Here is a 57,671-nt window from a genome sequence, read left to right as displayed (position 1 = left end):
GGGCGAGCAGGTCCTCAGACCTCGATGTCATCGATCTGCTCGGTGTCGGGCAGGTCGTCGAAGATCGCCGGCGGCTGCCGCCAGGGCTCGTGCGTGCCCGCCTCGGCCTCCCGGATCGCGGCGAAGACGCGCTCGGGGGTGCACGGGATGTCGATGTGGCGCACGCCCAGGTGGGCGACGGCGTCGATGACCGCGTTCTGCACGGCCGGGGTCGAGCCGACCGTCGCGGCCTCCCCGATCCCCTTGGCGCCCAACGGGTTCCGGTCCGTGGGTGTCACGGTGGAGTGGGTCTCCAGATTGACCGTGTCGGCCGTGCTCGGCAGCGTGTAGTCGGCGAAGGTCCCCGTCACCGGGTTGCCCCACTCGTCGTAGCGGAACTCCTCCCACAGCGCCTGGCTGATCCCCTGCACCGCGCCGCCCTGCTGCTGGCCACGGACCAGGAGCGGGTTGATCACGGTCCCGCAGTCGTCGACCGCGACGTGCCGCAGCAGCCGGACCGCGCCGGTCTCCACGTCGACCTCCACGATGGAGGCGTGGGTGCCGAACGGGAAGGTCGAGCCGTCCTGCTTGAAGTCGTGGTCGACCGCCAGCTCGTCCCCGTCCTCCTTGGCCCGGGCCACGACCTCCTCCCAGCCGATGTCGGTCCCGGGCACGCCGGCGACCGCGAAGCGCCCGTCCTCGAGCACCACGTCCTGGGCGGCCACCTCGAGCAGCTCGGCCGCGACCCGCGTGGCCCGCTCCCGCAGCTCGACCGCGGCACCCCGGACGGCCGAGCCGCCCAGCTGGAGCGAGCGTGCGCCGCCGGTGCCCCCGCCGGAGCGCACCACGTCGGTGTCGGACTGGACATAGCTGATGCGGTCCATCGGCATCCCGAGCTCGTCGGCGACGATCATCGAGAAGGACGTGGCGTGCCCCTGCCCGTGCGCCGACGTGCCGGCCATCACGGTCAGCGTCCCGTCGTCGCCGACCCGGATGCCGGCATACTCCTTGCCCCCGAAGCCGGTGATCTCCACATAGCTGGCGATCCCCAGACCCAGCTGCCAGGGCTCCCCCGCCTCCCGGCGACGCGCCTGCTCGGTCCGCACCTCCTCCGCGCCGACCGCCTCCAGCGCGGCCTCCAGCGCCTTGGCGTAGTCGCCGGTGTCGTAGACCGCGTTGCCGAACTTGGCCTCGTGCGGGAAGTCCTCGGGCGCCAGGAAGTTGCGACGCCGGAACTCCTCCGGCGGGAGCCCCACCTCGCGCGCGGCGTGGTCGACGATCCGCTCGATCATCGCGGCCGCCTCGGGGCGGCCGGCCCCCCGGAAGGCGCCGGTCGGGGCGGTGTTGGTCGTCACCGCGAGCGCGTCATACCGGAGGCGGGGTATGCGGTAGCTCCCCTCGCTCATCGTGCGCGTCGATCCTGTGGCGAAGGATCCTCCCCACCCGGCGTGCGCGCCGCAGTCGCCGACGACGCGGGCGCGCATGCCGGTGATGCGGGCGGAGTCGTCGAGGCCGAGCTCGACGTACTGCACCTGCCCGCGGCTGCTCATCGACAGCATCGACTCGCTGCGGGTCTCGGTCCAGCGCACGGGGCGACCGAGGCGCCGGGCCGCCTGGATGACCGAGGCGTGCTCGGGGATGACGCCGCCCTTGCCGCCGAAGGCTCCGCCGACGTGCGGCGCGACGACGCGGACCGCGTCCTTGGGCAGCCCGAGCCACTTGCTGATCAGCGACCGCGAGATGTGGGGGTGCTGGGTGCCCATCCAGGTGTCCAGCCCGGTCACCTCTGCCTGGCCCGAGAGCCGGGGCCGGACCAGGATCGCGTGGCCCTCGATCGGGCTGGAGGCCAGGCGGTTGTTCTCCATCCGCAGGCGCACCACCCGCGCGGCGTCCTCCAGCACGTCGTCCTCGTCGTCGCGGACGGCCAGGATGACGTTCGAGCCCCAGTCGGGCAGCTGCAGGGGCGCATCCTCCGCGAGCGCCTCCTCCATGTCGACGACGGCCGGCAGCTCCTCGTAGTCGACTTCGACCAGCTCTGCGGCGTCCACGGCCTGGGCGCGGGTCCGGGCCACGACGAGGGCGACCGGGTCCCCGACGTAGCGCACCCGGTCCACGGCCAGCGCGCTGCGCCCGAGGGAGTCGTCGAGCTGGCTGAACTGCGGGACCGGCTCCTTCCCCAGGTCCTGTCCGGTCAGCACGGCCACGACGCCGGGCGCCTCGAGCGCCGCCGTGGTCTCGACGCCGGTGAGCTCGGCGTGGGCGAGGTGGCTGCGCACGAAGACCGCGTGCAGCACCTCGGGGTCGTCGATGTCGATGTTGTCGACGAAGCGGCCGCGTCCCACCAGCAGGTCGGGATCCTCGACCCGGCGGACCTCGGTGCCGAGAATCGAACCGCCGCGGGACTGACCAGGGTGTGTTGCCGTCATCCCTCCATCCTGCCGTCAACGGTCACCTTCCCGCCGGGTGAGGAGGGTCGGGCGACACAATGTGCCCATGAGCCCCGCCGCCCGTGCCCTGGATCTCGTCGACATCGACTCCGTCCTCACCGACGAGGAGAAGGCGGTGCGCGCCAGCGTCCGCCAGCTCTGCGAGGAGGCGGTGCTGCCGCACGTCGCGGACTGGTACGAGGCAGGTGAGCTCCCCGGCGCCCGTGACCTGGCCCGCCGGTTCGGCGAGCTGGGGCTGCTCGGGATGCACCTGGAGGGCTACGGGTGCGCGGGGACGTCGGCCGTGGAGTATGGGCTGGCCTGCCTGGAGCTGGAGGCCGCCGACTCGGGCGTGCGTTCGCTGGTCTCGGTGCAGGGCTCGCTGGCGATGTTCGCCATCTGGCGCTTCGGCAGCGAGGAGCAGAAGCAGGAGTGGCTCCCCCGCATGGCGGCCGGCGAGGCCATCGGCTGCTTCGGCCTGACCGAGCCCGACCACGGCTCCGACCCGGCCTCGATGCGCACCCGCGCCCGGCGCGACGGCGACGACTGGGTCCTGGACGGCACCAAGATGTGGATCACCAACGGCTCGATCGCCGACGTCGCCGTCGTGTGGGCCCAGGCCGACGATGAGGAGAAGGGCACCACCGTCCGCGGCTTCGTCGTCCCGACCGACACCCCCGGCTTCTCCGCGCCCGAGATCACCCACAAGATGTCGCTGCGCGCCTCGATCACCAGCGAGCTCGTCCTGGAGGGCGTGCGCCTGCCCGCCGACGCCGTGCTGCCGGAGGTCAAAGGCCTCAAGGGTCCGCTGTCCTGCCTGTCGGAGGCGCGCTACGGGATCATCTGGGGATCGATGGGCGCGGCCCGCTCGGCCTTCCAGACCGCGGTGGACTACTCCCGCAGCCGCGAGCAGTTCGGCCGGCCGATCGGCGGCTTCCAGCTCACCCAGCACAAGCTCGCCCAGATGCACCAGGAGCTCACCAACGGCACCCTCCTGGCCCTCCACCTCGGTCGCCTGAAGGACACCAAGGGCCTGCGTCCGGAGCAGGTCAGCGTCGGCAAGCTCAACAACGTCTCCAAGGCCATCGCGATCTGCCGCACCGCCCGCACCATCCTGGGCGCCAACGGCATCTCGGCCGAGTATCCCGTCATGCGGCACGCCAACAACCTCGAGTCGGTGCTGACCTACGAGGGGACCGAGGAGATGCACACCCTCGTCATCGGCCAGGCGCTCACCGGCCAGGCCGCCTACCGCTGACCGAGCTCGCGGCGCAGGAAGAGGCGAGAGACCGCATACCCGAGCCAGAAGAGCGCGAAGGTGGCGGCCATCGACGCCGCCAGGTAGACCGGCCCCGGCAGGCCCGGCAGCAGAGGCTTCTCCCGCTGGTAGAAGTAGTTGCCGCCGGTGAGTCGGTTGGCCACGACCGCGACGACGACGTAGAGCAGGAACCAGCCCAGCGCCTGCCACAGCGCGCGACGGGTGGGGCGCCAGTCGGTGGTGACCCAGGCGAAGACCGGCATCAGCAGCGTCACGGCATGGTTGATGAAGAAGGACCAGCCCAGGATGTTGTTCACCGGCTGGATGTTCTGCGGGTAGGAGAAGCTCGCCCAGGCCCACAGCCCGAAGTAGAACAGGACGTCCATCACCCGTCGGCTGCCGGTGGCCAGGTAGACCAGCGCCAGCAGCGCCGAGACGCGTGAGATGTGCAGCGGCATCGACTCGGCCCAGTCCCAGCCGGTCAGCGCGTAGAAGCCGTAGAGCGTGCACTGCTGGACGACGACCACGCCCAGGACCACCCGCCTCACCAGGCTCGCGTGCTCCCGGACCCATCTGCGTCCGACGATCAGGGCCACCGCCAGCACCAGCAGCCCGGCGACGTAGGTCAGGTGGTCGGGTCCGCCGACGGCGATCCACTCCGGGTGGGGGTCGAGGAAGGTGTCCACAGGAGGCGAGGGTATGGGGTGCACGCCCACCGCGGTGCCCGACGCCCCGGGCACGGGCAGGTCATGCGCGGGGATCAGACGACGATGACCCGCTGACCCATGCCGAGCATCCCCTGGTCCCAGAACATGTCCATGGCCGCGGTCGAGATGCGGGCGCAGCCGTGGGAGGCCGGGTAGGGCGGGATCGAGCCGGAGCCGTGGATGGCGTAGTTGCCGTCGTAGAACATCGGCCGGTAGAGGTCGCCGAGCTCACCGGTGCGCCAGCCGGAGCCGTCCATGTACCAGACCGCGAAGTCGCCGGTCGGGGTGTGGGCGACGTAGTTGTTCCCCTGGAAGGTGTAGGGCTCACCGTTGCCCGTGGAGGTGTTGAGCACCATGGAGGTCGCACCGCCGCGGACGACGAGGAGCAGCTGGCTGCCGAGGTGGACCTCCATGTGGTCGCCGCCGGCGACGGGGGCGGGGCGGTGCCCGGTCTGCAGGGCTGCCCGGGTCGCCGGCCCTGCGACGCCGTCGCGGGCCAGTCCGTTGGCCTTCTGCACGGCGAAGACGGCCTGCTGGGTCAGATGGCCGAAGCCGCCGTCAGGGCTGCCGCACCAGTAGCCGTTGCGGCCCAGCTCCTCCTGGAGGGCGTAGACCTCGTCACCGGAGTCGCCGCGCTGCCACCAGTCCTTGGGCGGCTCGGGCTCGACCGGCTCCGGCTCGGCCGGCGGCGTCGGCTGGACCGGCGGCGCGGCCTGCGGCGGGGCGGCGGCGAACCGCTCGCCCGAGTCCTGCAGTCCCCCGACCGCGGCTCCCATGACCAGCCCGAGCCCGCCACGGAGCATGGTGCGCCGAGGCAGCACGACGTCGCGCACGATCTCCGGCACGACGTGCAACGGTTGCAGTCTCACCCTTCACAGCCCCTTCACCCTGCGTGGCCCCCGCTGCTGCCGAGGCGCTGGTCTGACCGACGAAGAGAATCGGTCCGAACACCTAGTAGACGCAGCCGGTCCCCACCGACGTTGCACGGGACACGCTACCGTTGCCGATTCGTGATCTAAACCCCACCCGTCACATCAGTCACATCGTCGGTCACCCGCGGGGGCCGCCCTGGGTGACGAGCACGGCGATCATCACCCGGTTGGTCACGCCGAGCTTGTCCTGGATCATGGCCAGCTGTGCCTTGACCGTGCTGGCACTGACGTAGAGCTGGTCGGCGATCTCGCTGTTGGACAGGCCCTGGGCGACGCGGTCGGCCACCTCCCGCTCGCGCGGCGTGAGCCTGGCGAGCACGCGGCGCGCGTCGCGGGCCGGGCCGGTGCCCTCCTGGCGCCACTGGGCCATGAACTGACGGGCGGTGCGCTTGGACACGGCCCCCTCCCCCGCCGCGACCGCCCTGACGTGGCCGACGAGGTCCTCGGGTGACTCCGTCTTGAGCAGGAAACCGTTGGCCCCGGCCTCGGCCGCCCGGAAGGGCTCGTCGTCGGAGTCGAAGGTGGTCAGCACGATCACCTCGGGCGGCGACGGCAGGGCCCGCACCCTGGCCGTGGCGGTGATGCCGTCCATCCGCGGCATCCGCACGTCCATCAGCACCACGTCGGGGTGGTGCCGCTGGACGGCACCGACCGCCTCGTCGCCGTCGTGCACGGCCGCCACGACCTCGATCCGTCCGCCGCTGCCCCGACCCAGGATCATCCGCAGACCGGAGCAGACCATCGGGTCGTCGTCCACGAGCAGGACCCGGACCGGCCGGGCCGCCATGTCGTCCGTCGTCTCGTCCGCCACTCCCGGTCCGTCCATCTCAGGCATCCTGGGTCACCGACCACGGCAGCAGGACTCGGACCGAGAAGCGTCCATCCTCACGCGGCACCTCCATCGTGCCGCCCAGGATCTCGACGCGCTCGGCGATGCCGTTGAGCCCCGAGCCGGAGGGGTTGATGGCGTGCCCACGCGGGACCGGGTTGGACGCCTCGATCGCCACACCCGTGGCCGGACCGCCGCTCACGCGGAGCTTCACCAGCTGCTCGGGAGCGTGCTTGCGGGCGTTGGTGAGCAGCTCCTGGACGATCCGGTAGACCGAGTGCGACAGCACCGGGTCGGCCTCCTCCGCCTGCTGCAGGAAGACGGTCGAGGCGACGGGGCCGCCCGACTCAGCCATGTCGTCGATCACCTTGGCCAGGTCGGCCAGGGACATGGAGGCAGGGGCGAGCGCGCCGGCGTCCTGGGCCGCGGAGGCCGGCTCGCGCAGCACCGCGATGAGCGAGCGCAGGTCGTCCATCGCGCGCTGCGCGTTCTCCCGGACGTAGCGCGCGCTCTCGGCGAGCTCCGGGTCCTGGCTGGCGGCGACCTCGAGGCCACCAGCGTGGAGCGTGAGCAGGGACAGCCGGTGGCCGATCACGTCGTGCACCTCCCGGGCGATGAGGTCACGCTCGGCCTGGCGGGACAGCTGGGCGGACATCTCACCGGCCGCCGCCCTCTGCACGGTGGCCTCGGCCTGGGTGTCCTGCAGCTCGGCGCGGGCCCGCCGGTAGAAGCCGATGGCGATCGGCGCCACGGCCAGCACCACGAACGCGATGGACACGGTCATCAGGTCAAGGTCGACACGCTCGGTCGGCGGGGTCTCCGGCGGGCTCAGGACCAGCCGCAGGAGCGAGGTCTCGGTGGTCCGCCCGCCGAGCAGGTCGCGCAAGAACCAGATGACCAGCCCGAGGACGTAGAGGAAGCTCAACGCCTCGGCCTCGTCCCGCTTGTGGCTGCGGATGGCCTGCGGCAGCACCCAGGCCATCACGACACCGACCGGGAAGAGGATCTGCAGGAAACCCAGCCCCCAGGCCGTGTTGTTGAGGTCGCGGCGGCGCAGCAGGAGCAGCAGCGGGCACAGCAGGGCGACCAGGACCGAGACCACGAGGTAGGCGTCCGCCAGCCAGCCGCCGACGCCGCCCCAGCCCCGTGCCTCGTCGCGGGCCATCGCCGCCCCCACCGCGGACACCGAGGTGATGAAGACCACTGACATCAGCAGCACCGTCCGCAGCCAGTAGCCCACCCCGCTGCCCACCCGGCGCGGGGTCTCACGCCGCGCCGTCGGAGGCGGTGGCTGGAGGACCGGACCCGTGGGTCCGGTCACAGGACCGGGGCTGCTCGACATGATCCTCACGCTAGTCCGCGGCACCGACAGACCCATCGGCCGACCGGCCAGCCCGGCGGGCTGATCCGTGGCCGATCGGCCAGCGCGGCGTGCCCGGTCGGGCGATGCCGGCGACCCCCTCCTGGCGGTGGACTCGGGTCATCCGATCCCTCGAGCACACAAGGAGGCTCAGATGAGCACCTACGACCAGACCCCCACCCCGCAGCCAGCCGCGCCGCCGCCCCCTGCGCCGGCGAAGAAGAGCTGGTTCCGCCGGCACAAGATCCTCACCGGGATCCTGGGCCTCTTCCTCGTCCTCGTCCTCGCCAACATGTTCGGCGACGACACCCAGGACACCGCCCCCGCCGCGGCGGACAAGACTTCGTCGGAGACCGCACACGCCTCCGACGGGGAAGGCGCGGGCCCGTCGGCCAGCTCGCAGGGATCGACGGCCGACGGGTCCGCAGCCGATGACGAGGCCTCCGCGAAGGCCGACCAGGAGGCCGCGGACAAGGCAGCGGCCGAGAAGGAGGCCGCCGAGAAGGAAGCCGCGGAGAAGGAAGCCGCGGAGAAGAAGGCCGCCGAAGAGGCGGCGGCCGCACCCACGATCGGCGACACCGTCACCATCGGCGACTTCGAGGTCACCGTCAGCGGCATCGAGGACGGCTTCGACTACGTCGGCCCGGCCGACTGGGGCGAGGCCGCCCAGGGCCAGTTCGTCAAGATCCTGCTCACGGTGAAGAACAACGGGACGAGCGCGGAGTACTTCCTGGACAGCGAGCAGAAGCTCATCGACGAGCAGGACCGGGAGCACTCGACCTCGAGCGCGGCCTACCTGCTGGACGAGGAGAACCTGTGGCTGACCGAGATCAACCCGGGCAACACCGCGACGGGCGCGCTGCTCTACGACATCCCCACCGACGCCACGCCGGTGCGGATCCACCTGAGCAGCGGCTGGTTCGGCGACACCGCCGAGGTCTCCCTCGAGCAGTGATCCCTTCCCCGGTCAGGGGATCAGCAGCAGCTTCCCGGTGGTCACGCCGCTCTCCAGGTCCTCGTGGGCCTGGCGGGCGGCGGCCAGCGGGTAGCGGCCCCCGATCTGCAGCTTCAGCGACCCGTCGGCGACCGCCTCGAGGACCTCGCCGGAGCGCCACAGCAGCTCCTCCCGCTCGACGCCGTAGTGGGCCAGGGTCGGGCGGGTCAGGAAGAGCGAGCCCTTGCTCAGCACCATCGGGTCCACCGGCGGGACCGCGCCGCTGGCGGCACCGAAGAGCACCATCATCCCGCGGGGGCGCAGGACCGACAGGAGCGCGTCGAAGGTGTCCTTGCCGACGCCGTCGTAGACCACGTCCACGCCCGCGTCACCGGCCAGCCGGCGCACCTCCCCGGCGAGGTCGACCTCGCGGTAGAGCACGACCTCGTCGGCGCCGGCGTCCTTGGCCAGCTGCACCTTCTCCTCGCGGCCGACGGTCCCGATGACGCGCACGCCCTTGGCCGACAGCATCTGGCACAGCAGCAGGCCCACGCCGCCGGAGGCCGCGGTGACGACCGCGGTCTGCCCCTCCTTGGCCTCGAAGGTCGAGTTGACCAGGTAGTGCGCGGTCATCCCCTGCAGCATCGCCGCGGCCGCCTGCTCCAGGTCCATCCCCTCGGGCACGGGCACGAGGCGAGCAGCCGGGACCAGGACCTGTTCCGCATACCCGGTCTGAGCGACCATCGCCCAGGCGACGGCGTCACCGACCTCGACCCCCTCCACACCCTCGCCGAGCGCCGCCACGGTGCCGGCGCCCTCGTTGCCGCCGACGAAGGGCAGCTCCAGCGGGTAGCGACCCTCACGCTGGTAGACGTCGATGAAGTTGATCCCGCCGGCCACCAGGGTGACCAGGACCTCGCCCGGACCAGGCGTCGGAGCCTCCCGCTCGACGAGGGTCAGGGCCTCCGGCCCACCGGGCTGCTCCACGATCACTGCGCGCATGGCTCGAGCGTAGTTCACCCACCGTCGGCCTGAGAGGGACCTGCCCGTCCGCGTAGCCTGGGGCGCGTGGACAACGACAGCACCAGCACGCGGATCGCCGTCCTGATCGACTGCGACAACGTCTCGCCCAAGCACGCGGCGGCGGTCCTGGAGGAGCTGGCGACCTACGGCACCCCCACGGTCAAACGGGCCTACGGCGACTGGACGACGACCAACCTGACGGGCTGGAAGGCCGAGCTGCACCGCCACGCGATCCAGCCGGTCCAGCAGTTCGCCTACACCGTCGGCAAGAACTCCAGCGACTCCGCGCTGATCATCGACGCGATGGACCTGCTCTGGCAGGGCAACGTGGAGGCCTTCGCGCTGGTGTCCTCCGACTCCGACTTCACCCGGCTGGCCACGCGTCTGCGCGAGTCCGGCAAGCGCGTCTACGGTATGGGGCAGCGCAAGACTCCCGAGTCGTTGCGTCGTGCGGTCGACCAGTTCATCTTCCTCGAACTGCTCCAGGAGCAGGACCGCGAGGAGCAGGTCGAGGTCGCCCGGACCGCGCCGCAGGGGGCGGACGCGCAGCCGGAGGCGGGGGCCGCGACGCGGATCAACCTGCAGAGCGCGCTGACCAAGGCGATCAACGCGACCTCCGGCGACGACGGGTGGAGCGGCCTGGGCCCCGTCGGGCAGCACCTGTCGAGGGCGCACGCCGACTTCGACCCGCGCGACTTCGGCCACCAGAAGCTGAGCACCCTCGTGGACGAGCAGCCCTACCTGGAGACGCGGGCCGACGGCAGCCGACTGCAGGTGCGGCTCAAGCAGCGGCGCGGGGGTCGCTCCCGCGGCTGACCCGGCTCACCGGCCGTTACCGCCTATCACACCGATCGTTACCACACCGTGACCGCCACCTGTGGGCATCCTGAGGGTGGTGGTGGTGTGATGGGAGGTGATGTCTGGTCGGATCAAGGTGCCGGCCGGCGCACGATAGGAAAGAGAGGCGCACCGATGCGCAACACCACCTCCCGTGGATGGAAGCTGGCCGCGACGGCCAGCATCGCAGCCATCTCCCTGGCGGCCTGTGGCAATGGTGGCGGCGACGGCGACGGAGCCGGCGGCACCGCCGACGGCGGCGGCGACGTCGACTGCTCGGCCTACGAGCAGTACGGCGACCTCGAGGGCAAGTCCATCTCGGTCTACACCTCGATCATCTCCCCCGAGGACCAGCCGCACATCGACGCCTTCAAGCCGTTCGAGGAGTGCACCGGCGCCACCGTGGAGTATGAAGGCTCCCGCGAGTTCGAGGCCCAGCTCCTGGTCCGCCTCGAGTCCGGCAACGCCCCCGACATGGCCTACGTGCCCCAGCCCGGTCTGATCCAGCGCATCGCCGCCGACTTCCCGGACAAGATCTTCGAGGTCGGCGAGGCCGCGAGCAAGAACATCGACGAGTACTACAACGAGGCCTGGCGCGGCTACGGCACCGCCGAGGACAAGCTCTACGGCGCCCCGCTGGGCGCCAACGCCAAGTCCTTCGTCTGGTACTCCCCCAGCGCCTTCGCGGACGCCGGCTACGAGATCCCGACCACCTGGGACGAGCTCATCGCCCTGACCGACCAGATGGTCGCCGACAACCCCGACGTCAAGCCGTGGTGCGCGGGCATCGAGTCCGGTGGCGCCACCGGTTGGCCGGCCACCGACTGGATCGAGGACGTCATGCTCCGCACGGCTGGCCCCGAGGCCTACGACCAGTGGGTCACCGGTGACCTCAAGTTCAACGACCCCAAGGTCGTCGAGGCGATCGACACCGCCGGTGAGATCCTGCGCAACGAGAAGTACGTCAACGGTGGCCTTGGTGATGTCAAGTCCATCGCGACCGTGCCCTTCGGCGACGCGGGCCTGCCGATCCTGGACGGCGCCTGCTTCCTGCACCGCCAGGCCTCCTTCTACCAGGCCAACTGGCCTGAGGGCACCAAGGTGGCCGAGGACGGCGACGTCTTCGCCTTCTACCTGCCCGGCATGAACGCCGACGACAAGCCGGTCCTGGGTGGTGGCGAGTTCAGCATCGTCCTGGCCGACCGCCCCGAGGTCCACGCCCTGCAGGCCTACCTGACCAGCCCCGAGTGGAGCAACGAGAAGGCCAAGGTCACCAACGCCGGCTGGGTCTCGGCCAACTCCGAGCTCGACCCGGCCAACCTGAAGTCCCCGATCGACCAGCTCGCCTACGAGCTGCTCACCGCCGAGGACACCGTCTTCCGCTTCGACGGCTCCGACCTCATGCCCGCCGCCGTCGGCGCCGGGACCTTCTGGACGGAGATGACCGCCTGGATCGCCGAGGGCAAGGACAGCAAGGCCGTGGCCGACGCCATCGCCAACTCCTGGCCGGCCAACTGATCCCAGTCCCAGGCTGATGCCGTGATGCCGTGACGGGTGGGAGGGTGCGCCCTCCCACCCGTCACGCGCACACCGGCACCGTCGCCGTCACCGGAAGCGAGATCTCATGGACTACCTCCTCGGGGCCGACACCTCGACGCAGAAGCTCGTGGTCATGGTCGTGGCCATCCTGCTCTTCGTCGGGGTCATGGCCCTCGTGCTGTTCCTGTCCGAGCTGCCCAAGATGCCCCGCTGGGCCACCGTCGTGGTCTTCCTCGGGCCGGCGCTGCTCCTCCTGGCCTTCGGCCTGGTCTATCCGGCCATCAACACGATCATCAGCTCGTTCAAGTCCTCCAACCTGCAGGAATGGGTCGGGTTCGCCAACTACTCGGCGGTCTTCACCAATCCGACCCTGCAGAGGGTGCTGCTGAACACGCTGCTGTGGGTGGCGCTGGTCCCGACCATCTCGACCGCGCTCGGGCTCATCTACGCCGTGCTGGTCGACCGGACCCGCTTCGAGAAGCTGGCCAAGACGCTGATCTTCCTGCCGATGGCGATCTCCATGGTCGGCGCCGGCATCATCTGGAAGTTCGTCTACGACTACAAGCCGACCTCCCGCCCGCAGACCGGTCTGGCCAACCAGCTCCTGGTCTGGCTCGGCTTCGACAGCCAGCAGTTCCTGCTGACCTGGCCCTGGAACACCCTCTTCCTGATCGCGGTCATGGTCTGGATCCAGACCGGCTTCGCGATGACGGTGCTCTCGGCGGCCATCAAGGCCATCCCGGACGACATCATCGAGGCCGCCAAGCTCGACGGCGCCAGCAACATGCGGATGTTCCGCTCGGTGACGGTTCCCTCGATCCGTCCGGCCCTGGTCGTGGTCCTCACCACGATCGCCATGTCCACGCTGAAGGTCTTCGACATCGTCTACGCGATGACCGGTGGCAACTTCGGCACCTCGATCGTGGCCAACGAGTTCTACGTCCAGACCTTCCGGACCGCCCAGCGTGGCATCGGCGCGACCCTGGCCGTGCTGCTGTTCATCATGGTGATCCCGCTCGTGGTCTACAACGTCCGACAGATGCGACTCTCGGAGGAGCAGCGATGACCAGCAACGCACCGTCCTTCCCCGTCAAGGACAACGACGGCGACGGCGTCTCCGAGGACCTCGCCCCACGCGCGGCGGAGCCGGAGAAGAAGTCCGGCGGCCCCCGCAAGCTGACCAAGGCCGAGCAGCGGGCCGTGGACGCCAAGAACAGGCTGTCCTCGCCCTGGGCCTCGGCCCTGGCCATCATCCTGGCGGTCCTGTGGACCGTGCCGACCCTGGGGCTGTTCGTCACGTCCTGGCGTCCCGCCGGGGAGATCCGCACCAACGGCTGGTGGAACTTCTTCGCCGACCCGCAGGTGACGACCGACAACTACAACGAGGTCTTCACCGGCGGCAGCACCAACTTCGCCTCGGCGTTCATCAACACCGTCGTCATCACCCTGCCGGCCGTGATCATCCCGATCACCCTGGCGCTGCTGGCGGCCTACGCCTTCGCGTGGATGGACTTCCCCGGCAAGAACTGGCTGTTCGTGGCCGTCTTCGCCCTGCAGATCGTCCCCATCCAGGTCACCCTGGTGCCCCTGCTGACGCAGTACAACAACTGGGGCATCGTCGGCTCGTTCTGGCCGGTGTGGTTGTCGCACACGATCTTCGCCCTCCCCCTGGCGATCTTCCTGCTGCACAACTTCATGATGGACATCCCGCGCACCCTCATCGAGGCCGCGCGGGTGGACGGCGCCGGGCACGTGAAGATCTTCTTCCAGGTGCTCCTGCCCCTGCTGGTCCCGGCGATCGCCGCCTTCGGCATCTTCCAGTTCCTCTGGGTCTGGAACGACCTGCTCGTGGGTCTGGTCTTCGGCTCCAGCAAGGACATCTCGCCGCTGACGGTCCGCCTGGCCGACCTCACCGGCACGCGAGGCACCGCCTGGCACCTGCTGTCCTCCGGCGCCTTCGTGGCGATGGTCGTCCCCGTGACGGTCTTCCTGCTGCTGCAGCGCTACTTCGTCCGTGGCCTGCTGGCCGGTGGCGTCAAGGGCTGACCCCCTGGTTGGACGAAGGGGCCCGGTCGATCCGACCGGGCCCCTTCCTCATGCCTCCCCGCCGCCAGGAATCTCCCCGGTCCGGCACAGCTGGGCCCACCAGCGCGCCGAGTCCTTGGGCGTGCGCACCTGCGTCTCGTAGTCCACGTGCACGATCCCGAAGCGCTTGTCGTAGCCGAACGCCCACTCGAAGTTGTCCAGCAGCGACCACACGAGAAAGCCACGCAGGTCCACGCCCCGCGCCACCGCCTCCGCGGCCGCGCCCACGTGCGCGCGCAGGTAGTCGATCCGCTCCGGGTCGTGGACCTGGCCGTCCGGCCCGACCTCGTCCGCGCACGCCATCCCGTTCTCGGTGACGACCAGATTCATCCCCCGCGGCCCGGTGTAGTCGCGGTGCAGCCGCACGAGCAGGTCACCGAACGCGTCCGGCGTCACCTCCCACCCCATGTCGCTGACCGGCAGCCCCCGCCGCACCACGCGCACGTGCTCGGACCCCACGTGCGGGCTCGGCGCGTCGAAAGCCCGGCTCTGCGCGGCGGCCACCGCGGCACCCAGCGGGTCACCGGCGGTCACGGCCTCGGAGGTGTAGTAGTTGACCCCCAGCACGTCGATCGGCGTCGAGATGATCTCCAGGTCGCCGTCGTGGACCAGGTCGGCCGGCCACAGCCCCTCCAGGTCCGCGCGCACGTCCGCCGGGTAGGCACCACGCGTCAACGGCTCGACGAAGAACCTGTTCGCCATCCCGTCGACCCGCCGCGCGGCCTCCTTGTCCGCGGCACGCCCCTCGTCCACCGGCACCGCCGGGGTGAAGTTGAGGGTGATCCCCAGCTCCAGCTCGGGATCGCGGGCGCGCAGCTCGCGGACCGCCAGCCCGTGCCCCAGCAGCAGGTGGTGCGCGGCGCGCAGCGCCGCGACCGGCTCGGTGCGCCCGGGCGCGTGCACGCCTGCCGCATACCCGAGAAAGGCCGAGACCCACGGCTCGTTCATCGTCGTCCAGTGCTGGACGCGGTCACCCAGGACGTCGTGCACCGCCATCGCATACTCGGCGAAGCGGTATGCGGTCTCTCGTCTCGGCCAGCCACCCTCCTCCTCGAGGGCCTGGGGAAGGTCCCAGTGGTAGAGCGTGAGCCAGGGGGTGATCCCGGCCGCGAGCAGCTCGTCCACCAGGCGGGAGTAGAAGTCCAGACCGGCCGGGTTCGGGGTGCGCCCATCCGGGCAGACCCGCGCCCAGGACGTGGAGAAGCGGTAGGTGCCGACGTTCAGCTCCCGCATCAGCGCGACGTCCTCGCGGTAGCGGTGGTAGTGGTCGCAGGCCACGCTGCCGTCGTCACCGTTGCGGACCGCCCCGAGGCGACGGGCGAAGGTGTCCCAGATGGAGTCGAGGCGACCGTCCTCGGTCGACGCACCCTCGATCTGGAAGGCGGCGGTGGCCGCGCCCCAGCGGAAGCCGTCGGGGAAGCTGGGGCCCACGGGCTGGCTGCTGCTGTCCATGGTCTAAGCGTATGCGCTGGTAGAATGGGTGTCAGCCGCCCGCACCGTCTCGCCTCGGGCGGCTGATCCTTGACAAGGTCGCGCCGCCCGATCGGGGCCTGCGCGCCGGGTGGGACACCATCGATCTCGTCCCCGAAGGACTTCGTGAACTCCTCTGCTTTCGGCACGCTCGGCGTGCCCGCCATCCTGACCGCCGCCCTCGCCGAGCGCGGCATCACCGACCCCACGCCGATCCAGGCCGCGACCCTGCCCGACAGCCTGGCGGGCCGCGACGTCCTGGGCCGTGGCCGCACGGGGTCGGGCAAGACCTACGCCTTCCTCCTGCCGCTGGTGACCCGGCTCATGCAGCAGCCCTCGACCCGCCGCGGTCGCGCCCCCCGTGGTCTGATCCTGGCCCCGACCCGCGAGCTGGCCAGCCAGATCGCCGAGTCGCTCCAGCCGCTGGCCAAGGCCGCGGGCCTGTCCTCGGTTACCATCTTCGGCGGCGTCGGACAGAACCCGCAGGTCAAGGCCCTGCAGACCGGCGTCGACATCGTCATCGCATGCCCGGGTCGCCTGGAGGACCTCATCGGCCAGGGCCACGCCGACCTGTCCTCGATCCAGATCAGCATCCTGGACGAGGCCGACCACATGGCCGACCTCGGGTTCCTGCCCGGCGTCAAGCGCATCCTCGACAAGACCCCTCGCGGCGGGCAGCGGATGCTCTTCTCCGCCACGCTCGACGCGGGTGTGGACGTCATCGCCAAGCGCTACCTGGACAAGCCGGTCACCCACCACGCCGACTCCGCCCAGTCACCCGTCGCCACGATGAGCCACCACGTGCTGCACATCGACGCCGCCGACCGGCTGGGGGTCCTCACCGACCTGGGCTCGGCCCCCGGGCGCGTGGTGATGTTCACCCGGACCAAGTACGGCGCGAAGAAGCTGGCCCGCCAGCTCAACGGCGCGGGCGTGCCCGCGGTCGACCTGCACGGCAACCTGTCCCAGAACGCCCGAGTGCGCAACCTCGACGCCTTCCACTCCGGAGCGGCCAGCACGCTGGTCGCCACGGACATCGCGGCCCGCGGGATCCACGTGGACGACGTGGCCCTGGTGGTGCACGCCGACCCGCCCGTGGAGCACAAGGCCTATCTGCACCGCTCGGGCCGCACCGCCCGCGCCGGCAACGAGGGCACCGTGGTGACGCTCATGACCGACGACCAGGTCCGCGACGTCCGCTCGCTGACCCGCGCCGCCGGCATCAAGCCGACCACGACCCGCGCCGGCGTCGACCACCCGATCCTGCAGGAGCTCGCCCCCGGTGAGCGCACCCTGGTGCCCGGCGGCATCGTCGTCGAGACGCCCGAAGGCCGATCCTCCGGCGGCGGTCGTGGCCAGGGCGGTCGTGGCCAGGGCGGGGGCCGCCAGGGTGGCGGTCGTGGCCAGGGCGCGGGCCGTCAGGGTGGCGGCCGTCGTCAGGGCAGCGGCAACGCGGGCGGCGACGGCCGCACCGGCGGAGCCCGCAACGGTGGTGGCCGCGCCAACGGTGGCCGCGCCAACGGCGGGCGCAACGGTGGCGGCAGCCGCGGCGGTGGCCAGAGCACCGGCGGAGGTCAGCGCGGCCGCGGAGCTCGTCAGGGCGGGGGCAGCCAGCGCGGCGGCGGCCGTCAGGGCGGCAGCTCGAGCGGCTCCATCGCCGCCTTCTCCAGCTCCTCCCGCGTCGGCCGCCGCTGACCCGGGTCGCGGCCGCCGCTGAGCCGGCCGCGAGACCAGCGACCCCGGGCCGCCGGTCAGCTCACCCGTCGAAGAGTGCGCGGATGTCCTTGGCCGTGATGGCCCCGGACCGGAACGCTCCGGAGTCCACGACGGTGTCGAAGAGGTGCCGCTTGTGCTCCTGGAGCGCCACGACCTTCTCCTCGACCGTCCCGGTGGACACCAGTCGGTAGACGTTGACGGGCTTGGTCTGCCCGATCCGGTGGGTGCGGTCCACCGCCTGCGCCTCGGCGGCAGGGTTCCACCACGGGTCGAGGACGAAGACGTAGTCGGCCTCGGTCAGGGTCAGCCCGAAGCCACCGGCCTTGAGGCTGATGAGGAAGGCCGGTGCCCCGCCCTCCTTGAACTCGGCGATGCGCGCCGCCCGGTCACGGGTCCGGCCGTCGAGGTAGACGTGCTCGATGCCGGCGGTGCCCAGGGCCTCGCGCACCTTGCCCAGGAAGCCGGTGAAGCTGGAGAAGACCAGCGCCCGGTGCCCCTCGGCCACGATCTCGGAGAGGTGCTGGACCAGCGTGGTGATCTTGGCCGAGGTGGCCAGGCCGGCGTGCTGATCATCGACCAGTGAGGGATCGAGGGCCAGCTGCCGCAGGGTGGTCAGCGCCCGGAAGATGGCCATCCGGTTCTTGTCCAGGTCCTGCAGCAGGCCCAGCACCCGCTGCCGCTCCCGCTGCAGGTGCTGGTCGTAGACCCGCTGGTGGGCGGGGTGCAGCGCCACCTGGAGCACCTGCTCGGTCTTCTCGGGCAGGTCCTGGGCGACCTCACCCTTGGTCCGGCGCATCATGAACGGCCGGATCCGGCGGCGCATGCGCGCCAGCGAGAGCTCGTCGCCCGCCTCGATCGGCTTGCGGTAGCGGTCGGTGAACAGCTCCGGGTGGGGAAACAGGCCGGGCGCCGCCAGCGAGGTCATCGACCACAGGTCCATCAGGGTGTTCTCCAGCGGCGTGCCGGTGATGGCGAAGGTCCGCCGCACGCCCAGCCTCCGGACGGCCTGGTAGGTCACCGACCGATGGTTCTTGACGAACTGCGCCTCGTCGAGCACCACCGCCGACCACGGCAGGTCGGCATAGGCCTCGTCCTCGAGCCGCAGCAGCGTGTAGGAGGTGATCACCACGTCGGCCGCCCCGATCGCGGTGGACAGGTCCACACCCCGTCGCCGACGCGTGCCAGAGATGGTCGTCACGCCCAGCTCCGGGGTGAACCGTGCCGCCTCCGCGGCCCAGGTGCCGACCACGCTGGTCGGCGCCACGACCAGCACCGGCCCGTCGCCCAGCTCCCCACGCTGCTCGGCCCGGGCGATCATCGCCAGCACCTCGAGCGTCTTGCCCAGCCCCATGTCGTCGGCCAGGATCCCGCCCAGCCCCGCGTCCCACAGCGTCGACAGCCAGCGATAACCGTCCTGCTGATAAGGACGCAGCTCGGCCCGCAGCGCCGCCGGCTGCATGATCGTGCCCCGGTCGGAGTCGCCGAGGGCGAGCAGCGCCTCGACCGACTCGGCCCAGGCACCGCTCTGCGCGTCCACGACCCCGAGGTCGAGCAGCTCCTGGAACAGGCCGGCCTGGTAGCGGCTGAGCCGCACCTCCCCCGGCACGGAGGGGCGGTCGTCCAGCTCCCGGGCCTCCTCGATGAGGCGGCGCAGCGCGTGCAGCTCGGGCTGGTCGAGGCTGAACCACGTCCCTGACTCCAGCAGCAGCACGGGGTCGTTGCGGACCAGCGCGGCGAAGAGCAGCTCGAAAGGCACCTCCTGACCGGCCACGGTCACCGTGACGTGCAGGTCGAACCAGTCCTGGGCCTCCCCGGCGACGGTCTCGAGGTGGACGACGGGCGCCTCGCCAGCCTCGGCGTAGTCTGGCAGCTCACCCTCGATGCGCACCTCGACGTCCTCGCGGGCCTGCAGGACCGGCACCACCTCTGCGGCGAAGACCGCGCTCGGGTGACCGGCCAGCGTGATCGTCGCCCGCGGACGCGGCGTCCGGCCCGCCCCGGAGGTGTCTCGACTCCCGTCCCACCCGGGCGGGTGCTCGATCAGCGACGGCATCCGCTGCAGGTCGGCGACCACCGACGCGAACAGCTCGGCCACGGCGGGATCGTCCTGACGCCCCGCCACCTCGTGGCCGCCGAGCGGCAGCAGCACCACCGACGGCCGGGCCACCTCCCCGCCCCCGGCGCCCTCCCCACCATCGGCCTCCGCCGCTCCACCACCCAGCCCCGGCACCGCGAAGGACAGCGACCAGGACAGGTCCAGGACGTGGCCCTCCTGGGGCAGGATCTCCAGCACCAGACCCGGCCTGCTCTGCCGAGCCTCGGGCACGCTCCCGTCCAGGGAGCTGAGCCGCACCTGGCTGGCGATGAGCGGGTAGAAGACCGCCAGGAAGCGGCCCACGTCCTCCGGCGGCACGGCCAGCGGGAGGTCGCGCTGCAGCAGCGGCAGCGCCGCCTCGGCCGGGGCCTCCGCCAGCGGCCACAGGGTGAGCACCTCGTCGTCGTCGACGTGGGCCACGCCGTGCCCCGGTCGACCGATGACGAACCTGCTCCCGGGCCTCGCCGGCCCCTCGGCCTCGGCCACGAAGGGGCGCAGCGTCAACCCACCGGCGTCGTCCCGGGTGACGTCGACCGCCAGCGACGCCTCGCCCTCGCCCAGCTGGACCGCGGAGGCACCCCGGCCGGGCACGAGCTCCACCCCGACCGCCACGCAGGCCCGCAGCAGCGGCCACGCCAGCCGCCCCAGGTCGCCGAGGCTGACCTCCTCGGAGGAGTACTGGTAGTAGGAGGTGGCGCCCTTGGCCACGGTATGGAGCTGGGTGACGGCCTCGCGGTGCGCCGGCAGCACCTCCGGCGAGGCCCACTGGCTGCCCAGGTCCCGCCAGGTCGCCCCCGTCTTGATCCACCGACCGGCCCGCCCCGCCCTCAGCGGCCGCACCATGATCCGGGTGCTCTCCGCGCCGGAGAAATAGCTGTGGTCCACCGAGAGCTGGAGCGCCAGGGCCGTGCTGCCCGCCGTGGCCCGGTCCGGACGCGGCCGCGCCTCCGCCGCACCGAGCAGGGGCTGCAGGGCCACCTCCCAGCCCGCGGTCTGCTCCACCTCCTCCGGGGCCAGCCGCCGCTGCGTCTCCAGCAGCACCGCGACCGTGTGCTTGCAGTCCACGCCCACCGGGCAGCTGCACTGCCCCTGCCACAGACCGCCCTCGTCCCCGAGCCGACGCACGATCGTCTGGTAGAGCCGCCCCGAGCCCAGGACCGTGGAGAGGAGCATCGCGCCGCCGGGTGCGGCGACCAGCGTCCGCACCCTGCCCTGGCCGACGTAGCCCTCGGCCCGCAGCACGGTCACCAGACCGACCGCCTCGACCAGCATCTCGCGCGAGACCTGGCGCACCCAGGCGGCGGAAGAGAGGTCCTTGGCGGTCACGGTAGCCAACCTAGTTCCCACCGCCGACACACCCCCGACACTGTCCACAGGCACGCTCTGCGGCACCCCGCCAGCCCCGTCAGCCACCCCGGTTTGGCATGCTTGAGGGATTCGGGTGCGACGGCAGGGGCCGGCGAGACACCGCATACCGAGCATCCCGGGGAGGACCGAAGACCGTGGCGACCATGACGACGCAGGGCCGCACACCGGTGCTGCGTCGCTGGTGGCCGGTGCTGCTCGGTCTCGTGCTGCTCCTCGCCCTCGCCGCCTGGGGTCAGCGCCACCTGCCTGGCTTCGGCGCCCCGATCCCCTGCGAGCTCTCGCCCAGGGAGTGCCAGGAGCGCGCCGAGGAGCAGGTGCACCTCGCCCGCACCACCGTGCGCCTGCTGGCCGGTCTGTCGCTGGCCACGATCCTGGCCGTCCCCCTCGTCGCCCTGCGCCCGCCCCACGAGATCAGGGCCGGCGGCAGCGCGGTCTCCCCGCACGCACTCGTCGCCGGACTGGCACCCGCACTGGTCTACGCCGCAGCGCTCCCCCTGGTGCTCTTCGTCGGTTTTCTCACCCCCGCCTGGATGTACGTCGGCGCCACCGCCGCGGTGATCGCCGCCATCGTGCTGACCGCTGCGGTCCACCGCCACCGCGCCCCGCACTGGGGTCCGCGCCTCTCGCTCCTGCTCGCCTGGGCGGCGACGCTGCCGGGGGTGCTGACGGTCTGGCTGACCTTCCTGCTCCGCCCCGACGGTATGTGGCCCCTCGCCGTCGCGCTCGCGCTCCTCCTGGTCTCGGGGCCGCTCCTCGTCGTCCTCGTGCGTCGCCGCACCGGCTAGGGCAGGCGGCCGCTCAGCCGCTCCACCCCGCGCAGCAGCGCCGAGTGGTCCAGGTCCTGGTCCCCCGCCGCCATCGCTGCGGCCATCAGCTCGCCCAGCAGCGCCCCCACCGGGCTCGCCACCCCCGCGGCGCGGCTCGCCTCCAGATAGGCCCCAAGGTCCTTGTGGTGCAACGCCATCCGCGCCCCGGGCACGAACTCCCGGTCCCGCATCAGGTCCCGCTTCTGCTCCAGCACCGCCGATCCCGCCAGGCCCCCGCCCAGCACGTCCAGCGCCGGGTCCAGCTCCACGCCGTACGCCTCGAGGAAGACCACCGCCTCGGCGAGCACCTGCAGGTGCGCGGCCACCACCAGCTGGTTGGCGGCCTTGACGGTCTGGCCGGCACCCGAGGGGCCGACGTGCACGATCGTGCGCCCGACGGCCTCCAGCACGGGGCGGGCCCGCTCGAAGGCCTCGTCGTCACCGCCGGCCATCACCGAGAGGGTCCCGGCGACCGCTCCGGCCTCGCCGCCGGAGACCGGGGCGTCGAGGAGCCGCATACCCCGCTCCTCCGCAGCCTGCGCCAGCTCCCGGGCGACGGTCGGACGGATCGAGGAGAAGTCGACCACCACCGTCCCCGGCGCGGCCGACGCCAGCACGCCGTCCTCCCCCAGCAGCACGCTCTCCACGTCGGCGCTCCCCGGCACCATGACGCACACGACCTCGGCTCCCTCGACCGCTTCGCGGATGCTCCGGTATGCGGTTCCTCCGGCGGCCTCCAGCGCCTCACCCTTGGCGGGGCTCCGGTTGAAGCCGCGCACGTCGAAGCCCGCACGCACCAGGTTGTCGGCCATCGGACCACCCATGACGCCCAGCCCGATGAAGGCCACGGTGCGCACGGTCCCGTGACCGTCCGCGGCGGGAGGCGACGGTTCGGGGGCAGGAGATCCGGTGGTCATCCCGCGATGGTACTCACGACCACCCTGTGCCACGCTGACCTCATGACCAGCAGGATCCTCGTGCTCAACGGCCCCAACCTCAACCTTCTCGGCACCCGCGAGCCGGAGATCTACGGCACCGCCACGCTGGCCGACGTGGAGTCCTTGTGCGCCGAGCGGGCCGCGACCCACGACCTGCTGGTGACCTGCCAGCAGTCCAACCACGAGGGCGGGCTGGTGGACGCGCTGCACGAGGCGGCGGACGCCGGGGACGTGGTGGGCTGCGTGCTCAACGCGGGGGCCTACACGCACACCTCGGTCGCGCTGCTCGACGCGATCAAGGCGACGGGCCTGCCCACGGTCGAGGTGCACATCTCCAACCCGCACGCGCGCGAGGCCTTCCGTCACCACTCCTACCTGTCCCCCGTCGCGCTGGCGGTGATCGCCGGGGCCGGGATCGCCGGTTACGGCTTCGCCGTCGACGTCCTGGCCCAGCACCTGAGCTCGACGGAGCCGCAACCGAGCCGCTGACCCCGGGGGCGCCCGCAGCACGCGAGCCGCCGACCCTCCGTCCGGGCAGCCTGGATAGGTTGGGTCCATGAGCTCCGCACGTGACCTGGCCCTGGACCGCATGCGTGAGGCAGGGGTCCCCCAGCCGGCGGTGGACACCTTCGCCCGCCACTACGACAAGCTCGCCGCCGGGGAGACCGGCCTGATCCGGGAGGCCGACGTCGAGCCGGCGCTCCCCGAGGTCGACCTGGCCGACCTCGACCTCGACCCCGACGGCGAGGAGGCACGGGCCGCCCTGGACGCCACCGTCGTCATCACCCTCAACGGCGGTCTGGGCACCTCGATGGGCCTGGCCGGGCCCAAGTCGCTGCTCCCCGTCCGCGACGACCTGACCTTCCTGGACATCACCGTGCGGCAGGTGCTGGCGCTGCGCCGCCGCTACGGGATCCGCCTGCCGCTGCTGCTGATGGACAGCTTCTCCACCCAGGACCAGACCCTGGAGCTCCTCGCCCGCTATCCCGAGCTGCCCGTCGACGGCCTGCCGCTGGACTTCCTGCAGAGCCAGGAGCCCAAGCTGAGCGAGGACGACCTGACGCCGGTGACCTGGGAGGCCGACCCCGGCCTGGAGTGGTGCCCGCCCGGCCACGGCGACCTCTACCCCTCGCTGCTGGCCAGCGGCCTGCTCGACCAGCTGCTGGAGCAGGGCTACCGCTATGCCTTCGTCTCCAACGTCGACAACCTGGGCGCGGTGGCCGACGGGCGTCTGGCGGCCTGGTTCGCCGGCTCCGGCGCGGGCTACGCCGCCGAGGTGTGCTCCCGGACCGAGATGGACCTCAAGGGCGGGCACCTCGTGCGTCGGTCGGCCGACGGGCGGCTGGTCCTGCGCGACTCGGCCCAGACCGCGCCGGAGGAGATGAGCCACTTCACCGACGCCGAGCGCCATCCCTACTTCCACACCAACAACCTGTGGTTCGACCTGGCCCGCCTGCGGGCGATGCTGGACGAGACCGGCGGCGTCCTGGACCTCCCGCTGATCCGCAACGCCAAGACGGTGGACCCCAAGGACAAGACCTCCACCCCGGTGATCCAGATCGAGACGGCCATGGGCGGTGCGGTCGAGCTGTTCGACGACGCGGTCTCGATCGCCGTCACCCGCGAGCGCTTCGTCCCGGTCAAGACCACCAACGAGCTGCTCCTGCTCCGCTCGGACGTCTACGAGGTGGACGCCGAGGACAGCTACCGGTTGACCAAGGTCGTCGACCCCGCCCCGGTGATCAGCCTGGACAAGCAGCACTACGGACTGATCGGCGAGCTGGACCGGCGTTTCCCGCACGGCGCCCCCTCCCTGCGCCGCGCCCGGCGCCTCACCGTCGAGGGCGACTGGACCTTCGGCGCCGACGTCAACGTCGTCGGCGACGTGCGCCTCCCCGACGAGGGCGCCCCCCGCACCATCGAGGACGGCACCACCCTTTCCGGCTGAGGCTGGCCCACCCCCTCCATCCCACCTCAGTAGGTCGTCAGCCCCCTGGCCCGGAACTGCCCGCGCACCCGCTCCAGCGTCTCCACCGACGGCGGCGGGGTGTCCGCCAGCCGGTAGTCCAGCCCCAGCGCCGCCCACTTGTCGCGGCCCATCTGGTGGAAGGGCAGCACCTCGACGCGGCTCACATTGGGCAGCCCAGCCGCGATCTCCGCGACCGCCTCGACGTTCTCGACGGCGTCGGTCAGGCCAGGCACGCACACGAAGCGCAACCACACCTCCGTCCCGCGGTCGGCCAGCCGCCGGGCGAAGCGCAGCGTCGGCTCCAGCTCTCGGCCGGTCGTGCGGCGATAGGTCTCCGGCAGCCCGGACTTCAGGTCCAGCAGCACCAGGTCGATGTCCTGCAGCATCTCCTCGGAGACGTTCGCACCCAGGAAGCCGGAGGTGTCGACCGCCGTGTGCACGCCCATCTCCGTGGCCTCGCGCAGCAGCCGCCCCACGAACGCCGGCTGCATCAGCGGCTCGCCCCCGGAGACGGTCAGTCCGCCCCGGGTCGCCCGGAAGATGCCGCGATAGCGCCGCAGCCGCGCCACCAGGTCGGAGAGGAGCACCGGCTCGCCCTTGGCCGCATACATCGTGTCGGGGTTGTGGCAGTAGAGGCAGCGCAGCGGGCACCCCGAGACGAAGACGGTCAGCCGCGTGCCGGGGCCATCGACCCCGGTGACCAGCTCCCAGGAGTGCACCGACCCCAGCTCGCCGGCGCGGACGGCCTCGAGGTGCTCGTGGTGGCTCATCTCGCCCGCGGACGCGATGCCTGCGGTGCCCCGCCCCGCCGGACGCAGGCGAGGCACCTCGAGCTCGATCGGCGCGGGGCGATACTCCCCGGTGACGCCGTCGGCCAGGCTCAGCGCCTGGCCGACGGCCCCACCCTCAGGCAGAGTGATGGAAGGTCCTGGCGAGGACGTCCTGCTGCTGCTCGCGCGTCAGCTTGACGAAGTTCACCGCATAGCCCGACACGCGCACGGTCAGGTTGGGGTAGTTGTCCGGGTTGGCCATCGCGTCCTCGAGGGTCTCCTTGGACAGGACGTTGATGTTGGCGTGGAACAGGCCCGGTCGGGTGCCGCGCTCCTCACGCGCGGAGGCCATGTCGGCGACGCGCTCGGCGTAGGTCTTGGTGCTCATCTGGTGCTCCTTGGTCGGTAGGTGTCAGGTGGTCCGTGGTCGGCAACCTCGGGGGTATGCCGTGCCGCTCGCCTCAGCAGTCCCCGTCGGGGACGAAACCGGCGTCCAGCAGGCCGACCAGGTTGGTGACCTGCTCGTCCTTGGTGCGCCCCAGGCCGGGCGGGGTGATGGTGTTGGTCAGCGAGATGCCGTCGAGGGCGTCGGCGTAGTCGAGCTTGCCGACCGAGAGCATCGAGGCCAGCATCCCGTGGTTGTCCGCGCCGTTGGTCGGGTTGGCGCCGGGGGCGAAGGGCGTGCCCGCGCGGTGGCCGGAGGGGAAGTTGCCGGTCTTCTTGCCGTAGACCACGTTGGAGGTGATCGTCAGCACCGACTGGGTCGGGATGGCGTCGCGGTAGAGCGGCAGCTCGCGGATCTTCTCCATGACGGTGTGCACGACCACCGCGGCGATCTCGTCGGCGCGGTCGTCGTCGTTGCCGTAGGTCGGGAAGTCTCCCTCGACCAGGTAGTCCACGACCAGGCCGGTCTCGTCACGGACCGGCACGACGCTGGCGTGCCGGATCGCCGACAGGGAGTCGGCCACGATCGACAGGCCGGCGATGCCGCAGCCCATCGTCCGCACGATCTCGGAGTCGTGCAGGGCCATCTCCATGGCCTCGTAGGCATAGCGGTCGTGGCTGTAGTGGATGAGGTTGAGCGCCTCCACGTAGGTGCCGACCACCCAGTCGAGCATGGACTCGAAGCGGGCCCACACGTCGTCGAAGTCCAGCGGCCCGTCGCCCTGGACCGGCTCGTGGCCCTCGACGATCTGCTCGCCGGTCATCTCGTCGCGGCCGCCGTTGATGGCGTAGAGCAGCGCCTTGGCGGCGTTGACCCGCGCGCCGAAGAACTGCATCTGCTTGCCCAGGCGCATCGGCGAGACGCAGCAGGCGATCGCCGCGTCGTCGCCCCAGTGCTGGCGGATCTGCTCGTCAGCCTCGTACTGCAGCGAGGAGGTCTCGATCGAGATCGCGGCGCAGAAGTCCTTGTAGCCCTGCGGCAGCGCCGGGTCCCAGAAGATCGTGATGTTGGGCTCGGGCGCCGGCCCCAGGTTCCGCAGGGTCTGCAGCAGCCGGAACGAGGTCTTGGTGACCAGGGTGCGGCCGTCCTCCCCCAGGCCCGCGTCGGACCAGGTGGCCCAGTAGGGATCGCCGGAGAAGATCTGGTCGTAGTCGATGGTGCGCAGGAAGCGCACGATGCGCAGCTTGATGACCAGCGCGTCGATGAGCTCTTGGGCGTCCTCCTCGGTGATCCGCCCGGCGGCCAGGTCACGCTCGACGTAGACGTCGAAGAAGCCCGAGAGGCGACCGAAGCTCATCGCGGCGCCGTCCTGGGACTTCACCGAGGCCAGGTATCCGAAGTAGGTCCACTGCACGGCCTCGCGCGCGGTGGTCGCGGGCCCGGAGATGTCGAAGCCGTAGGAGGCCGCCATCGCCTTGAGCTTGTGCAGCGCCTTGATCTGCTCGGCGTGCTCCTCGCGGTAGCGGGCCCAGTGCTCGGTGAAGGGCTGGTCCAGCGTCGCGTCCTTGTCGCGCTCCTTGGCCGCGATGAGGGCGTCGACGCCGTAGAGCGCCACGCGCCGGTAGTCGCCGATGATGCGCCCGCGGCCGTAGGCGTCCGGCAGGCCGGTGATGACGTGGCTGGAGCGGGCGGCGCGCACGCGGGGGGTGTAGAGGTCGAAGACGGCCTCGTTGTGGGTCTTGCGCTGCTTGGTGAAGATCTCCTTGACCCGCTCGTCCGGCTCCAGGCCGGCCTCGGTGATCGCGGTCTCGACCATCCGCCAGCCGCCGTTGGGCATCATGGCGCGCTTGAGGGGGACGTCGGTCTGCAGGCCGACGACCACGTCGTCGTCCTCGCTGATCCAGCCGGGCGGGAAGGCGTCGACGTCGGCGGGCGTGGTGGTGTCCACGTCGTAGACGCGGCGCGCACGCTCCACGCTCAGGTAGTCGCGCTCCAAGGTCTCCCACAGGCGCAGCGTCTTGGCGGTCGGGCCGACCAGGAAGGACGCGTCGCCCTCGTAGGGGGTGTAGTTGCGCTGGACGAAGTCACGGACGTCGATCTCGTCCTGCCAGGGACCGGCCGCGAAGCCCTCCCAGGCCGCGTGGACGGGGGTGATCTCGGTCTGAGCCGCGGTCATCGGACTGCCTCTTCCCGGGAGGCCCCGCGGGTAGGGTCGATCGACGCTGAGCCGCTACGTCGTTGGAGGGGCGCCGCTCGTGGTGGAGCCTCCACAGTTCACCATTGTCGCAGGCGAGGTATGCGGTTTCACCTCAGGGTGACCTAAGGTCACCTTCTCCCGCGGGCCCGGTCCCAGGCCCGGCTCAGGCGTCGAGGGGGCGGGCGGTCGCGCCCTCGACCGGCTTGCGGAAGGACAGGGTGGCCAACGCGATCGCGCCGACGAGGAAGAGGACGCCCACGGCCATGTGGACCGAGCGCAGCTCCATCTCGCCCAGGCCGATCTGGATGACGGCGAGCACCGCCATGCCGGCAGCGTGCATGAACAGGCCCTTGTCACCGCTGCGGCGGCTCCACAGCCAGGCGAAGATCGCGGCGATCAGGGCGGTCACGAAGGTGATGTTGGCCAGGGTGCCGTGCCAGGACCAGTCGATCGGCAGCCAGCCGAAGCCGCGCAGCGCCTGCACGACGGACAGCAGGCCGGTGATGACGGCGAAGACGCGGAGGACCATGAGCACGGTGGAGTTCGACATGCCCGCCATTCTCGCAAATGTTGGACGTGTCACCCAATTCGGGGCGAGGCCGGCCCCCGACCACCCATCACACGCCTGACCGGCCTGTCCGGTCGGTTCACCTGGCCCTGACCACCCGCTCCCCATCGCCTCCCTCGCGCCCTACGGGTTTGCTCGCCGTCAGCGAGCAAACCCGTAGGGACCGGAAGCGCCGCTCTCGGCGGCCGCGGAGGTCAGAGGTGGATCGCCGAGGGGATCCCGTCCGAGAAGGTCTGCGGCTGCTCGGGGATGGTCCGGCTCTGGTCCGTCTTGACGCGGTGGGCCACCCACGCCGCGGCACAGGCGTCGAGCATCTCCTCGGTGGCCGTGCCCACCGGCGCCGCGGTCGGGGCGTGGATGCCGGCCGCCGCGAGGAGCGCCCTCCGCTCGGAGCTGCCGTCGGCCGACCGGCGGCGGCTGGCCACCGTGGACCCGGCGAGCTCGGCGAAGCAGGCCTCGGGATGGGTCTCGACGACCACATATCCCAGGTCCTGGCGCAGGTGCGCGTCCAGCTCCATGATCCGGCCGCGCAGCTCGTAGGCCTGGCGGGAGACGCCCGAGCCGACCTTGTCCCGGTTGATCGTGTTGGCCTCGCCGTAGGTCGCCGCGTAGACGGCCTCGCGCACCGGGGTGGTGTAGACGGAAGCGGCCTGCGGCCCCACGAAGGCACGGGTCTGCCGGTCCGCCTCGCGCGGCCCGTCGTCGGGCAGGCCGACCGGCACGTCGACCGCGACCGCGGTGATGCCGGCGGCCCGGTCGACGAGCTCGGCGAAGGAGCTGGCGGCCAGGATGGCCGGGGTGCCGTGGCCGGAGGGGTCCAGGTGCGCCCCGACCCAGCCCGACCGGCTCGCCACGGCGCCCAGGACCGAGCCCGACGGGTCGATGGAGGCCCGACGGCCGGGCCGCCCTGTCGGCTGCGCCTTCCCCTGAGCCTTGGGCTGGGACTTCGCCTGCGCGGACTTCCCCTTCTCATGGGCGTGGGACCGCGCCTTCGCCTTCCCTCCGGAGCGCGCCGGTCCGCGGCCGGACCCCGCGCCCTCACCCCTCGCGCCGCCGCCGAACAACCTCCGCCACCACGGTGTGCCAGTCATGCCCCCAAGACTAGGACGCCGCCTCGTCCACGTCCCACCCCGCCCCGGGCCCCTGGCAGACTGTCGCCGTGCCAGACCCCCCTGATGGTGGCGCTCGTGCTGGCCACGCGGCTGCGCGACCCGCGCTCGCGCTGGTGGCTGGCCGGCCTCGTGCTGTGCTGGCTCGGCGACGGGCTGGGCGGCCAGGGCTTCCTGATCCTGCTGGGCTGCTTCCTGCTCGGGCACCTGGCCTACCTCGCGGCGCTGCGGCCCACCGCGTCCAGCTCGTGGCTGCGCCGCCCCGCCAGCCTCCTCCACTGGGCGGTCCTGGTCGCAGGCATGGTCCTGGTCGTCCCGCACGCCGACGGCCTGCAGGTGCCTGTTGTCGTCTACGGCCTCGTGCTGACCCTCATGGCCGTGCTGGCCACGGCGGCTGGCCCGGTCGGGCTGGTCGGCGGCCTGCTCTTCATGGTCTCCGACCTGACCCTGGGCTGGGACATCTTCGCCGCCGACCTCAGCGAGGCGACCTCCGCGCTGCTGGTGATCGGCACCTACGTCCCGGCGCAGGTGCTGCTCCTGCTCGCCCACCTCCATCAGGTGAGGAACACCCCATACCCCGCAGGTTGACGCCGCGGCAGGCGATTCGGGTGCATACTTGCCCAGTTATAGGGACCGGACGCATCCGCCCCGGTCCGTCACCTAGTCCAAGGAGGTTCTGCCGTGGGGACACCGAGCAGCACCACGGTCTCCGTCGAGAAACGGGAGACCTGGAGCTCGTCGACGGGCTTCATCCTCGCCGCCATCGGCTCCGCCGTCGGCCTGGGCAACATCTGGCGCTTCCCCGGCGTCGCCTACGAGAGCGGCGGCGGCGCCTTCATCGTGCCCTACCTGGTCGCCCTGCTGACCGCGGGCATCCCGATCCTGTTCCTCGACTACGCGATCGGTCACCGCTACCGGGCCGCGGCGCCGCTGGCCTACCGGCGGATGGCGAAGCGCACCGAGGGCCTGGGCTGGTTCCAGATCATGATCTCGTTCGTCATCGCGACCTACTACGCCGCGGTGATCGCCTGGTCGTGCAGCTACTTCATCTACAGCTTCAACCTCAAATGGGGCGAGGACACCAGAGGCTTCTTCCTCGGCGAGCACCTCAAGGTCGGCGACCCCGAGATCTCCACCTCGATCGTCGGCACCGTCGCGCTGCCTCTGGTCCTGGTCTGGGTCGCGGTGCTGGTCGTCATCGCCCTCGGCGTGACCAAGGGCGTCCAGGCGGTCAACGTCATCTTCATCCCGCTGCTGTTCGTGGCCTTCGCGGGGCTGGTCCTGCGGGCGCTGACGCTGCCCGGCGCGGCCGACGGCCTCAACGCCTTCTTCACCCCCGACTGGAGCGCGCTGACCGACCTCAACGTGTGGATCGCGGCCTACGCCCAGATCTTCTTCTCGTTGTCGATCGCCTTCGGCATCATGGTCACCTACGCCTCCTACCAGCGGCGCAAGGCCAACATGACCAGCTCGGGCCTGGTGGTGGCCTTCGCCAACTCCAGCTTCGAGATCCTGGCCGGCATCGGTGTCTTCGCGACCCTGGGCTTCATGGCCCAGCAGCAGAGCGTCGCCATCGCCGACATGAAGGATCTGACCGGACCGACCCTGTCCTTCGTCACCTTCCCGGCCGTCATCAACCAGATGCCGGGCGGCAACATCTTCGGGGTGGTCTTCTTCGGCGCCCTGATCATGGCCGGCTTCACCTCGATCATCTCGATCCTGCTCGGGGTGGCCGCGTCGGTCCAGGAGAAGTTCGGGCTGTCCCAGCGCGGCAGCGCGATCCTGGTCGCGGCCGCCTGCGCGATCCCGTCGGTCCTGCTCTTCTCCACCACCTCCGGCCTGCTCGCCCTCGACACCGTCGACCAGTGGGCCAACAACGTCGGCATCGTCATCTCGGCGATCGTCATGACGGTCCTGGTGGTCTGGGTGCTGCGCAGGAGCCGCGTGCTCGCCCGGCACCTGAGCACCGTCTCCACCTTCAAGGTGGGACGCGTCTGGACGGTCCTCATCGGCTTCGTCGCCCCCGTCTTCCTGATCATCATGCTGGTCCAGAAGGTCATCAGCCTGATCAACGACGGCTACGAGGAACTTCCGCAGTGGTACCTGAACGTCTTCGGCTGGGGCACGATCGTCTTCGTCGTGGTCGCCGCCGCGATCCTCACGGCCATCCCGTGGAAGGGACGCGACGACGAGACCTTCACCCCCTGGCCCCCGATCGAGGAGGAGTCCCGATGACCGGCACCGCCATCGCCATGATGATCGTGGCCTTGCTCATCGTCTGGGGAGGACTGGTCGCCAGCATCCTCTACCTGCGCTCCCGGCCGGAGGTGTCGACCGACCTGGTCGAGGACCCCGACCTGGTGGCCGACGACAGCGCCCGCTGGAGCCAGCCGCACCCGGACCGCGACCTGTGAGCTGAGGCTCGCGGCGGTCAGCGCACGGCACTCGCCCGGCGTGCACACGGCTCAGGCCTGTCGTCCCGTCCGGGGCGGCCGGCCTGAGCCGTTCCGGGGATGCCTCGGCTGCGCAAGCACCTCAGCTCCGGGCGCGCTCAGCCCAGGATCGCGCGGGCGGCGTGGTAGCCGCCCAGGCCGCTCACTCCCCCGCCCCGCTGCGAGCCGGCGCCCGCAAGCAGGATCCCGGGGTATGCGGTGTCCACTCCCCACCTCTGCTCCGGCGTGGCCAGGTCTGCGTCATCATCGGCCCACGGCCAGGTCAGCGGTGCGTGGAAGATGTTGCCGCCGGGCATGGCCAGGGCGGTCTGCAGGTCGCGGGTAGTCTTGGTCTCCACGCACGGAGTCCCGTCGGGCCTGCGCATGATGACGTCGTCGATGGGCTCGGCCAGCACCGAGGACAGGGAGTCCAGGGTGGCCCGCTCCAGCCTGGCCCTGGCCTCGTCCAGCGACCCGGCCCCGTCCAGCGATCCGGGGTCGTCCAGGAGCCGGTCCGGGGTCTGCAGGGTGAAGACGGTCATCGTGTGCGCGCCCCGCTCCTGCAGCTCACGGCTCAGGATGGTGGGGTCGGTGATCGAGTGGCAGTAGATCTCGGCCGGCATCGGGTCCGGCACCCGACCCGCGAGCGCCTCGGCGTGGGCGGTCTGGAGCTGGCTGTAGGTCTCGTTGATGTGGAAGGTCCCGCCGAAGGCGGCCTCCGGCGCCACGCCGGTCTCCCGCAGCCGGGGCAGGCGCGAGAGCAGCAGGTTGACCTTGACCTGGGCGCCCTCGACCCGCTGCACCTCGGTGCCGGGCGCGGCCAGCCCGTCGAGCAGGGCCGGCGCCGCCGCCCACAGGACGTGGCGCGCGGTGGCGCGATGCTGCATACCGTGCTCGTCCTCCCAGGTGACCGCCCCCTCCTCGACGCCGGTCACCGCGGCCCCCGTGCGCAGCTGCGCGCCCGCACGCCGCGCGACCTCCGCGAGCTGGCCGGAGACCTGGCCCATGCCGCCGATCGGCACGTCCCAGTCGCCGGTGCCGCCGCCGATGACGTGGTAGAGGAAGCAGACGTTGTGCCGCAGGTCCCCCCCGTGCGCGTCGGCGTAGGTCGAGATCAGCCCGTCGGTCAGCGCGACGCCTCGCACGAGGTCGTTCCCGAAGGTCGACTCGATGACCTCGCCCAGCGGCCGCTGGAGGAAGTCGCGCACCAAGGCGGCGTCGCCGACCTGCTCGAAGACCTCCGAGCGCCGGCGCAGCGGCTCGGTGACGGTGGGCCACAGGCGCTGCGCGAGCGCGGTCGTGCGGCCGTAGAAGTCCTCCCACCGGGCCGCGTCCGAGGCGGCGCCGACCGCGGCGAACGAGCGCGCCGTCGCCTCCCGGTCGTGGTTGTCGATGAGGAGGCCGTGGTCGCCGCCAGGCACGGGGGTGTATGAGGAGTAGCGGCGCCGCGCGAGCCTCAGGTCCAGGCCGAGGTCGTCGATGATCTGCCGCGGCATGAGCGAGACGAGATAGGAGTAGCGCGACAGCCGCGCCCCCATCCCGTCGAAGGCCTCCGCCGAGACGGTGGCCCCGCCCAGCTCGGGCGAGCGCTCCAGCAGCAGGACCGAGCGCCCGGCGCGCGCGAGATAAGCCGCCGCGGTCAGCCCGTTGTGCCCACCACCGACCACCACCACGTCATGGGTCGTCGTCCTGCTGCTCGTGGTGCCGCTCGTCGTCATGACCGCAATCTATAGCGACCGGCGACACACTCTGCCGCCGACCGGCGACACGGTCCGTCAGATGACGCCCAGGGCGAGCATCGCGTCGGCGACCCGGGTGAACCCCGCGACATTGGCGCCGAAGACGTAGTCACCGGGACGGCCGTACTCCTCGGCCGTCTCGACGCAGCGCTCGTGGATGTTGCGCATGATCTCGTGCAGCCGCTCGTCGGTGTGCTCGAAGGACCAGCTGTCGCGGGAGGCGTTCTGCTGCATCTCCAGCGCAGAGGTCGCCACGCCACCGGCGTTGGCGGCCTTCGCGGGGCCGAAGAGCACGCCGGCCTCCTGGAAGACCTGGACGGCTCCCGGGGTGCAGGGCATGTTGGCGCCCTCGGCGACCAGCCGGGTGCCGTTCTTGACCATGGCCACGGCGGCGTCCTCGTCGAGCTCGTTCTGGGTGGCGCAGGGCAGCGCCACCTTGGCGGGGACGTCCCAGACCAAACCCTCGACGAAGCGGGCGCGCCCGCCCTTCTCGTCGGCGTAGGCCTTGATCCGCTCGCGACGGTTCTCCTTGACGTCCTTGAGCAGGTCGAGGTCGATGCCGTCCTCGTCCACCACGTAGCCGGAGGAGTCGGAGCAGGCAAGGACCTTGCCGCCCAGCTCGGTGACCTTCTCGATGGCGTAGATGGCCACGTTGCCCGAGCCGGAGACGACCACGTCCTTGCCGTCCAGGCTGTCGTCGACCTCGCCCGCCATCTGGTTGGCGAAGTAGACGGTGCCGTAGCCGGTGGCCTCGGTGCGGGCCAGGGACCCGCCCCAGGCGATGCCCTTGCCGGTGAGCACGCCGGCCTCGTAGCGGTTGGTGATCCGCTTGTACTGGCCGAACAGATACCCGATCTCGCGGCCGCCGACGCCGATGTCGCCGGCGGGGACGTCGGTGTACTCACCCAGGTGCCGGTAGAGCTCGGTCATGAAGGACTGGCAGAAGCGCATGATCTCGGCGTCGGAGCGGCCCTTGGGGTCGAAGTCCGAGCCACCCTTGCCGCCGCCGATCGGCATGCCCGTCAGGGCGTTCTTGAAGATCTGCTCGAAGCCCAGGAACTTCACGGTGCCGAGCAGGACGCTGGGGTGGAAGCGCAGACCGCCCTTGTAGGGGCCCAGCACCGAGGAGTACTCGACCCGGAAGCCCCGGTTGATCTGGACCTGGCCCACGTCGTCGGTCCACGGGACCCGGAAGATGATCTGCCGCTCGGGCTCGCAGAGACGCTCGATGACTCGCTCGGCCAGGTAGTGCGGGTGGCGCTTGACGACCGGGCCGAGGCTGCCCAGGACCTCCTCGACGGCCTGGTGGAACTCGCTCTCGCCGGGGTTGCGGCGCAGCACTTCCTTGTAGGCGTGCTGCAGTGCGGGGTCGATCACGGTCGCGCTCATGGCACCTCGTTCAGAACAGGCAGGGTAGATACCGGAATGGGCTCAGGGTTGCTCGCCACGTTGCGACGCAGGTGGTGACATCGTAGGCCCTCGGGTGCATACCTATGCAAGCACCCGAGGGGTGATACATCCCTCAGTCGCGCGGGCGCCAGTCCGGCCGGCTGTCGCGGCGGGGTGCGTCGGGGTCCTTGCGGGGGCGACCGGAGTAACCGCCCGATCGACGCCCGTCACGGTCACCGCCGTAGCCCCGGCCGCCGCCACGACCACCGTCACGGTCGCCATAACGACCGCCACCACGCCCGCCGTAGCGGTTGCCACGGTCGCCGCCGTCACGGCCGCCGTAGCGCCCGCCCGGCCGCCCGCCACGTCCCTGGGGACGGCGAGGACGCAGGATCTCGTCGAGCTGGCTCTGCAGGATCGGCTCGGCCGTGGGCACCGACCCACCGGCGGTCTCGATGATCGCGACGTCGTCGGGCGTCACGTTCTCCGGCTCGGCCTCGACACCGGCGGCGTCGAGGAGGCGACGGACCATCTTCTTCTGGTGCGGCAGCGCCAGGGTCACCACGACACCGTCGTCGCCGGCACGCGCGGTGCGCCCCGACCGGTGCAGGTAGTCCTTGTGGTCGGCCGGCGGGTCCACCTGCAGGACCAGAGACACGTCGTCGACGTGGATGCCGCGGGCGGCGACGTCGGTGGCCACCAGCACCGGCAGCGTGCCCTTCTTGAAGGCGTCCAGGACGCGGGTGCGCTGGGCCTGGTTGAGCCCACCGTGCAGGGCGGCGGCGAAGACGCCGGACTCCCGCAGCTGCAGCGCGATCCGGTCCGCGCCGAGCTTGGTGCGGCAGAAGACGACGGTGCGCCCCGGCCGGTTGGCGATGGCCGCGGTGATCGGCTTCTTGTGGTGCGGGTGCACCAGGAAGACGTGGTGGTCCATCGTGGAGACCGAGGCCGTCACGTCGTCGGTGGAGTGGGTGACCGGGTCCTTGAGGTAGGTCTTGGCCACGTCGTCCACGCCATGGTCCAGGGTGGCCGAGAAGAGCAGGCGCTGCCCGTCGGTCGGGGTCAGGTCCAGGATCTGGCGGATGGCCTCGACGAAGCCCATCTCGGCCATGTGGTCGGCCTCGTCCAGGATGCTGACCTCGATGTCCTGCAGGTCGACCGCGGAGCGCTCGATCAGGTCGATCAGACGGCCCGGGGTGGCGACGAGGACGTCGACCCCGCGCTCGAGACCGGCCAGCTGGGGGGTGTAGGACATGCCGCCGGCGACGAGCAGGAAGCGCTTGTCGATCGCCCGCATCAGCGGCGCGAGCGCGTCCACGATCTGCATCGCCAGCTCGCGCGTCGGGGTCAGGATGAGCGCACGGGGACGGTGCGGGACGGCGCGGGGGCGCTGCTGCAGACGGTGCAGGGTCGGCAGCCCGAAGGCCATGGTCTTGCCCGAGCCGGTCTGCCCACGGCCGAGCAGGTCCTTGCCCGCCAGCGCGTCGGGGATGGTGGCGGCCTGGATCGGGAAGGGCGAGGTGATGCCCGTGCGGGCCAGCGCCGCGACGAGGTCCTCGTGCAGACCGAGCTGGGCGAAGCCGTTCTCGGCCGTGACCTCGACGTCCACCTCCTTCACCGCGGACGCGGCGATGTGCTCCTGGTATGCGGCCTCCGCCGCCTCGCGCTCGTCCTCACCGGAGTGCTGCTCCTCGAAGCCACGACCACCACGGTCGTAACCCCGGCCGAAGCCTCGCCCGGAGTCCCGTCCGAAGTCGCGGTCGCGACCGCGGTCGGTGAACCGGTCGTCCTGGCGACGGTCCTTCTCCCAGCTGCGGCCCTCGTGGAAGCCGCGCTCCCCCGAGCGGCCGTCACGCTCGTCCCGGCGCGCGCGCCAGGTGTGCTCGCGGCGCTCGTGGCGGTCCTCACGGGCATCGCGCTCGCGGCGGCGGTCGCGCCAGTCGCTGCGGTCCTCGTCGGCCCACTGCGGGCGGCCCTGCCGCTGGAAGCCACGGTCCGAGCCGCGGTCGTCACGGCGCTGGTAGCCCCCACGGTCGTAGCCGCCACGGTCGTCGCGACGCTGGTAGCCCCCACGCTCGTTGCGGTCGTCGCGGCCCTGGTAGCCGCCACGGTCGTCACGACGCTGGTAGCCACCAAGGTCGTCGCGGCGCTGGTAGCCACCGCGATCGCTGCCACGGTCGTCACGGCCCTGGTAGCCGCCACGGTCCTCACGACGCTGGTAGCCGCCACGGTCCTCACGACGGTGGTAGCCGCCACGGTCGTCACGCCGCTGGTAGCCACCGCGCTCGTTGCGGTCGTCGCGGCGCTGGTAACCACCGCGATCGTTGCGGTCGTCGCGGCGCTGGTAACCACCGCGATCGCTGCCACGGTCGTCGCGACGCTGGTAGCCGCCACGGTCGTCGCGGCGGTCCTCCCCGCGATAGGTGCGGGAATCCTCATACCCGCCGTCCCGAGGACGCTGACGCTTGCCCTTGAGCTGGGCGCGAGCCTGCTTCTCCCGGGCCAGGCGTGCGGCCTTCTTCTGGGCTGCGCTGTGGCGGGGCTTCTTGCCGGACATGCCGGTGCGGACGGGTTTGGCCATGACGGCTCACTCGTTTCGTCTGATCAGCGAGGTGGGATCTCGCCTCGACGCATGAGCGTGACCGGATCTACCTCCAGGTGCTCTCGTGGCACCCGCATGGGCCTCCGGGAACGGATCGTCCCGGGGCAGAAGGCGCCGCTCCGAACGGCGGCGCGCCCATCAAGTCTACCGGAGAACGGGCCGCTCCGATGACACGCGGATCGGCCCTGCCCGGTGGGTCAGCGGATCTCGTCGCTGTCCGCCAGGTCGTGCGGGTCCTTGATCCGGGTCGGCCGGGCGTAGAGCGCGCGGTTGAGGAACCAGGTCAGCGCCCACAGGACGACGCCGACGCCGAGGACCCAGGCCCCGATCTCGTACTGGACGCCGGCCCGCCCCGTCCACGGACCGACCATGTAGGCGCAGGCGAGCGCGCCGACGACGGGTAGCACGGTCGGTGCCCGGAAGTGCTCGTGCTCCACCGTGTCGCGGCGCAGCACCAGGCAGGCGATGTTGACCACGGTGAAGACGGCCAGCAGCAGCAGCGCCGTCGTCCCGCCCAGCTCGCTGACCCCGCCGAAGAAGAGGATCAGGAGGATGGCCAACGCGGTGGTGAAGATGATGGCCATCCACGGGGTGCGGCGTCCGGGGTGGACCAGCCCGAGGGGTTTGGGGAGGACGTTCTGGTGGGCCATGCCGTAGAGCAGCCGGGAGGCCATGAGCATGTTGATCAGTGCCGAGTTGGCCACCGCAAACATGGCGATGAAGGGATAGAAGGTGCCGATCGGCAGGTCGGGCGCGCCACGCTCGACGACCGTCAGCAGCGGCGTCTCGCCCTCGCCGAGCTCGCCGACCGGCACCAGGGCCACCGAGGTGATCGAGACGAGCACGTAGATGAGGCCGGTGATCAGCAGGCCGCTGAGCATCACCTTGGGGAAGGTCTTGGACGGGTCCTTGGTCTCCTCTGCCATGTTGACGGAGTCCTCGAAACCGACCATCGCGAAGAAGGCCAGGCTGGTCGCCGCCGTCACCGCGAGGAAGGCGTTCTTGCCCTCGGCCGTCTCGAACATCACGGCCCTGGAGAAGTCGACCTCGGCTCCGGAGAAGCCGAGCACCGCGTAGAGCCCCACGAAGATGATCAGGAGCAGGCCGCTGAGCTCGATGAGGGTCAGGACCACGTTGAGCTTCACGCTCTCGGCGACCCCGCGGAAGTTGATCAGGGCCAGCACGATGAGGAAGCCGACGGCGATGCCGACGACCTGGGGGCTGGAGGCGTCCCACTCCAGGTTGAGCCCCTTGCTCAGGTTGGAGGCGAAGGCCTTGGCCGCGGTGCTGGCCGAGGTGATCCCGGAGGCCATCACGGTGAAGGTCACCAGGAAGGTGAGGAAGTGCACGTCGAAGGCGCGGTGCACGAAGGCCGCGGCGCCGCCGGCCTGGGGGTACTTCGTGACCATCTCCAGGTAGGAGAAGGCGGTCACCAGCGCGATCGCGAAGGCGACCAGGAAGGGGATCCACACGGCTCCCCCGACCTCGGCTGCCACCTTGCCGGTGAGGGCGTAGATCCCGGTCCCCAGGATGTCGCCGACGATGAAGAGCAGCAGGAGCTTGGGCCCCAGGACGCGGTGCAGCTCGGGCTGCCCCCCGCCTTGTCCCCCGGTCTGGCCCTCGTGGCGGTCGGTCGTGGTCGACATGCGCACCTCCTCGTGCAGCGCACCTCTGCGCGGCGGTGACCCAGTGTGGACCCGATCGACCGTGCGCGGCAACCACTGCGCGGCAGGAGATGTGCCGCGATCGGCTCAGGCGTCGATGCGCTCACGCTCGAGGTTGTGCGCCGAGGCGACGATGAAGTCCTTGCGGGGCGCGACGCTGCTGCCCATGAGCAGGTCGAAGATCTCGTCGGCACGGCTCGCGTCGGCCAGGGTGATCCGGCGCAGGGTCCGGTGGCGCGGGTCCATCGTGGTCTCGGCCAGCTGGTCGGCGTCCATCTCGCCCAGGCCCTTGTAGCGCTGGATCGGCTGCTTGATGGTGCGGCCCTTGCGCTGCAGGCCGGCGACGGTGCGCCGCATCTCCTGCTCGGTGTAGGTGTAGACGAACTCCTTGCCCCCGCGCCCGCCTGCGACCTCGATGCGGTGCAGGGGCGGCATGGCCGCGTAGACGCGGCCGGCCTCCACCAGCGGGCGCATGTAGCGGAAGAACAGCGTGAGCAGCAGGGTCCGGATGTGGGCGCCGTCGACGTCGGCGTCGGTCATGATGATGACCTTGCCGTAGCGGGTCATGTCGAGGTCGAAGCTGCGCCCGGAGCCGGCGCCGATGACCTGGATGATGCTGGCGCACTCGGCGTTGGAGAGCATGTCCGAGATCGAGGCCTTCTGGACGTTGAGGATCTTGCCCCGGATGGGCAGCAGCGCCTGGTAGTCGCTGGAGCGGGCCAGCTTGGCGGTGCCCAGCGCGCTGTCCCCCTCGACGATGAACAGCTCGGAGCTTTCGGTGTCGTTGCTGCGGCAGTCGACCAGCTTGGGCGGCAGGGAGGAGGACTCCAGGGCGTTCTTGCGACGCTGGGTCTCCTTGTGCAGCCGCGCGGAGATGCGGGACTTCATCTCGGCGACGACCTTCTCCATCAGCTGGGTCGCCTGCGCCTTGTCGCCGCGGTGGGTCGAGGTCAGCCGTGCAGTCAGCCCCTGCTCCACGACCCGCGAGACGATCGCCCGCACCGCGGGGGTGCCCAGGACCTCCTTGGTCTGGCCCTCGAACTGGGGCTCGGCCAGACGCACCGTGACCACGGCGGTCAGGCCTGCGGTGATGTCGTCCTTGTCGACCTTGTCCGAGCCGACCTTGAACTTGCGCGCGTTGGCCTCGAGCTGCTTGCGGAAGACCTTCATCAGGGCCTGGTCGAAGCCGGCCACGTGGGTGCCGCCCTTGGGGGTGGTGATGATGTTGACGAAGCTGCGCAGGGTGGTGTCGTAGCCGGTCCCCCAGCGCAGGGCCACGTCGACCTCGCACTCGCGCTCCATCTCCTTGGAGACCATGTGGCCGCGGTCGTCGAGCACCGGGACGGTCTCGGTGAAGCTGCCCGAGCCCTGCAGGCGCCAGACGTCGGTCACCCCGGCGTCGGGGGCGAGGAACTCGACATACTCGGTGATCCCGCCGGTGTAGTGGAAGACCTCCTCGTGCGGACCGTCGGCCCCCGGGGTGTCCGGCAGACGACGCTCGTCGCGGATCACCATCGTCAGGCCGGGCACCAGGAAGGCGGTCTGGCGGGCGCGGGAGACCAGCTCGTCGTGGAGGAAGGCCGCCTTCTTGATGAAGATCTGCGGGTCGGCCCAGTAGCGGACCCGGGTGCCGGTGACGCCGCGCTTGGCCTTGCCGACGACCGCGAGCTCGCTGCTGCGCTCGAAGGGGCTGAAGGGTGCGTCGGGCGAGGGCTCCTTGCGCCCGTCCGCGAAGACGCCGGGCTCGCCGCGGCGGAAGCTCATGCCGTAGGTCTTGCCGGCGCGGTCCACCTCGACGTCGAGGCGGGAGCTGAGCGCGTTGACCACCGAGGCGCCGACGCCGTGCAGACCGCCGGAGGCGGCGTAGGAGCCACCACCGAACTTGCCGCCGGCGTGCAGCTTGGTGAAGACGACCTCGACGCCGGACAGGCCGGTCCGCGGCTCGGCGTCGACCGGGATGCCGCGGGCCTGGTCGCGCACCTCGACCGAGCCGTCCTGGTGCAGGATGACCTCGATCCGGTCCCCGTGGCCGCCGAGGGCCTCGTCGACGGAGTTGTCGATGATCTCCCACAGGCAGTGCATCAGGCCACGGGAGTCGGTCGACCCGATGTACATCCCCGGTCGCTTGCGCACCGCCTCCAGGCCCTCGAGGACCTGCAGATGGCGGGCGGAGTAATCGGTGCTGGTGGTCACGGCCTGCGGCTTCCGTCTCGTCGTCGTACCTGTGCCCTGCAGGCTAACCCGCAGCACCCACGGAGCCGGGAAGGCGCGGCGCAGGGGCTGGCGCGAGGGCATCTCAGGGCCGGGTATGAGGCATTCCCGACTACGCGGTGAGCGGAACCCGGGCGGCACACGGCACAAACACGTGGACTTCCGGCGTTGACGTGCTTGACTGTCCGAACCATGGCCCGGGCGAAGGTCACACCGGACCGCAGCCAGGAGTCACGAGAGGAGACCACCGTGAACGCCACTCTCACCCCCGAGCTGACCGCTGCCGACCGCTGCGACCGTTGCGGCGCGCAGGCCTACATCCGAGCCCGTCTCGCCGACGGCCTGGAGCTGCACTTCTGTGCCCACCACGGCCGCGCCCACCTGGAGAAGCTGCGCGACCTGGAGGACATCGACATCCTCGACGAGTCGCACCGCCTCGAGGCCCAGGAGACCCCCACGATCTGATCCGGTCCCGTCACCGGCTCGCACGCCCGTCCGCGCTCCGGCGCGGGCGGGCGTCGTCGTTCCCCGGGCCAGGCGCACTCAGGTGCGGTCGAGGGAGATGACGGTCCCGCCCCTCAGGTGCGGTCGAGGAAGATGATGGTCCCGGTCCAGGCGGCGATGATGGAGAACGCCGTCAGCAGCTCGATCACGATGTTGGTGCCCACCGCGCGCAGGGCGTGCTTGGTGGCCCGGAAGGCCTCGCGCCGGTCTCGGGTCCGGATGAGGGAGAGGATGAAGATCCCCAGGGGGAAGCCGAGGAAGAGGCCGACGACGGGGATGACGAAGCCCATCGCGATCGCGGTGACCACCCCGAAGATCAGGGTGCTGGTCCGCACGCCGGCCGCGCGCATCCGTTTGCCGGGGATGAGGAACTGCAGCAGCATCCCGGCCAGGTAGATGGCCACGGCGATGGCGAAGAACCCCCAGGCCAACGTGGACCTCTCGTCCAGCGCCCAGAGCAGCGCTCCCCCGACGATCACCAGCAGCCCGGGCAGGATCGGGATGACGATGCCCAGCACACCGACCGCCATCAGCAGGGCGACGACGATCTCCATCGGACTCATAGCGTCACAGTCTGCCGCACGCACATGAGTCTGCCCCGGTCATCGTCCGGGGCAGTCGCGGCTGGTGCCGTTCTAGCGCGCGCAGTGCTGATGGGTTGCCTCGCTGATGGGTGCGCAGCCCGTCTAGAACGGGCCCTCTTCCTTGCGGCGGTCCCACTGCTGCTCCATGCGCTGCATGAATCCGCCGGAGGGGCGGGGCTTGCGCGGCCCCTTGCCGGTGGGCCGTGCCCCCGTGGCCCGCGGGCGTGCGGTGCCACCGACGACGCCGAGCTTGCTCTGGGGCTTGCGGGAGGGCGTGGCTGCGTATGCGCCACCGAGGACCATGCCGAGGAATCCGATCGCACCGACCCAGATGTATTGGGTCATCACACCGACGAGGACCAGACCGAGGCCGGCCAGCGCGCCGAGGACACCGAGGGCGACGCGGCGGCGGTCCAGGCCCGCACCAGGACCGCTCTGCGTGCTTTTGAGCGTGCTCGCCAGGCGGGGGTCCTCGGCGTAGAGCGCCTGCTCCATCTGCTCAAGGACACGCTGCTCATGCTCGGAGAGCGGCATGGTGACCTCCACGGGGATCTGGCTGGACGCCTCGGCTGACCGACGGCGGCCATGGTGTCGGACATCTAGGATATGTCTCTAACGCGCGAAGCACTAGCCGGTGTTCCCCCACCTCTGCCCGGCACGACCTTCGGGGTGCTGCCCAGCACCTGCCCTGGCCTCACCGACGGTGATCAGACTCGCTGGTCGGACGGCCTGCTCGCCGAACCTGGCCGCCGCGCGGTCCATCGCCCGCTCGGCCTCCCGCCATCCTCGCTCCGGCTCGTCGAGCCGGCCCTGGACCAGGGTCTGCCGCGCCTCGGTGATGCCCTCGACCCGGACGCCGAGCAGCCGGATCCTGGCCCGCTGCAGCCCGAGCGCGTCGAAGAGCGCGCAGGCCGTGGCGTGCACGTCACGCGTGACGTCCGTGGGGACGGCGATGGTGCGGGAGCGGGTGATCGTGGTGAAGTCGGAGAAGCGGACGGTCAGCACGACGGTGCGGCCCAGCACCCCGCCGTGCCGCATCCGGCTGGCCGTGCGCTCGGCCAGCCGGAGCAGCCTGCGCCGGATCTCCTCCGGGTCGTCGATGTCGTGGGCGAAGGTCTCCGAGGAGCCGACGCTGCGCTCCAGCGCGGGCGGGGCCACCGGGTCGAAGCTGGCGTCCTGCCCCCAGGCCAGGGCGTGCAGCCTGGCCGCCGTGGCGTCCCCGAGGGCACGGCGCAGCGTGGCCTCGGGGACGTGGGCCAGCTGGGCCATGGTCCGCAGCCCGAGCTGGTGCAGCTGCTCCTCGGTGGCCTCCCCCACCCCCCACAGCGCGCCCACCGGCATGGGGTGCAGGAACGGGACGACCTCGGGGCCGGTCACCATCCGCATCCCGTCCGGCTTGGCCACCTTGGAGGCCATCTTGGCCACGGCCTTGCTGGGGGCGCCGCCGACCGAGCAGGTGATCCGTTGCTCGTCGGCGATGGTGTCGCGGATCCACCGGGCGATCGACCCGGGCGTGCCCCACTGCCGACCGGCCGCGGAGATGTCGAGGAAGGCCTCCTCCAGCGACACCGGCTGGACCCGCGGCGTCACCTCGGCGAAGACGGCCATCACCGCCTCGGAGACGCGGGCGTAACGGTCGTGGTCGGGCCGGACCACGACCGCCGATGGGCACAACCGGCGGGCGGTGGCCATCGGCATCCCGGACCGCACCCCGAAGGTCCTGGCCTCGTAGCTGGCGCAGAGCACGACGCTGCGCCAGCCTCCGCCGATCACGACCGGGAGCCCGCGCAGCTCGGGATGGTCGAGCAGGGAGACCGAGGCGTAGAAGGCGTCCATGTCCACGTGCAGGACGCTGATCTCGCCCGGGGCCTCCCACCCACGACCGGGAGGTGCGGTGGCCTGCCTCACGCTCACCATCCCGAGCTCCCGGGGCTGGAGTGCCACAGCTTGCTGCCGGGCTGGTGCACCGTGCGGGTGTCTGCTCCGGCGGCCCGGACGTCGGCGTAGGGCGACTGCCGGAAACCTGAGGCGTGCACCAGGACGCGACGGCCCTGCTGCTCCCCGCTCTCCTGCGCCCGGCGCCGTTGCGCGGCCTCCGTCTCCTCCAGCAGCGCCCGGGCCTGCTCCTCGGTGGCGGCCATGGCCGCGCGCACCTCGTCGGGCCCACCCTGGTCCCACGCCTGGAACAGCGCGCCCAGCTCCCAGGCCCCGGTCGCCCTGATCGAGATCCCTCGTGGGCCGGTGCGCCGCACCACCCCCCGCACCAGCAGCAGCCAGGAGTGGAAGACCGTGGCCGCGAACGGGCCCTGGACGTCTTCGAAGAAGGTCGCGTCGGCAGGCCCGGTCCCGTCGTCCAGGGTGAGGAAGACCACCCGTCGCCCCGAGCGCACCGGAGGCGTCTGGGTCGCCACCTTGGCGCCGGCGACCAGGACCTCACCGCCGTTGCGGCAGCCGAGCAGGTCGCGGGAACGGGTCACCCCCAGCTCGGCGAGCATCGGCCCGAAGCCGGCGACGATGTGCTGGCTGACGTCCATCCCGAGCACCTCCAGCTCGGCCTGGAGCTGCTCCTGCGCGGTCATCTCCGGCAGGCCGCTGCCCTGGACCGCCCGCCCGGCGGGCTCGTCCCCCAGCTTCATCGTCAGCTGGGTCGCGACCGGCTCCTGGGCGTGCCAGGTGCGCCGACCGGCGGCCTGGGCACGGGTCCTGACCGCGACCTCCTGCTCCGTCGGACCGTGCTCCTGCTGCTGCGACCCGGACACCAGCTGAGGCACGGCACGCCGCCGCCCGGGCCTGCTCCGGCCGCTCCCGGTCGAGACGTGCCGGGTCCACCGGTCCAGCTCGCGGACGTGGAGCAGCAGGTCGCGGCGGGTCAGCCCGCCCCTCCCGGCGTGGTGCCGTCCGACCCGGTGCAGCGCGTCGAAACCACCGGCCAGCACCAACCGCTCCGCCGTCGGGCGGCTGGGCCGGGCCCGCTGCCACAGGTCGCCGAGAGAGGCGTAGGGCTGCCCGGCCACGATCCGGGCCACCTCGTCGTCGCTGATCCCCTTGACGTCGGCCAGCGACAGCCTGATGCCGTAGCCACCGGCGCGTTCCTCCACCGCCGCCATGACCTCGTCGACCCGGTCGACGGCGGCCAGCCCGGGCCGAGGCCCGCCCGGCACAGGCGTGGGTCCGCCGTCGAGAGCTGCGGCATACCCGACCCGTTCGACCCGGTAGACCTCGCCGGAGGCGTTGACGTCCAGGCCGAGGACGTGGACGCCCATGGTGCGGGCCTCGTCGAGGATGAGCCGCTTGGGATACATGCCCGGGTCGTGGGTGAGGACGCCGGCCAGGAAGGCCGCGGTGTGGTGGGTCTTGAGCCAGGCCGACTGGACGGTGGGCAGGGCGAAGGCCGCCGCGTGCGCCTTGCAGAAGCCGAAGGAGGCGAAGGCGGCCAGGACCTCCCAGATCCGGTCGACGTCGGCCTCCGCATAGCCCTGCCCTGCCGCTGCGGCGCGCCACCACACCTCCACCTCCTGCTGACCCTGGGGCGTGCCCATCGCCCGGCGCACCTCGTCGGCCTGGGCGAGGCTCACCCCGGTGGTCTCGGCGACGATCTGCAGGACCTGCTCGTGGAAGACCACCACGCCGCAGGTCTGGCGCAGGTAGGGCACGAGGCTGGGGTGGAGATACTCCGGCTGCCCCCAGCCCTGCCGGGCGTGCAGGAACGGGCGGACCATGTCGGACTTGACCGGCCCGGGGCGGAACAGCGAGATGTCGATGACGATGTCCTCGAAGGTCTCGGGGGCGAACTTGCCCACCAGCTCCCGCTGGCCCGGCGACTCGATCTGGAAGCAGCCCAGCGTGCGCGTCGACTGGATCAGGGCATAGGTGTCCGGGTCGTCGAGCGGGACGTCGGCCCGGTCGTCGAGGTCGAGACGCACGCCGTCCACCCGCTCGATCTCGTCGACCGCGTGGGCCATCGCCGACTGCATCCGGATCCCGAGGACGTCCAGCTTCAGCAGCCCCAGATCCTCGACGTCGTCCTTGTCGAACTGGCTCATCGGGAAGCCCAACCAGCTCGCCTCCACGGGCGTGCGGTCCAGCAGCGTGGTGCTGGACAGGATCACCCCGCAGGGGTGGACGGCGATGTGCCGGGGCAGCCCGTCGACGGCCTCGACCAGCTCGAGCAGCTGCTCCATCCGGGGTCCGTCCAGACCTTGCTGCCGCAGCTCGGGCAGGTCACGGATCGCGGCCCGGGCGTCACGGGCCCGGATGTGCGGGAAGGCCTTGGCGATGACGTCGATCTCCCCCGGCGGCATGCCCAGCGTGGCGGCGACGTCGCGGATGGCGTGCCGCACGCGATAGGTCTCGGCCATCGACACGCAGGTCACCCGGTCGGACCCGAAGCGCTCGAGGATGCGTTCGTACATCTCGGTCCGGCGGGCCGACTCCACGTCGATGTCGATGTCGGGCAGCTGGGCCCGCAGCGGCGAGCAGAAGCGCTCCATGAGCAGGCCGTGCTCCATCGGGTCGACGCCGCTGATGCCGAGCAGGTGGGTGACCAGGCTGCCCGCGGCCGATCCCCGTGCAGCCACCCGCACCCCGTTGTCCCGGATGAGGTCGCAGACCTGGGCGACGGTGAGGAAGTAGGTCGGATAGCCCAGCCCCGCGATCACCCCCAGCTCCTCGGCCAGCCGTGCATGGATCTTCTCCAGGTATGCGGCGCTCGCGCCGGGATAGCGGGTGGCCACCGCCTGGGTGCAGCGCTCGGTGAGCACGCGGTGGGCCTGCCCTGTGCCCTCGACGCCGAGGATCTGCGGCTCGGGCAGGTGGACCGCCCCGATGCCCAGGTCTGACCGCGGGTCCTGGTGGCACTCGCCGGCCAGCCGGAGCGTCTCGCGCAGGAGGTCGTCGGCGTGGGCGTCGGAGCCGCCGGCCTGCGCGAGCCGGGACGCGGTCGCGTGCATGGTGGCGGTGCCGGCGAGGTGCCCCGCAGTGCTGACCCGGTCCAGGTGGCGTTCGTCCAGGACGACCATCCGGCGGGCGGCGTCCAGGACGTCGACGACCTTGGCCTGCTCCGGGAGCGCGTGCCGGACCGCGGCCGTCAGCACCGCCGGGACGCCGGCCTCACGGGCCAGCGCCCACAGCCGGGAGGCATGGGTCAGGCTGGCCGGGCTGCCCTCCGGCCCCCCGTGGCAGACGACCTCGACCCGCAGCGCGTCGCCGGGCAGGAGCGCGCGCCAACCGGCCAGCAACGACCGCGCCAGCTCGCGCCGGCCGGCCAGCGCGGCCCGCCCCACGTCGGAGTCGGGCCCCAGGAGGACGACGACCGGGGCGAGGCCCTCCACCGGTGCCGCGGCCCGGGCCAGCAGGTCGGGCCGCGTGCGTGGCACGCCCCGCTGCCCCGCCAGGTGGGTCTGGGTGACCAACCGGCACAGCCGGGCCCACCCGACGCCGGGGTCCAGGCCCGCTCCCTGCCCACGCGCCAGGACGACCACGCGGGGCTGCTGGTCGTCCACCAGCGCGCCACCCTTGACCGGCTGGGCCCGACGCACGGCCGCCGGCTCGGAGGTCCCCAGCGCGGCCGCACCCGTGATCGCCACCATCCCGCTGCCGGCACCGTGCTGTGTCCCGGCAGCGACTCCACCAGCGCCCCCACCAGCGGCACGGAGCACGTCGCCCGCCCCGAGGGCGAGGTCGACACCCAGGACGGGCGCGATCCCCTCCTCCCGGCAGGACCGGACGAAACGCACCGCCCCGTAGAGGCCGTCGCGGTCGGTCAGCGCCAGCGCCGACTGGCCCAGCTCGGCAGCCCGGCGGACCAGCTGGTCGGGGTGGCTGGCGCCGTAGCGCATCGAGGCGCTCGAGGCGACGTGCAGATGGACGAAGTCGTCGGTGGTGGACGGGGCGGGCATCAGGAGCGACCTCAGCCTCTGGCGACGGGAGTCAGCTCGGCCGGCAGCGGGACGGCGCAGGGCAGGTGCAGCGCCTCGCGGACCAGCTCGAGGAAGAGCTCGCCGGAGCGGACCAGGTCGTCGGCGTCCCTGGCCGAGACGCAGTCGGCGCCGCGCTCCAGCGCCAGCCGGCGACGTCCGGAGTCGGCGAACAGCACCGCCCACTCCCCCAGCTCGGGCGCCACGGCGGGCAGCATCTCCCACACGCTGCGCGGGCGGGTCCGTCGGCTGGGGACGCTCCGTGCGGCCAGCAGGGCGGCGCCGGCCCGCAGCGCGGCCAGGTGGGCCCGGGTGTAGCGCTCGGAGGCGGTGCTGCTGTGGCAGGCCAGCAGCAGCCCTTCCCTGGCCCGCTCCAGCAGGTCCAGGACGGTGCCGACCTGCGCGCCGATGGGTGGTGTCCTGGTGATGGTGGTCATCTCGTCTCCTCCTTCCGACCCAGGCGGTCAGTCGTTGACCCGCTCGAGCAGCCACTGGTCGTCGTGGACGAGGTCGTAGACGCCGCTGCCCGACGAACGGCCGGCGCTGGCCTCCACCCGCCAGACCTCGCGCTCGAGGATCTCCGGTCGTCCGGGCCGGCGCCACCACGGAGTCCTCAGGGTCCACTGGGCCAGCACGCCCCGCACGACGTGGACGCGCCCGCGCCACAGGAAGACCGTGGGCACCTCCTCGACGACCGGCTGTGCGCTGCGCTGCCAACCCGGCTCCAGCCGGACCCGGTGCTCCTGCGGATCCCCGAGCCTGACCTCGACCTCGTCCTGGTAACGCCTGCTCATCCCCGGGTCCTCTCCGACGTCGTGAACCACCGTCCGCAGCGGGCTCCTCGCAGAGTCTGCAGGGCCTCACCGGGCAGGTGATCGAACTTCTGTTCGACTAGGACAACTGTACGATCAGCCACCGACAGACCTCAACCCCTGAGGCCACCCCTGTGGAAAACCCCAGGTCGGACCCCCAGGACCAGACAGGATGGAGGCGGTCCGGGCCACGGAGGGGATGGCCCGGACCGGGCGCGGTCCGCAGGTCGCGACCGGGGACCGGTCGCACCCCGGCCGCGGGATAGGCTCGGGCGAGGCGGTGCCGCATACCCTGAAGCGAAGACCCGCCGAACACGACGACCAGGGCGCACCCGTCCCGTGCGCCGCCACCCCGACCAGGAGAAGCCTGTGCCGCACGCCCACCCCTTGGACGGCGTCCAGCTCCGCGAGCGTGTGCAGCGCGCGCTCGACGAGCACCTGACCCGGCAGCGGGAGATCCTGCGCGAGCTGGGTGAGCCGATGGTCCCGCTGGTGGACTCGGTCGCCGACCTGCTCAACGGCGGCAAGCGCCTGCGCGCCGCCTTCTTCTACTGGGGCTGGCGCGCGATCGGGGGCGCCGACGACGAGTCCGCGGTGCGCGCCGCGAGCGCGATGGAGGTCTTCCAGGCCGCCGCGCTGATCCACGACGACGTCATGGACAACAGCGACCTGCGTCGCGGCCGCCCCACGGCCCACCGCTCGTTCGCGACCCGGCACGCGCAGGCGCGCTGGAAGGGCGACCCCGAGCGCTTCGGTCACGCGGCCGCGATCCTGGCCGGGGACCTGTGCCTGAACTGGACCGACGAGGTCTTCGCCACCAGCGGCCTGCCGCCCGAGGCGCTGGACCGGGCGCGGCCGGAGTTCGACCGGATGCGCACCCAGCTGATGGGCGGGCAGTTCCTGGACATCCTCGAGGGCGCCCAGGGCTGGGACGACCTGCCCTACGCGGAGCGGCTGGAGCGCAGCAGGCAGGTCATCCGCTACAAGAGCGCGCAGTACTCCGTCGGCCAGCCCCTGCTCATCGGGGCGATGGCGGCGGGGGCGACGCCCGAGCAGCTGGCACCGCTGAAGGACTACGGCCTGTCGCTGGGCGAGGCCTTCCAGCTGCGTGACGACGTGCTGGGCGTATACGGCAACCCCGAGGACACCGGCAAGCCCGCCGGCGACGACCTGCGCGAGGGCAAGCACACCGCCCTGATCGCGCACGCGCTGGAGCTCGCCTCCCCCGAGGGTGCCGAGCTGATCGCCGCCAGCCTGGGCGATCCCGACCTGGACGACCACGCCATCGAGGCCTGCCGCCAGATCCTGGTCGACTCCGGCGCGCTCGACCGCACCGAGGAGATGATCGAGGCCGGGGCCGCCGCTGCCCTCGAGGCCTTGGCGGCGACCCCCGACCTGACCGAGGAGGGCCGGGCGGCCCTGGTCGAGCTCGTGGCGATCTGCACCGACCGCCACCTCTGAGGATCGTGGCCTGAGGAGTCCCGAGGACGGGGCCCGCGGAAGGGCCCTGGGACAGGCAGCCCAGGTAGGCCTCTAGAAGGCAGCCTCCTGGGCGCGCCTGCGCACCTCGGTCTTGCTGCCCGTGCGCAGCGCCTCGATCGCGCTGCCGCCGGCGAGCGAGTCGTCGGCGGCGTGCAGCCAGTCGATGATCTCGGCGTCGTTCCAGCCGCTGTCGGAGAGCACGGTGATCGTGCCCTTCAACGGACCGAGGGGTCGCCCCTCGACCAGGAAGGTCGCGGGGACCATGAGCGCGTTGTTGGGGCCGCGTCGCTGACCCACGAGCTCGCGCTCCTGGAGCCACCTCTTGACCTCGGTGACCTTGGCGCCGGAGAGCTCGACGATCTCGGGGACGGTGAGCCAGTCGGAAATTACATCGGTGTCACTTACCACATCTACCAGTCAATCACAGTTTGCGACACGCCGAAACACTGGCGCATCTCTTTTCCAGGCTGTAACGTCCCTCCTGCCACAAAGGCTGACCGGCTCCCCTGAGGTCACATCAGCCTCGTGCACACCGGCCTTGTCCCCCCGCCCGGCCGGCCCTGGAACCGAAGGAAATGCCCCAGTGAGCCCCCTCTTCGCCGCTCTCCCTCCTGCCGACCTGCCCACCGTGGCCTACGTCCCCTCGGCCCTGCACTCCGTCGAGCTGCTGGCCGCGTCCAAGGCAGGAACGCACACCGTCCGGGCCGGCGACACGGTCTACGACATCGCGGCCCAGCACCGTGTCCCGGTCCGGGAGATCGTCCGGGTCAACGGTCTCAAGGACAACGGTCGGTGGATCATGCCGGGCGACACCCTGGTGATCCCGGGCAAGGGCGCCGACACCAAGGCCGCCAAGAGCACGAGCGGGAAGGGCGCGGCGGCGTCGTCCACCAAGAAGTCCTCCGGCACGAAGTCCTCCACGACGGGCGGCGGGACGGTCACGGTGCGTGCGGGCGACACCCTCAGCGGCCTGGCGCTGCGCCACGGCACCTCCATCTCGGCCATCGCCTCGGCCAACGGCATCCGCTCCGGCTCCTTCATCTACCCCGGGCAGAAGCTGACCATCCCCGGCGCCAAGAGCGAGTCGGGCAAGGGCACCTCCGCCGGCCAGAGCTCCTACGCCGGCAAGAAGGCCTCGGGCACGAGCTCGTCCACGCAGAAGGGCGGCACCATCACCGTCCGCGCCGGCGACACCCTCAGCGACCTCGCGGTCCGTCACGGCACCACCATCTCGGCCATCGCCTCGGCCAACGGCATCCGCTCCGGCTCCTTCATCTACCCCGGGCAGAAGCTGACCATCCCCGGCGCCAAGGGCGAGTCGGGCAAGGGCACCTCCGCCAAGGCAGGCTCGTCCCGCAAGGCCAGCTCCTCCACGCAGGTCTCCAAGGGCGGCGCCATCACCGTCCGCGCCGGCGACACCCTCAGCGACCTCGCGCTGCGCCACCGCACCACCGTCTCGGCGATCCGCTCCGCCAACGGCCTGAGCGCCGGCGCCTTCATCTACCCCGGCCAGAAGCTGACCATCCCCGGGTCCTCGTCCGGGTCGACCAAGGCCGAGGCCAGGGAGGACAACCGCGCGTCCCGCGGCTCCGGCTCCACCACCCGCCGCGACCAGCCCTGGGACGCGAGCAACATCGGCTCCCACAAGGCCGGGGAGTACGTCCAGGACACCTTCCTGCACTACCGCTACAGCAACGCCACCGCCCGGGCCGCCGCCGCCAACAGGGACTACCTGGCCACCGTCGGCGTGCCCTCCCGCGAGGAGATGAAGCAGCTCATCGTCGCCGCCAGCAAGCGGCACGGCGTGGACAGCAGGCTGATGCTGGCCCTGTCCTTCCAGGAGTCGGGCTGGAACCACGCCTCGGTCTCCCCCGCCAACGCCATCGGCGCGATGCAGGTGATCCCCTCCTCGGGCCGCTGGGCCAGCAACCTGGCCGGCCGCAGCCTCAACCTGCTCGACCCGGCCGACAACGCCGAGGCCGGCGTGGTCATCATGAAGTCGCTGCTGGCCCAGGCCGACAACCGCGACCAGGCGATCGGTGCCTACTACCAGGGCCTGGCGGGGGTCCGCAACCACGGCATGTTCCCCGACACCCGCCGCTACGTGGCCAACATCAAGCACCACATGAAGAACGTCTGACCCTCCGACCTCGCAGCGCGAGCGCGGCGCCTCCCACGGTTGGGGCGCCGCGCTTCGTATTGTGGTCGGGTGATCGGCTCGGACCATGCCCTGATCGGCCGCGTTGTCGACGGCCGCTACCGGGTCGACGCCGAAATCGCCACCGGCGGCATGGCCACGGTCTTCCGCGCCCGCGACCTGAGGCTGGACCGCCCGGTCGCGCTCAAGGTCATGCGGCCCGACCTGGCCCGCGACGACGCCTTCGTGCGCCGCTTCGTCCACGAGGCCCGGGCCGCGGCGCGCCTCCAGCACCAGCACATCGTCAGCGTCTACGACCAGGGCGAGGACGACGGCGCGGTCTACCTGGCGATGGAGCTGGTCGAGGGCCGCACCCTGCGTGACGTCATCACCGACGAGGCGCCCATGTCGACGCGCCAGGCGCTCTCCCTCCTCCTGCCCGTCGCCGAGGCCCTCGCGGCCGCCCACGCCGGCGGCATGATCCACCGGGACGTCAAGCCCGAGAACGTCCTGCTCGGCCGGGGCCGGTCCACCAACGTCAAGGTGGCCGACTTCGGCCTGGCGCGCATCGAGGGCGTGCCCAACGTGACCACCGAGATGTTGTGGGCCACCGTCGCCTACCTGGCCCCCGAGCAGGTGGAGCACGAGACCTCCGACGCGCGGACCGACGTGTATGCCGTGGGCCTGCTCCTCTTCGAGCTCCTCACCGGCACCAAGGCCTTTCCCGGCCAGGACCCGGTGCGCGTCGCCTACGAGCACGTCCACGGTGGCGTGCCCCACGTGCGCGACCTCGTCGAGACCGTGCCGCAGGCCGTGGAGGACCTGATCCTGCGGACCAGCTCGGTCGACCCCGACGACCGCCCGCAGGACGGCTCGGCCCTGCTCACCGAGCTGCGCGCCCTCCTGCGCGACCTCTCCGACGACGAGCTCGACGCGGCCCCCGCCTCGGAGGACACCGTCCCGGTCCGCACCGTCGACGGCGACCTGACGCAGGTCGTGCGCGCCCAGCGCCCCACCACCGCGACCAGACAGATCCCGGTGAGGCGGGCCGCATACCCCGGCGGCGGTGAGCGGCACGCCCCTGACGGTGGACCACCCGCCGGGCAGCCCGCCGGCCCACCACCCTCCGGCGACGGGCGCTTCGCGCGCACGACCGGCAACCGCGCGCCCCGGACCCCACGCCCGAAGGCCCCTCGCCCGGAGCCGACCCCCCGGCGTCGCGGCGGCGCGGGATGGCTCCTGGGCGCACTCCTCGTGCTGCTGCTGGCCGGCGCCGGCTTCGGCTACTGGTATCTCACCGAGGGGCCGGCCGTGCACTCCACCATGCCCACCGTCGTCGACCTGACGGAGCAGGACGCCCGCGCCCTCCTCGACGCCGAGGAGCTGGACCCCGTGGTGGTCTACGCCTACTCCGAGGACGTCGCCGACGGGGTGGTCATCGCCGCCGACCACGGGCCCGGATCGGTGCTCCGGCACGGCACCGACGTCACGCTGCAGGTCTCCCAGGGCCCGGAGCGCTATGGCATTCCTCGCCTGGACGGGCTCGACGCGGCCGGTGCCGAGCAGGCGCTCACGGACACCCATCTCGTCCTGGGCGAGCAGACCCGCGCCCACCACGAGTCCGTCCCCAGGGACCAGGTCATCAGCAGCGAGCCGCCCGCGGGCACCTCCGTCAAGCCCGGCACCGCGGTGGCCGTGGTGATCAGCGACGGCCCCGCGCCGGTCGAGATCGTCGACGTCACCGGTCGCGGCGAGCAGGAGGCGCGCGACATCCTCAGCGGCGCGGGCCTGACCGTCGAGGTCGCTCCCGACCGGGTCTTCAGCGACGAGATCCCCGAGGGTGCGGTCGTCAGCCAGGAGCCCGGCCCGGGGCAGGTCGAGCGCGGCACGACCGTGCGCCTGGTGATCTCCAAGGGCCAGGAGCTGGTCGAGGTCCCCTCGGTGGTGAGCCGCCAGTTCGGCACCGCCGAGGCCGAGCTGACCGAGCTGGGGCTGGTCGTGGTCCGTGAGGACATCCGCGGCGGCTTCTTCGGCACGGTGCGGGAGCAGTCGATCGAGCCGGGCACGGAGGTGCCCAAGGGCACCGAGATCGTCCTCGGGGTCGTCTAGAGCCGCGGCTCCGCGCCCGGTCGGCCGTCCAGCCCGTCCGTCGGCCGCCTCAGGCCTGGTGCGCCCAGCGCTCCTCGAGGGCGACCCGCCCGCGCGGGTGATAGCCGTGCGACTCCCAGTAGCCCGGCACCGCGACATGGTGATAGGTCAGCTCGGCCACCCACTTGGGCCCCTTGAAGCCGTAGAGGTGGGGCAGGACCACCCGCGCCGGCCAGCCGTGCTCGGGCGTCAGCGGCTCCCCGTCGACGTGCGTGGCCAGCAGCGCGTCAGGGTGCACCAGGTCCTCGACCAGCACCGCCGAGGAGAAGCCCCGCGCCGCGGCCAGCAGGACGTGCGCGGCACCGGGCTCCGGCGGGGCCAGCGCCACGATCTCGGCCATCGGCACCCCGCCCCAGCGCAGGCCGGGGATGCTGCGCCGGTCCACGCAGTGCAGCCCCGCCTCGACCTCCACGCGCGGCAGGTCGGACAGCATCGCGTGGTCGAGCACCGTCACCCCTCCCCCGTCCGTGCACCCGCCGACCCGCAGGGTCCAGCGGTCGGCGGAGATGAGCGGCACCTTGCCGTAGTGCGAGGCCTGCCAGGTGGGCGCCCTCCTCTGCCCCGGCGGGAGGGCCGGGGAGTCGTGGCGCGCAGCCTCGGTCACGGCCGGGGGCTGCGGCCCGGGTCCGAGAGCAGCATGCCGAGCACGGCGCGGGCGTGGTCGGTCATGGCGTCGTCGACGTCCAGGTGCCAGACGAAGCGTGCGTGGCGGGCGTCGGTGGGATAGCCCAGCACGCCCTCGCTGCCGGCCGCCTCGATGAACTCCCCCGCCGCCCAGCCGGCCGCGCCGACGTCCAGGACGAGGATGTTGGTCTGGACGTGCTGCGGGTCGACGACCTCCGGCGCGACCTGCGCGAGGTGCTGCGCCGTCGCCTGCGCGCGGGCATGGTCCTGCGCCAGCCGCTCGACGTGGTGCTCCAGCGCGTGGAGGCCGGCCGCCGCGAGGATGCCGACCTGCCGCATACCTCCCCCGAGCCGTTTGCGGAGCACGCGCGCCTCGCCGATCCGGTCGGCGTCCGCCGCCAGGACCGAGCCGACAGGGGCGCCGAGCCCCTTGGACAGGCACACCGAGACCGTGTCGGCGCAGCGCCCGTAGTCCGCCAGCGGCACACCCGTGGCGACGTGGGCGTTCCACAGCCGGGCGCCGTCGAGGTGCACCCCGACGCCGACCTCGCGGGTCGCGGCGCGCAAGCGCTGCATCTCCTCCAGCGGCTGCACGGTGCCGCCGCCGAAGTTGTGGGTGTTCTCGACCACGACCGCGGCCGTGCTGACCTGGTAGGCGCCGCCGTCGGGCACCATCATCGCCAGGGCGGTGTCGACCTCGAGCAGCCCGCGGGTGGCCACCCAGCTGCGGGTGGTGATCCCGCTGCAGGCGGCCGCAGCCCCCAGCTCGGCGCGCAGCACGTGGGCGAGATGGTCGGTGATGATCTCCTGGCCGGGCCCGGCGTGCAGCCGCAGCCCGACCTGGTTGGCCATCGAGCCCGTCGGCATGAACAACGCCGTCTCGTGCCCCAGCAGCTGGGCCACCCGCGCCTCGAGCTCGGCGACCGTCGGGTCCTCACCGTAGACGTCGTCACCGACAGGGGCTGCGGTCATCGCCTCCCGCATCTGCGCGGTCGGCCGGGTGAGCGTGTCCGACCGGAGGTCGGCCACGGTCCCTGGGGGGTATGGGGCTTCCGTCACCGTCAGCGCACGCCCCGGTCGAGCATCTCGGCGACGAGGAAGGCCAGCTCCAGGCTCTGCTGGTGGTTCAGCCGCGGGTCGCACAGCGTCTCGTAGCGCAGGCCCAGGTCGTCCAGGTCGACGGCGGTGGTGCCGCCGACGCACTCGGTCACGTCGTTGCCGGTGAGCTCGACGTGGATGCCGCCGGGGTGGGTGCCGGCCTCCTCGTGGGCGGTGAAGAAGCCGCGCACCTCGTCCACGACCGCGTCGAAGCTGCGGGTCTTGTGGCCGCTGGGCGAGGTGAAGGTGTTGCCGTGCATCGGGTCGCAGACCCAGCTGACGTGGTGCGCCTCGTCGCCCATGGAGGTGAGCAGGGCGGGCAGCACGTCGCGCACGGTCTCGGCGCCCATCCGCGTGATGAAGGTCAGCCGCCCGGGTTCGCGCTCGGGGTCGATCTTGTCCATCAGGCGCAAGATCGTGTCGCGGTCGGCGGTCGGGCCGAGCTTGACGCCGACCGGGTTGCGGACACGGGAGACGAAGTCGATGTGCGCGCCGTCCAGCTGTCGGGTGCGCTCGCCGACCCAGACGAAGTGGCTGGAGGTGTCGTAGAGCGCGCCCGTGCGGTGGTCGCGGCGGACCATGGGGCGCTCGTAGTCCAGGACCAGCGCCTCGTGCGCGGAGAAGAACTCGACCCGGCGCATCTCCTCGGCGTCCGCGACGCCGGAGGCCTCGAGGAAGCGCACGGCCCGGTCGATCTCGTTGGCCATCTGCTCGTAGCGCTTCTGCGCCTCGCCCTGGATGAAGCCCTTGTTCCAGGCGTGGACGCTGCGCAGGTCGGCGAAACCGCCGGAGGTGAAGCCGCGCACGAGGTTGAGGGTGGCCGACGAGGCGTGGTAGCTGCGCAGCAGCCGGTCCGGGTCGTGGCGGCGCGCCTCGGGGGTGAACTCGAAGCCGTTGACCATGTCCCCGCGGTAGGCCGGCAGGGTCACCCCGTCACGGGTCTCGGTGTCCTTGGACCGCGGCTTGGCGAACTGCCCGGCCATCCGGCCCACCTTGACCACCGGCACGCCCGCGCCGTAGGTCAGCACGA

47 protein-coding genes (2 of these 47 cut by a window edge) are annotated in these 57,671 nt (G+C 71.7%); 17 read left to right on the top strand and 30 right to left on the bottom strand.

What is annotated here, in order from left to right:
• Together ACTMMA_RS08365 and ACTMMA_RS08360 are read right to left on the bottom strand one after the other, a co-directional pair.
• Positions 1–31, bottom strand: partial view of a dehydrogenase E1 component subunit alpha/beta gene (locus ACTMMA_RS08365; RefSeq protein ID WP_441189662.1) — the start only. The gene continues 2,093 nt to the left of window position 1, outside the view; 31 of the gene's 2,124 nt are visible here — the first part of the coding sequence; the start codon lies at positions 29–31; the stop codon falls past the left edge of the window.
• Positions 15–2,405, bottom strand: coding sequence for a xanthine dehydrogenase family protein molybdopterin-binding subunit (locus tag ACTMMA_RS08360; RefSeq protein WP_441189661.1), 2,391 nt, complete (start codon positions 2,403–2,405; stop codon positions 15–17). Before ACTMMA_RS08360 ends, ACTMMA_RS08365 begins: the two co-directional genes overlap by 17 nt.
• A gap of 67 nt (positions 2,406–2,472) precedes the next feature.
• Between ACTMMA_RS08360 and ACTMMA_RS08355 the strand changes: the two genes are divergently transcribed.
• On the top strand, positions 2,473–3,663 hold the full coding sequence (locus tag ACTMMA_RS08355; RefSeq protein ID WP_441189660.1) for an acyl-CoA dehydrogenase family protein: 1,191 nt from the start codon (positions 2,473–2,475) through the stop codon (positions 3,661–3,663).
• Here ACTMMA_RS08355 and ACTMMA_RS08350 read toward each other — a convergent pair.
• The 4 genes from ACTMMA_RS08350 to ACTMMA_RS08335 all read right to left on the bottom strand — a co-directional run bounded on the left by ACTMMA_RS08350 (position 3,654) and on the right by ACTMMA_RS08335 (position 7,473).
• Entirely contained in the window at positions 3,654–4,403 is a 750-nt protein-coding gene (locus tag ACTMMA_RS08350; protein ID WP_441189659.1) for a TMEM164-related integral membrane acyltransferase, read from the bottom strand. The two genes, ACTMMA_RS08355 and ACTMMA_RS08350, sit on opposite strands and share 10 nt — an antisense overlap.
• Before the next feature lie 20 nt (positions 4,404–4,423).
• A complete protein-coding gene (locus ACTMMA_RS08345; protein WP_441189658.1) occupies positions 4,424–5,239 on the bottom strand; it encodes a L,D-transpeptidase family protein in 816 nt (271 codons plus the stop codon).
• Between the two features lie 181 nt (positions 5,240–5,420).
• A complete protein-coding gene (locus ACTMMA_RS08340) occupies positions 5,421–6,128 on the bottom strand; it encodes a response regulator (protein WP_441189657.1) in 708 nt (235 codons plus the stop codon).
• Position 6,129: 1 nt separating this feature from the next.
• A complete protein-coding gene (locus tag ACTMMA_RS08335; RefSeq protein ID WP_441189656.1) occupies positions 6,130–7,473 on the bottom strand; it encodes a sensor histidine kinase in 1,344 nt (447 codons plus the stop codon).
• 172 nt (positions 7,474–7,645) lie between these two features.
• Between ACTMMA_RS08335 and ACTMMA_RS08330 the strand changes: the two genes are divergently transcribed.
• Entirely contained in the window at positions 7,646–8,446 is an 801-nt protein-coding gene (locus tag ACTMMA_RS08330; RefSeq protein WP_441189655.1) for a DUF4352 domain-containing protein, read from the top strand.
• A 12-nt stretch (positions 8,447–8,458) separates the two neighbouring features.
• Here the strand turns inward: ACTMMA_RS08330 and ACTMMA_RS08325 are convergent, their stop codons facing one another.
• The gene (locus tag ACTMMA_RS08325; protein WP_441189654.1) at positions 8,459–9,427 is read right to left on the bottom strand and encodes a quinone oxidoreductase family protein; all 969 of its coding nucleotides are present in this window, start codon (positions 9,425–9,427) and stop codon (positions 8,459–8,461) included.
• Between the two features lie 66 nt (positions 9,428–9,493).
• On the opposite strand from ACTMMA_RS08325, the gene ACTMMA_RS08320 reads away from it, so the two are divergent.
• The 4 genes from ACTMMA_RS08320 (at position 9,494) to ACTMMA_RS08305 (ending at position 13,870) form a co-directional block, all read left to right on the top strand.
• A complete protein-coding gene (locus ACTMMA_RS08320; RefSeq protein ID WP_441189653.1) occupies positions 9,494–10,264 on the top strand; it encodes an NYN domain-containing protein in 771 nt (256 codons plus the stop codon).
• Positions 10,265–10,420: 156 nt separating this feature from the next.
• Positions 10,421–11,803, top strand: coding sequence for an ABC transporter substrate-binding protein (locus tag ACTMMA_RS08315; RefSeq protein WP_441189652.1), 1,383 nt, complete (start codon positions 10,421–10,423; stop codon positions 11,801–11,803).
• Positions 11,804–11,909: 106 nt separating this feature from the next.
• Positions 11,910–12,890 (top strand): carbohydrate ABC transporter permease, encoded by a 981-nt coding sequence (locus ACTMMA_RS08310; protein ID WP_441189651.1) that lies wholly within the window; start codon positions 11,910–11,912, stop codon positions 12,888–12,890.
• Complete coding sequence (locus tag ACTMMA_RS08305) at positions 12,887–13,870, top strand: carbohydrate ABC transporter permease (protein WP_441189650.1); 984 nt, start codon at positions 12,887–12,889, stop codon at positions 13,868–13,870. The genes ACTMMA_RS08310 and ACTMMA_RS08305 overlap by 4 nt, the downstream gene beginning before the upstream one ends.
• A gap of 48 nt (positions 13,871–13,918) precedes the next feature.
• Here the strand turns inward: ACTMMA_RS08305 and ACTMMA_RS08300 are convergent, their stop codons facing one another.
• Positions 13,919–15,361, bottom strand: a complete 1,443-nt coding sequence (locus ACTMMA_RS08300) for a GH1 family beta-glucosidase (protein ID WP_441189649.1) — start codon at positions 15,359–15,361, stop codon at positions 13,919–13,921.
• A gap of 144 nt (positions 15,362–15,505) precedes the next feature.
• Between ACTMMA_RS08300 and ACTMMA_RS08295 the strand changes: the two genes are divergently transcribed.
• Positions 15,506–17,074, top strand: coding sequence for a DEAD/DEAH box helicase (locus ACTMMA_RS08295; RefSeq protein WP_441189648.1), 1,569 nt, complete (start codon positions 15,506–15,508; stop codon positions 17,072–17,074).
• A 61-nt stretch (positions 17,075–17,135) separates the two neighbouring features.
• On the opposite strand, the gene ACTMMA_RS08290 is transcribed toward ACTMMA_RS08295, so the two are convergent.
• Entirely contained in the window at positions 17,136–20,516 is a 3,381-nt protein-coding gene (locus ACTMMA_RS08290) for a DEAD/DEAH box helicase (RefSeq protein WP_441189647.1), read from the bottom strand.
• A 185-nt stretch (positions 20,517–20,701) separates the two neighbouring features.
• On the opposite strand from ACTMMA_RS08290, the gene ACTMMA_RS08285 reads away from it, so the two are divergent.
• Entirely contained in the window at positions 20,702–21,343 is a 642-nt protein-coding gene (locus ACTMMA_RS08285; protein WP_441189646.1) for a hypothetical protein, read from the top strand.
• Here the strand turns inward: ACTMMA_RS08285 and ACTMMA_RS08280 are convergent.
• Positions 21,340–22,221 (bottom strand): 2-hydroxy-3-oxopropionate reductase, encoded by an 882-nt coding sequence (locus ACTMMA_RS08280; protein WP_441189671.1) that lies wholly within the window; start codon positions 22,219–22,221, stop codon positions 21,340–21,342. The two genes, ACTMMA_RS08285 and ACTMMA_RS08280, sit on opposite strands and share 4 nt — an antisense overlap.
• 102 nt (positions 22,222–22,323) lie before the next feature.
• On the opposite strand from ACTMMA_RS08280, the gene aroQ reads away from it, so the two are divergent.
• On the top strand, positions 22,324–22,791 hold the full coding sequence (gene aroQ, locus ACTMMA_RS08275) for a type II 3-dehydroquinate dehydratase (protein ID WP_441189645.1): 468 nt from the start codon (positions 22,324–22,326) through the stop codon (positions 22,789–22,791).
• A gap of 67 nt (positions 22,792–22,858) precedes the next feature.
• Complete coding sequence (locus ACTMMA_RS08270; protein WP_441189644.1) at positions 22,859–24,250, top strand: UTP--glucose-1-phosphate uridylyltransferase; 1,392 nt, start codon at positions 22,859–22,861, stop codon at positions 24,248–24,250.
• A gap of 26 nt (positions 24,251–24,276) precedes the next feature.
• Here ACTMMA_RS08270 and pflA read toward each other — a convergent pair whose 3' ends face one another.
• From pflA to ACTMMA_RS08245, 5 genes are all read right to left on the bottom strand, one after another.
• The gene (gene pflA / locus ACTMMA_RS08265; RefSeq protein ID WP_441189670.1) at positions 24,277–25,110 is read right to left on the bottom strand and encodes a pyruvate formate-lyase-activating protein; all 834 of its coding nucleotides are present in this window, start codon (positions 25,108–25,110) and stop codon (positions 24,277–24,279) included.
• Positions 25,111–25,177: 67 nt separating this feature from the next.
• Positions 25,178–25,429, bottom strand: a complete 252-nt coding sequence (grcA2, locus tag ACTMMA_RS08260) for an autonomous glycyl radical cofactor GrcA2 (protein ID WP_441189643.1) — start codon at positions 25,427–25,429, stop codon at positions 25,178–25,180.
• Between the two features lie 73 nt (positions 25,430–25,502).
• Complete coding sequence (locus ACTMMA_RS08255) at positions 25,503–27,602, bottom strand: pyruvate formate lyase family protein (protein WP_441189642.1); 2,100 nt, start codon at positions 27,600–27,602, stop codon at positions 25,503–25,505.
• A gap of 184 nt (positions 27,603–27,786) precedes the next feature.
• Positions 27,787–28,173 (bottom strand): hypothetical protein, encoded by a 387-nt coding sequence (locus ACTMMA_RS08250; RefSeq protein ID WP_441189641.1) that lies wholly within the window; start codon positions 28,171–28,173, stop codon positions 27,787–27,789.
• A gap of 212 nt (positions 28,174–28,385) precedes the next feature.
• Complete coding sequence (locus ACTMMA_RS08245; protein ID WP_441189640.1) at positions 28,386–29,282, bottom strand: DUF429 domain-containing protein; 897 nt, start codon at positions 29,280–29,282, stop codon at positions 28,386–28,388.
• Here ACTMMA_RS08245 and ACTMMA_RS08240 point away from each other — a divergent pair.
• From ACTMMA_RS08240 to ACTMMA_RS08230, 3 genes are all read left to right on the top strand, one after another.
• Positions 29,163–29,888: a lysoplasmalogenase gene (locus tag ACTMMA_RS08240; RefSeq protein WP_502361877.1), complete on the top strand. Its 726-nt coding sequence runs from the start codon at positions 29,163–29,165 to the stop codon at positions 29,886–29,888. The two genes, ACTMMA_RS08245 and ACTMMA_RS08240, sit on opposite strands and share 120 nt — an antisense overlap.
• A gap of 93 nt (positions 29,889–29,981) precedes the next feature.
• A complete protein-coding gene (locus tag ACTMMA_RS08235; protein ID WP_441189638.1) occupies positions 29,982–31,535 on the top strand; it encodes a sodium-dependent transporter in 1,554 nt (517 codons plus the stop codon).
• The gene (locus tag ACTMMA_RS08230) at positions 31,532–31,714 is read left to right on the top strand and encodes a methionine/alanine import family NSS transporter small subunit (RefSeq protein ID WP_441189637.1); all 183 of its coding nucleotides are present in this window, start codon (positions 31,532–31,534) and stop codon (positions 31,712–31,714) included. Before ACTMMA_RS08235 ends, ACTMMA_RS08230 begins: the two co-directional genes overlap by 4 nt.
• Positions 31,715–31,851: 137 nt before the next feature.
• Here the strand turns inward: ACTMMA_RS08230 and ACTMMA_RS08225 are convergent, their stop codons facing one another.
• The 5 genes from ACTMMA_RS08225 to ACTMMA_RS08205 form a co-directional block, all read right to left on the bottom strand.
• Positions 31,852–33,450 (bottom strand): phytoene desaturase family protein, encoded by a 1,599-nt coding sequence (locus tag ACTMMA_RS08225; protein ID WP_441189636.1) that lies wholly within the window; start codon positions 33,448–33,450, stop codon positions 31,852–31,854.
• 57 nt (positions 33,451–33,507) lie between these two features.
• Positions 33,508–34,860, bottom strand: a complete 1,353-nt coding sequence (gene gdhA / locus ACTMMA_RS08220) for an NADP-specific glutamate dehydrogenase (RefSeq protein WP_441189635.1) — start codon at positions 34,858–34,860, stop codon at positions 33,508–33,510.
• Between the two features lie 133 nt (positions 34,861–34,993).
• Positions 34,994–37,441, bottom strand: a complete 2,448-nt coding sequence (locus tag ACTMMA_RS08215; RefSeq protein WP_441189634.1) for a DEAD/DEAH box helicase — start codon at positions 37,439–37,441, stop codon at positions 34,994–34,996.
• Between the two features lie 218 nt (positions 37,442–37,659).
• Positions 37,660–39,108: an APC family permease gene (locus ACTMMA_RS08210; RefSeq protein WP_441189633.1), complete on the bottom strand. Its 1,449-nt coding sequence runs from the start codon at positions 39,106–39,108 to the stop codon at positions 37,660–37,662.
• A gap of 105 nt (positions 39,109–39,213) precedes the next feature.
• Positions 39,214–41,319 carry a DNA gyrase/topoisomerase IV subunit B gene (locus ACTMMA_RS08205; protein WP_441189632.1) on the bottom strand — a complete coding sequence of 702 codons (2,106 nt, stop codon included), beginning with the start codon at positions 41,317–41,319 and terminating at the stop codon, positions 39,214–39,216.
• A 267-nt stretch (positions 41,320–41,586) separates the two neighbouring features.
• Here ACTMMA_RS08205 and ACTMMA_RS08200 point away from each other — a divergent pair, with 267 nt between their 5' ends.
• Entirely contained in the window at positions 41,587–41,802 is a 216-nt protein-coding gene (locus tag ACTMMA_RS08200) for a DUF7455 domain-containing protein (protein ID WP_441189631.1), read from the top strand.
• A 113-nt stretch (positions 41,803–41,915) separates the two neighbouring features.
• Here the strand turns inward: ACTMMA_RS08200 and ACTMMA_RS08195 are convergent, their stop codons facing one another.
• The 6 genes from ACTMMA_RS08195 to ACTMMA_RS08170 all read right to left on the bottom strand — a co-directional run bounded on the left by ACTMMA_RS08195 (position 41,916) and on the right by ACTMMA_RS08170 (position 49,134).
• On the bottom strand, positions 41,916–42,404 hold the full coding sequence (locus tag ACTMMA_RS08195) for a DUF456 domain-containing protein (RefSeq protein ID WP_441189630.1): 489 nt from the start codon (positions 42,402–42,404) through the stop codon (positions 41,916–41,918).
• A gap of 123 nt (positions 42,405–42,527) precedes the next feature.
• Entirely contained in the window at positions 42,528–42,959 is a 432-nt protein-coding gene (locus ACTMMA_RS08190; RefSeq protein WP_441189629.1) for an SCO2097 family morphological protein, read from the bottom strand.
• A 93-nt stretch (positions 42,960–43,052) separates the two neighbouring features.
• Entirely contained in the window at positions 43,053–44,339 is a 1,287-nt protein-coding gene (dinB, locus tag ACTMMA_RS08185) for a DNA polymerase IV (RefSeq protein ID WP_441189669.1), read from the bottom strand.
• Positions 44,336–48,322: a DNA polymerase III subunit alpha gene (locus tag ACTMMA_RS08180; RefSeq protein WP_441189628.1), complete on the bottom strand. Its 3,987-nt coding sequence runs from the start codon at positions 48,320–48,322 to the stop codon at positions 44,336–44,338. The genes dinB and ACTMMA_RS08180 overlap by 4 nt, the downstream gene beginning before the upstream one ends.
• Positions 48,323–48,333: 11 nt before the next feature.
• Entirely contained in the window at positions 48,334–48,777 is a 444-nt protein-coding gene (locus ACTMMA_RS08175; protein WP_441189627.1) for an SAV_6107 family HEPN domain-containing protein, read from the bottom strand.
• Positions 48,778–48,804: 27 nt separating this feature from the next.
• The gene (locus tag ACTMMA_RS08170; protein WP_441189626.1) at positions 48,805–49,134 is read right to left on the bottom strand and encodes a DUF6504 family protein; all 330 of its coding nucleotides are present in this window, start codon (positions 49,132–49,134) and stop codon (positions 48,805–48,807) included.
• Between the two features lie 387 nt (positions 49,135–49,521).
• On the opposite strand from ACTMMA_RS08170, the gene ACTMMA_RS08165 reads away from it, so the two are divergent.
• Positions 49,522–50,613, top strand: a complete 1,092-nt coding sequence (locus ACTMMA_RS08165) for a polyprenyl synthetase family protein (protein WP_441189625.1) — start codon at positions 49,522–49,524, stop codon at positions 50,611–50,613.
• A gap of 72 nt (positions 50,614–50,685) precedes the next feature.
• Here ACTMMA_RS08165 and ACTMMA_RS08160 read toward each other — a convergent pair whose 3' ends face one another.
• On the bottom strand, positions 50,686–51,042 hold the full coding sequence (locus ACTMMA_RS08160) for an Rv2175c family DNA-binding protein (RefSeq protein ID WP_441189624.1): 357 nt from the start codon (positions 51,040–51,042) through the stop codon (positions 50,686–50,688).
• A gap of 175 nt (positions 51,043–51,217) precedes the next feature.
• On the opposite strand from ACTMMA_RS08160, the gene ACTMMA_RS08155 reads away from it, so the two are divergent.
• Positions 51,218–52,774 carry a LysM peptidoglycan-binding domain-containing protein gene (locus ACTMMA_RS08155; RefSeq protein ID WP_441189623.1) on the top strand — a complete coding sequence of 519 codons (1,557 nt, stop codon included), beginning with the start codon at positions 51,218–51,220 and terminating at the stop codon, positions 52,772–52,774.
• A gap of 69 nt (positions 52,775–52,843) precedes the next feature.
• Positions 52,844–54,880, top strand: coding sequence for a Stk1 family PASTA domain-containing Ser/Thr kinase (pknB, locus tag ACTMMA_RS08150; protein WP_441189622.1), 2,037 nt, complete (start codon positions 52,844–52,846; stop codon positions 54,878–54,880).
• A 49-nt stretch (positions 54,881–54,929) separates the two neighbouring features.
• Here the strand turns inward: pknB and ACTMMA_RS08145 are convergent, their stop codons facing one another.
• The 3 genes in view from ACTMMA_RS08145 to ACTMMA_RS08135 are tightly spaced (at most 32 nt apart) and all read right to left on the bottom strand, a layout consistent with a single transcriptional unit that may run on beyond the window.
• The gene (locus ACTMMA_RS08145) at positions 54,930–55,523 is read right to left on the bottom strand and encodes a molybdopterin-dependent oxidoreductase (RefSeq protein WP_441189621.1); all 594 of its coding nucleotides are present in this window, start codon (positions 55,521–55,523) and stop codon (positions 54,930–54,932) included.
• On the bottom strand, positions 55,520–56,572 hold the full coding sequence (locus ACTMMA_RS08140) for a threonine aldolase family protein (RefSeq protein ID WP_441189620.1): 1,053 nt from the start codon (positions 56,570–56,572) through the stop codon (positions 55,520–55,522). Before ACTMMA_RS08140 ends, ACTMMA_RS08145 begins: the two co-directional genes overlap by 4 nt.
• Positions 56,573–56,604: 32 nt before the next feature.
• A protein-coding gene (locus ACTMMA_RS08135) for a class II 3-deoxy-7-phosphoheptulonate synthase (protein WP_441189619.1) crosses the window boundary here: on the bottom strand, positions 56,605–57,671 show its 3' portion. The gene runs 298 nt beyond the window's last position; only the last 1,067 of its 1,365 coding nucleotides appear in the window; the start codon falls outside the window, past its right edge; the stop codon is at positions 56,605–56,607.

The sequence above is a fragment of the Ornithinimicrobium panacihumi genome (assembly GCF_052073805.1).
Taxonomy (GTDB): Bacteria; Actinomycetota; Actinomycetes; order Actinomycetales; family Dermatophilaceae; genus Ornithinicoccus; species Ornithinicoccus panacihumi.
This window is presented reverse-complemented; position numbering and strand designations above follow the sequence as displayed.

Coding starts and splice junctions, on each gene's coding strand:
- grcA2 (WP_441189643.1), bottom strand. CDS start 25,429: ATGAGCACCAAGACCTACGCCGAGCGCGTCGCCGACATGGCCTCCGCG.
- ACTMMA_RS08305 (WP_441189650.1), top strand. CDS start 12,887: ATGACCAGCAACGCACCGTCCTTCCCCGTCAAGGACAACGACGGCGAC.
- ACTMMA_RS08325 (WP_441189654.1), bottom strand. CDS start 9,427: ATGCGCGCAGTGATCGTGGAGCAGCCCGGTGGGCCGGAGGCCCTGACC.
- ACTMMA_RS08230 (WP_441189637.1), top strand. CDS start 31,532: ATGACCGGCACCGCCATCGCCATGATGATCGTGGCCTTGCTCATCGTC.
- ACTMMA_RS08340 (WP_441189657.1), bottom strand. CDS start 6,128: ATGGACGGACCGGGAGTGGCGGACGAGACGACGGACGACATGGCGGCC.
- ACTMMA_RS08250 (WP_441189641.1), bottom strand. CDS start 28,173: ATGTCGAACTCCACCGTGCTCATGGTCCTCCGCGTCTTCGCCGTCATC.
- ACTMMA_RS08245 (WP_441189640.1), bottom strand. CDS start 29,282: ATGACTGGCACACCGTGGTGGCGGAGGTTGTTCGGCGGCGGCGCGAGG.
- ACTMMA_RS08190 (WP_441189629.1), bottom strand. CDS start 42,959: ATGCCGCTCTCCGAGCATGAGCAGCGTGTCCTTGAGCAGATGGAGCAG.
- ACTMMA_RS08180 (WP_441189628.1), bottom strand. CDS start 48,322: ATGCCCGCCCCGTCCACCACCGACGACTTCGTCCATCTGCACGTCGCC.
- ACTMMA_RS08210 (WP_441189633.1), bottom strand. CDS start 39,108: ATGTCGACCACGACCGACCGCCACGAGGGCCAGACCGGGGGACAAGGC.
- ACTMMA_RS08215 (WP_441189634.1), bottom strand. CDS start 37,441: ATGGCCAAACCCGTCCGCACCGGCATGTCCGGCAAGAAGCCCCGCCAC.
- ACTMMA_RS08240 (WP_502361877.1), top strand. CDS start 29,163: ATGGGCGTGGGACCGCGCCTTCGCCTTCCCTCCGGAGCGCGCCGGTCC.
- ACTMMA_RS08315 (WP_441189652.1), top strand. CDS start 10,421: ATGCGCAACACCACCTCCCGTGGATGGAAGCTGGCCGCGACGGCCAGC.
- ACTMMA_RS08310 (WP_441189651.1), top strand. CDS start 11,910: ATGGACTACCTCCTCGGGGCCGACACCTCGACGCAGAAGCTCGTGGTC.
- ACTMMA_RS08255 (WP_441189642.1), bottom strand. CDS start 27,602: ATGACCGCGGCTCAGACCGAGATCACCCCCGTCCACGCGGCCTGGGAG.
- ACTMMA_RS08360 (WP_441189661.1), bottom strand. CDS start 2,405: ATGACGGCAACACACCCTGGTCAGTCCCGCGGCGGTTCGATTCTCGGC.
- gdhA (WP_441189635.1), bottom strand. CDS start 34,860: ATGAGCGCGACCGTGATCGACCCCGCACTGCAGCACGCCTACAAGGAA.
- ACTMMA_RS08195 (WP_441189630.1), bottom strand. CDS start 42,404: ATGAGTCCGATGGAGATCGTCGTCGCCCTGCTGATGGCGGTCGGTGTG.
- ACTMMA_RS08330 (WP_441189655.1), top strand. CDS start 7,646: ATGAGCACCTACGACCAGACCCCCACCCCGCAGCCAGCCGCGCCGCCG.
- ACTMMA_RS08300 (WP_441189649.1), bottom strand. CDS start 15,361: ATGGACAGCAGCAGCCAGCCCGTGGGCCCCAGCTTCCCCGACGGCTTC.
- ACTMMA_RS08170 (WP_441189626.1), bottom strand. CDS start 49,134: ATGAGCAGGCGTTACCAGGACGAGGTCGAGGTCAGGCTCGGGGATCCG.
- ACTMMA_RS08285 (WP_441189646.1), top strand. CDS start 20,702: ATGACGACGCAGGGCCGCACACCGGTGCTGCGTCGCTGGTGGCCGGTG.
- ACTMMA_RS08175 (WP_441189627.1), bottom strand. CDS start 48,777: ATGACCACCATCACCAGGACACCACCCATCGGCGCGCAGGTCGGCACC.
- aroQ (WP_441189645.1), top strand. CDS start 22,324: ATGACCAGCAGGATCCTCGTGCTCAACGGCCCCAACCTCAACCTTCTC.
- ACTMMA_RS08355 (WP_441189660.1), top strand. CDS start 2,473: ATGAGCCCCGCCGCCCGTGCCCTGGATCTCGTCGACATCGACTCCGTC.
- ACTMMA_RS08225 (WP_441189636.1), bottom strand. CDS start 33,450: ATGACGACGAGCGGCACCACGAGCAGCAGGACGACGACCCATGACGTG.
- ACTMMA_RS08270 (WP_441189644.1), top strand. CDS start 22,859: ATGAGCTCCGCACGTGACCTGGCCCTGGACCGCATGCGTGAGGCAGGG.
- ACTMMA_RS08335 (WP_441189656.1), bottom strand. CDS start 7,473: ATGTCGAGCAGCCCCGGTCCTGTGACCGGACCCACGGGTCCGGTCCTC.